Origin of the sequence: Microcoleus sp. CAWBG640 (assembly GCF_020883015.1) — a bacterium.
Taxonomy (GTDB): Bacteria; Cyanobacteriota; Cyanobacteriia; order Cyanobacteriales; family Microcoleaceae; genus Microcoleus; species Microcoleus anatoxicus.
Map to the genome: position 1 here is coordinate 60,530 of NZ_JAHRFC010000006.1, position 57,671 is coordinate 118,200.

37 protein-coding genes and 3 tRNA genes (2 of these 40 running past the window's edge) are annotated in these 57,671 nt (G+C 43.3%); 20 read left to right on the top strand and 20 right to left on the bottom strand.

Annotation, left to right across the window (positions count from 1 at the left end):
- The 3 genes from AAFP11_RS05130 to AAFP11_RS05140 form a co-directional block, all read right to left on the bottom strand.
- On the bottom strand, positions 1 to 546 hold the 5' portion of the coding sequence (locus tag AAFP11_RS05130) for a Uma2 family endonuclease (RefSeq protein ID WP_341736045.1). 57 nt of this gene lie to the left of the window's left edge; 546 of the gene's 603 nt are visible here — the first part of the coding sequence; it begins with the start codon at positions 544 to 546; its stop codon lies beyond the left edge, outside the window.
- A 166-nt stretch (positions 547 to 712) separates the two neighbouring features.
- Entirely contained in the window at positions 713 to 1,729 is a 1,017-nt protein-coding gene (locus AAFP11_RS05135) for a saccharopine dehydrogenase-like oxidoreductase (protein WP_341736046.1), read from the bottom strand.
- An 80-nt stretch (positions 1,730 to 1,809) separates the two neighbouring features.
- A complete protein-coding gene (locus AAFP11_RS05140) occupies positions 1,810 to 2,226 on the bottom strand; it encodes a hypothetical protein (protein ID WP_341731938.1) in 417 nt (138 codons plus the stop codon).
- Positions 2,227 to 2,927: 701 nt separating this feature from the next.
- On the opposite strand from AAFP11_RS05140, the gene AAFP11_RS05145 reads away from it, so the two are divergent.
- The 4 genes from AAFP11_RS05145 to AAFP11_RS05160 all read left to right on the top strand — a co-directional run bounded on the left by AAFP11_RS05145 (position 2,928) and on the right by AAFP11_RS05160 (position 17,949).
- A complete protein-coding gene (locus AAFP11_RS05145) occupies positions 2,928 to 9,953 on the top strand; it encodes a S8 family serine peptidase (RefSeq protein WP_341736047.1) in 7,026 nt (2,341 codons plus the stop codon).
- 316 nt (positions 9,954 to 10,269) lie between these two features.
- Positions 10,270 to 13,050: a filamentous hemagglutinin N-terminal domain-containing protein gene (locus tag AAFP11_RS05150; protein ID WP_341736048.1), complete on the top strand. Its 2,781-nt coding sequence runs from the start codon at positions 10,270 to 10,272 to the stop codon at positions 13,048 to 13,050.
- Complete coding sequence (locus tag AAFP11_RS05155) at positions 13,040 to 14,944, top strand: ShlB/FhaC/HecB family hemolysin secretion/activation protein (RefSeq protein ID WP_341736049.1); 1,905 nt, start codon at positions 13,040 to 13,042, stop codon at positions 14,942 to 14,944. Before AAFP11_RS05150 ends, AAFP11_RS05155 begins: the two co-directional genes overlap by 11 nt.
- Positions 14,941 to 17,949 carry a CHAT domain-containing protein gene (locus AAFP11_RS05160; protein WP_341736050.1) on the top strand — a complete coding sequence of 1,003 codons (3,009 nt, stop codon included), beginning with the start codon at positions 14,941 to 14,943 and terminating at the stop codon, positions 17,947 to 17,949. The genes AAFP11_RS05155 and AAFP11_RS05160 overlap by 4 nt, the downstream gene beginning before the upstream one ends.
- A 380-nt stretch (positions 17,950 to 18,329) precedes the next feature.
- Here the strand turns inward: AAFP11_RS05160 and AAFP11_RS05165 are convergent, their stop codons facing one another.
- The 4 genes from AAFP11_RS05165 to AAFP11_RS05180 are packed head-to-tail and all read right to left on the bottom strand — an operon-like array spanning position 18,330 to position 24,650.
- The gene (locus AAFP11_RS05165; RefSeq protein ID WP_341736051.1) at positions 18,330 to 19,076 is read right to left on the bottom strand and encodes a DUF928 domain-containing protein; all 747 of its coding nucleotides are present in this window, start codon (positions 19,074 to 19,076) and stop codon (positions 18,330 to 18,332) included.
- A gap of 34 nt (positions 19,077 to 19,110) precedes the next feature.
- Positions 19,111 to 21,498 (bottom strand): CHASE2 domain-containing protein, encoded by a 2,388-nt coding sequence (locus AAFP11_RS05170; protein WP_341736052.1) that lies wholly within the window; start codon positions 21,496 to 21,498, stop codon positions 19,111 to 19,113.
- A gap of 28 nt (positions 21,499 to 21,526) precedes the next feature.
- Entirely contained in the window at positions 21,527 to 22,981 is a 1,455-nt protein-coding gene (locus AAFP11_RS05175) for a DUF1822 family protein (protein WP_341736053.1), read from the bottom strand.
- Positions 22,982 to 22,985: 4 nt separating this feature from the next.
- Entirely contained in the window at positions 22,986 to 24,650 is a 1,665-nt protein-coding gene (locus tag AAFP11_RS05180; RefSeq protein ID WP_341736054.1) for a sigma factor-like helix-turn-helix DNA-binding protein, read from the bottom strand.
- Between the two features lie 796 nt (positions 24,651 to 25,446).
- On the opposite strand from AAFP11_RS05180, the gene AAFP11_RS05185 reads away from it, so the two are divergent.
- Positions 25,447 to 27,621 (top strand): flotillin family protein, encoded by a 2,175-nt coding sequence (locus tag AAFP11_RS05185; protein ID WP_341736055.1) that lies wholly within the window; start codon positions 25,447 to 25,449, stop codon positions 27,619 to 27,621.
- An 86-nt stretch (positions 27,622 to 27,707) separates the two neighbouring features.
- Here AAFP11_RS05185 and AAFP11_RS05190 read toward each other — a convergent pair whose 3' ends face one another.
- Both AAFP11_RS05190 and AAFP11_RS05195 read right to left on the bottom strand, forming a co-directional pair.
- A complete protein-coding gene (locus AAFP11_RS05190; protein WP_341736056.1) occupies positions 27,708 to 28,073 on the bottom strand; it encodes a DUF5615 family PIN-like protein in 366 nt (121 codons plus the stop codon).
- On the bottom strand, positions 28,070 to 28,369 hold the full coding sequence (locus tag AAFP11_RS05195) for a DUF433 domain-containing protein (RefSeq protein ID WP_341736057.1): 300 nt from the start codon (positions 28,367 to 28,369) through the stop codon (positions 28,070 to 28,072). The genes AAFP11_RS05190 and AAFP11_RS05195 overlap by 4 nt, the downstream gene beginning before the upstream one ends.
- A 128-nt stretch (positions 28,370 to 28,497) precedes the next feature.
- Here AAFP11_RS05195 and AAFP11_RS05200 point away from each other — a divergent pair, with 128 nt between their 5' ends.
- Both AAFP11_RS05200 and AAFP11_RS05205 read left to right on the top strand, forming a co-directional pair.
- Positions 28,498 to 28,848: a hypothetical protein gene (locus tag AAFP11_RS05200; protein ID WP_341736058.1), complete on the top strand. Its 351-nt coding sequence runs from the start codon at positions 28,498 to 28,500 to the stop codon at positions 28,846 to 28,848.
- 8 nt (positions 28,849 to 28,856) lie between these two features.
- Positions 28,857 to 29,258, top strand: coding sequence for an HNH endonuclease (locus tag AAFP11_RS05205; protein ID WP_341736059.1), 402 nt, complete (start codon positions 28,857 to 28,859; stop codon positions 29,256 to 29,258).
- Positions 29,259 to 29,402: 144 nt separating this feature from the next.
- Here AAFP11_RS05205 and AAFP11_RS05210 read toward each other — a convergent pair whose 3' ends face one another.
- The 3 genes from AAFP11_RS05210 to AAFP11_RS05220 all read right to left on the bottom strand — a co-directional run bounded on the left by AAFP11_RS05210 (position 29,403) and on the right by AAFP11_RS05220 (position 31,928).
- A complete protein-coding gene (locus AAFP11_RS05210) occupies positions 29,403 to 29,612 on the bottom strand; it encodes a type II toxin-antitoxin system HicB family antitoxin (RefSeq protein WP_341736115.1) in 210 nt (69 codons plus the stop codon).
- Between the two features lie 71 nt (positions 29,613 to 29,683).
- Positions 29,684 to 31,138: a serine/threonine-protein kinase gene (locus tag AAFP11_RS05215; protein ID WP_341736060.1), complete on the bottom strand. Its 1,455-nt coding sequence runs from the start codon at positions 31,136 to 31,138 to the stop codon at positions 29,684 to 29,686.
- A gap of 295 nt (positions 31,139 to 31,433) precedes the next feature.
- Positions 31,434 to 31,928, bottom strand: coding sequence for a transcriptional regulator (locus AAFP11_RS05220; protein ID WP_341736061.1), 495 nt, complete (start codon positions 31,926 to 31,928; stop codon positions 31,434 to 31,436).
- 104 nt (positions 31,929 to 32,032) lie between these two features.
- On the opposite strand from AAFP11_RS05220, the gene AAFP11_RS05225 reads away from it, so the two are divergent.
- The 4 genes from AAFP11_RS05225 to AAFP11_RS05240 all read left to right on the top strand — a co-directional run bounded on the left by AAFP11_RS05225 (position 32,033) and on the right by AAFP11_RS05240 (position 36,622).
- Complete coding sequence (locus AAFP11_RS05225; RefSeq protein WP_341736062.1) at positions 32,033 to 32,317, top strand: DUF2470 domain-containing protein; 285 nt, start codon at positions 32,033 to 32,035, stop codon at positions 32,315 to 32,317.
- 139 nt (positions 32,318 to 32,456) lie between these two features.
- A complete protein-coding gene (locus tag AAFP11_RS05230) occupies positions 32,457 to 34,034 on the top strand; it encodes an AAA family ATPase (RefSeq protein WP_341736063.1) in 1,578 nt (525 codons plus the stop codon).
- Between the two features lie 102 nt (positions 34,035 to 34,136).
- Positions 34,137 to 35,333 carry a flagellar assembly protein H gene (locus AAFP11_RS05235; protein WP_341736064.1) on the top strand — a complete coding sequence of 399 codons (1,197 nt, stop codon included), beginning with the start codon at positions 34,137 to 34,139 and terminating at the stop codon, positions 35,331 to 35,333.
- Between the two features lie 185 nt (positions 35,334 to 35,518).
- On the top strand, positions 35,519 to 36,622 hold the full coding sequence (locus tag AAFP11_RS05240) for a site-2 protease family protein (protein ID WP_341736065.1): 1,104 nt from the start codon (positions 35,519 to 35,521) through the stop codon (positions 36,620 to 36,622).
- 301 nt (positions 36,623 to 36,923) lie between these two features.
- On the opposite strand, the gene AAFP11_RS05245 is transcribed toward AAFP11_RS05240, so the two are convergent.
- Positions 36,924 to 37,313: an AbrB family transcriptional regulator gene (locus tag AAFP11_RS05245; RefSeq protein ID WP_096832251.1), complete on the bottom strand. Its 390-nt coding sequence runs from the start codon at positions 37,311 to 37,313 to the stop codon at positions 36,924 to 36,926.
- A gap of 264 nt (positions 37,314 to 37,577) precedes the next feature.
- Here AAFP11_RS05245 and AAFP11_RS05250 point away from each other — a divergent pair, with 264 nt between their 5' ends.
- From AAFP11_RS05250 to pyrR, 4 genes are all read left to right on the top strand, one after another.
- Positions 37,578 to 38,021: an Rrf2 family transcriptional regulator gene (locus AAFP11_RS05250; RefSeq protein WP_341736066.1), complete on the top strand. Its 444-nt coding sequence runs from the start codon at positions 37,578 to 37,580 to the stop codon at positions 38,019 to 38,021.
- 115 nt (positions 38,022 to 38,136) lie between these two features.
- Positions 38,137 to 38,532: a GFA family protein gene (locus AAFP11_RS05255; protein ID WP_341736067.1), complete on the top strand. Its 396-nt coding sequence runs from the start codon at positions 38,137 to 38,139 to the stop codon at positions 38,530 to 38,532.
- A gap of 21 nt (positions 38,533 to 38,553) precedes the next feature.
- Positions 38,554 to 39,639 carry an adenosylcobinamide-phosphate synthase CbiB gene (gene cbiB, locus AAFP11_RS05260; protein ID WP_341736068.1) on the top strand — a complete coding sequence of 362 codons (1,086 nt, stop codon included), beginning with the start codon at positions 38,554 to 38,556 and terminating at the stop codon, positions 39,637 to 39,639.
- A 41-nt stretch (positions 39,640 to 39,680) separates the two neighbouring features.
- Positions 39,681 to 40,214, top strand: a complete 534-nt coding sequence (gene pyrR, locus AAFP11_RS05265; RefSeq protein ID WP_341736069.1) for a bifunctional pyr operon transcriptional regulator/uracil phosphoribosyltransferase PyrR — start codon at positions 39,681 to 39,683, stop codon at positions 40,212 to 40,214.
- 141 nt (positions 40,215 to 40,355) lie between these two features.
- On the opposite strand, the gene AAFP11_RS05270 is transcribed toward pyrR, so the two are convergent.
- A tRNA-Ile gene (locus AAFP11_RS05270) sits at positions 40,356 to 40,428 on the bottom strand.
- 181 nt (positions 40,429 to 40,609) lie between these two features.
- On the opposite strand from AAFP11_RS05270, the gene AAFP11_RS05275 reads away from it, so the two are divergent.
- Both AAFP11_RS05275 and AAFP11_RS05280 read left to right on the top strand, forming a co-directional pair.
- Complete coding sequence (locus tag AAFP11_RS05275; RefSeq protein ID WP_341736070.1) at positions 40,610 to 41,302, top strand: hypothetical protein; 693 nt, start codon at positions 40,610 to 40,612, stop codon at positions 41,300 to 41,302.
- Between the two features lie 247 nt (positions 41,303 to 41,549).
- A complete protein-coding gene (locus AAFP11_RS05280; RefSeq protein WP_341736071.1) occupies positions 41,550 to 43,013 on the top strand; it encodes a hemolysin family protein in 1,464 nt (487 codons plus the stop codon).
- Positions 43,014 to 43,332: 319 nt separating this feature from the next.
- Here AAFP11_RS05280 and queC read toward each other — a convergent pair whose 3' ends face one another.
- On the bottom strand, positions 43,333 to 44,007 hold the full coding sequence (gene queC / locus AAFP11_RS05285) for a 7-cyano-7-deazaguanine synthase QueC (RefSeq protein ID WP_341736072.1): 675 nt from the start codon (positions 44,005 to 44,007) through the stop codon (positions 43,333 to 43,335).
- Between the two features lie 154 nt (positions 44,008 to 44,161).
- Complete coding sequence (locus AAFP11_RS05290; RefSeq protein WP_341736073.1) at positions 44,162 to 45,496, bottom strand: cytosine deaminase; 1,335 nt, start codon at positions 45,494 to 45,496, stop codon at positions 44,162 to 44,164.
- Positions 45,497 to 45,828: 332 nt separating this feature from the next.
- Here AAFP11_RS05290 and AAFP11_RS05295 point away from each other — a divergent pair, with 332 nt between their 5' ends.
- The 3 genes from AAFP11_RS05295 (at position 45,829) to AAFP11_RS05305 (ending at position 49,482) form a co-directional block, all read left to right on the top strand.
- Complete coding sequence (locus AAFP11_RS05295) at positions 45,829 to 47,076, top strand: GTP cyclohydrolase II (RefSeq protein ID WP_341736074.1); 1,248 nt, start codon at positions 45,829 to 45,831, stop codon at positions 47,074 to 47,076.
- 79 nt (positions 47,077 to 47,155) lie between these two features.
- Complete coding sequence (locus tag AAFP11_RS05300) at positions 47,156 to 48,238, top strand: adenylate/guanylate cyclase domain-containing protein (protein ID WP_341736075.1); 1,083 nt, start codon at positions 47,156 to 47,158, stop codon at positions 48,236 to 48,238.
- Entirely contained in the window at positions 48,235 to 49,482 is a 1,248-nt protein-coding gene (locus AAFP11_RS05305) for a URC4/urg3 family protein (RefSeq protein WP_341736076.1), read from the top strand. Before AAFP11_RS05300 ends, AAFP11_RS05305 begins: the two co-directional genes overlap by 4 nt.
- Positions 49,483 to 49,610: 128 nt before the next feature.
- Here AAFP11_RS05305 and AAFP11_RS05310 read toward each other — a convergent pair.
- The 4 genes from AAFP11_RS05310 to AAFP11_RS05325 form a co-directional block, all read right to left on the bottom strand.
- Positions 49,611 to 49,682, bottom strand: a tRNA-Thr gene (locus AAFP11_RS05310).
- 64 nt (positions 49,683 to 49,746) lie between these two features.
- Positions 49,747 to 49,831 (bottom strand) — tRNA-Tyr (locus AAFP11_RS05315).
- Positions 49,832 to 50,128: 297 nt separating this feature from the next.
- A complete protein-coding gene (locus tag AAFP11_RS05320; protein WP_341736077.1) occupies positions 50,129 to 51,949 on the bottom strand; it encodes an ABC transporter ATP-binding protein in 1,821 nt (606 codons plus the stop codon).
- Between the two features lie 252 nt (positions 51,950 to 52,201).
- Positions 52,202 to 57,671, bottom strand: partial view of an AAA family ATPase gene (locus AAFP11_RS05325; RefSeq protein ID WP_341736078.1) — the 3' portion only. Its footprint extends 47 nt past the window's final position; only the last 5,470 of its 5,517 coding nucleotides appear in the window; its start codon lies off the right edge, out of view; it ends in the stop codon at positions 52,202 to 52,204.

Here is a 57,671-nt window from a genome sequence, read left to right on the forward strand (position 1 = left end):
TGTTTCGGGATTATCCAAGATTTCCGGTTCTCGATCGGGACGATAGATGTAAACTTTTCGGTTTTTGCGATCGATTAACAAGCCGAGTGATACACCGTTGTCAATATATTCTTGCATCTTGTTTTGCAATCCTTTGAGAGTATCGCTAGAAGACCGTAATTCAATCACAAAGTCTGGACAAATCGGTGCAAATGAGGCTTTTTGTTCCTCACTTAAGGCATTCCAGCGCTCTAGTTTAATCCACGAGGCATCGGGGGAGCGGGTTGCTCCATTGGGCAGGGTAAAGCCTGCACTGGAGTCAAACGTTTCACCTGTGCCATCTTTTTCTGCCCAGTTCCCCAGTTGTAGGGCAATCTTACCATTTCGATTACCTGTATCTGAAAAGGCTGGTGACATAATGATAACTTCCCCGTTGGCGGTACGTTCGATTCTCAAATCGCGATTGGCTAGACAGAATTCATAGAACTGTTCAACAGTCATTGGTTCGATCGCAGGGAGATCGATCGTCAATGGGACGCTTTGGGTTGGAATTAGCAGGGTTGTCATGGTTTTTCCTCAATTGGTGTAGGTGTGAATTAGTGACAGAATACCTGAACTTTTTTGGATCGCAGTGGGTGGCCAGAAACCGGGTTTTTTCGAGAATACTGGTTATAGTCTTTAATACTGATAAAAACCCGGTTTCTTGGATGGTAGCGCGTAATTCCTATTTAGCTTACTTGACAAATTGAGGCATGATTTCAGCGGCGGTGAATAAGCCAGAAATGCCTTTTCTTTGCAGCATTACACCAGCTTTCAGATAACCGAATGCGGGGCCGCAAACGTTGGCTGCCATGCTGGTTTCGTCGCCTAATGTAAAGGTGTGAGTCGAGATTTTGCCCTCGAAGGTGCGGCCGGTAATTTGGACGTTGGTGCTCAAAGGTTTTTTGGAATTTCGGGTATCGACGATGCCGCCGACTGTGACTCGATCGCGATCGCAAATTCCAGCCAATTCCAACATAATATCATCAGCGTGTTCCATATTTTCCAGCTTCAATAAACCGTCGGTGCTATCTAACAGCGCTTCAACTTCTGCATCAGTCATAGCTTGGGCTTTTGGTACATCATAACCGGGCAAATGTGCGATGTCTTCGCGAATGGTGGCTCGATAAGCTTCCCAATTGGCAATTCCGACTCCAAAGGTGATTTTAACGCTGTGAACTTCTGCGTAACTTTGAGCTGCTAATGCTGCTGCTGCTGTGAGTAACCCAGGTGTAGCACCGCAGCCTGTCATGTAGGTGATTCCTGCTGCTTGGAGTTCGTCTTTGAGGGCGAGAATTTGTTCGACGGCGCTGGTGCGTTTGATGGCATCTACTAATACTCCTTTCCAGCCGGATTCGATAAATTGTCTGGCTACCGATGCCATGAATGTGTTGGGAAGATTTGGTAATGCGAGGAAATAGCCGTCTACTCCTTGGGCTGTTTGGATGAGTTCTTGAATGCTGCGATCGCACAAAATTCCCGCTGGTTCCAAATAACCTAAAGAACCTTGAGATTTATAAATTGCCTCGCACTCTTTGGAATTCAAGCCTTCTGCGGCGTAAGCGTAACCTTTTTGGTCTGCGGCGGCAACCCAGAGCATTTCTCGTTTGGGAGCGAGTAAACGGGCGGCTGCTTGGCCGAGTCCGCCATAACCCAAGACACCTACTCGAATTGGTTGGTTAATTAAATCTGTAGCTTTTTTTGTATTCATGGGACTTTCTTGATATTGGACAGTTTTCCATTATCGGTCAATTGGGGACGGGTGAGAAGGGAATAATCAAATAATGTGGCTTATGGTGCGATCGCGAAAGCCTGTTTAACTTCCGATCGCAGTAAGTAGTAAATTGTAGCGATCGCAAAACCCAGAGTCAAAAAGTTGACCGCAGTACCACCACTACCAAACATTTTCGCCACCTGTGCAAGGGTAGCAATTACATGGACAATTAATGTTCCTGTCCAAGCCCAAGTTTTGAGTTGAAACAAACCCCAAGTTAAAACTAAAGAAATAACTCCTAAAATCAGACTAATCGCGGCAAATATGGCAATAACCCCCCCGATGACAGTGCCCACTTTCGCGCCACCAACAACAGCACCGAGGCCACCAAAAATTCCCGCAAAAAATAAGATAAATAAGCCATCAAGCAGACTAAAAACAGCACTGATTAGCTGTAAAATTGCCAGAATAGTAACACTTTGAGGACGAGTCATTTTTTTATGTTCCCTTGTTAAGTAGATGCGATCGGGCAACCCTCAAGACGGTTGATATATTTGTCATACTGACCGACACCTAGTGTAGCCAAGTATCTGCGAGATTTTTCACTCTCCTGAACCTTGTCAAGGATCGGAATGACAGAATTATAGAACCTCCTTGGGGGTTGGTATAAATATTTTAACCTGTTAAGTGGTTATGCGGATATAGTGTGTCGGGGCATGGGGGATGGCCATCAAGGGTTTCTTAAGGGATGAAAATATTTATTTTATGGCTTTTTTCTGCTGTTTTCTTCTTTTTGCTCTCACTTTCTTGTAATCCCGTGAGTTTAGCTTTCTTGGTCACAGCAGGCGGAAAGCAAAATATTTATAAAAAAATGCAATATAGCTCTAAAATTCACCTATAATGCTAACGGTCTAGATAAAAATTCAACCAAAAATCAAGTACATCATATTCATATATCAGTTCTGACTTTCAATTTCAGGGTTAGAAGCATCTGCAAACGAATTGAATTGCTGTTAAAGCAAGTCGAAGACTAAGCTGAGAATCAGGGAATCATAAGTATCACTTATTTTTTCCGTGAAACTGCTTGGCGAGTTTCGGCGACACATCGGCATTTTAAATCCTGCGTATTTTGCTCACAGCCAAAATTAAGGCTATTTTTTTTGTGTGTTGTCAATTTATCAGGGGAATATAAACAATGTCGATTTTAGATATTAGTAATTTTAAAAATACATACAGTCACCAAGACTCGGTTAACTTTGCAGCCCCCGATGATACTTATAAATTTAAGATTACGGAACCGAGCAATCTGAACATATCATTTTCTGGTTTAAGCGCTCCTATAAACTGGCTACTAAAAGATAGCAATGACAGGATTTTATCCATAACACAACTAGACCCCCTCGCTCCTAAAGTCATCAATTTTGGCAATTTAGGAATAGGCAACTATTCTTTAGAAGTTCAACAAGCAGGTAGTGATACCAATTATAAGCTAACCATTGACTCTCTGACCGGTTCACCTTTTGAATCAGGTTTTTTTGATGTTCATCCACAAGGGGAAGTAGGTTTTGATTTGCTGCTGGATGGTGGCACATTCCAAGGTGAAATTGGGATGTTCAGCTTGGAGGGACTGGGAGCATTTAATCCTGATTCGGTCGAGTTTATTAAGGAAACCAGTCGGCGAATTATCAGCAATTCTTATTTTGGTCATGTGGTAATTTCTGACTTCAATCAAGGAGCTAAGTTTGATGCGGTTTTACCCTGGGAAGCTAACCAGAATTCTGGAGAATATAAAGGTGTTCAATACTTTACGATGAGACCGGGGGATAAATTTGGGCTGATGCTGGTTCCGAATGGGACGGTACAAGAAGTGTTTAATAATCCCAGTATCGGTAGTACGAAACGTCCTTTGTTTTCGCTGGCTAAAGCTAATCCATCTGAGGCTTTTCATATAGGTCAAATAGCAGATGTGAATGAAAAGGGCAATGTGTTTGTCATGGAAGATTTACGGGTGGATTTAGGGAGCGATCGCGATTATAATGATACGATTTTTCAAATCACGAATGCGACAGGAAAGGCGATCGCACTCGATCAGGTGATCGAGCCTACACTTGATTGGCGACCGAAATTGCCAGATGTAGTGAAATACATTAACGACCAAGTTAATATAGTACCTAAAAATACAGCACCTACTTCCTTACAATTCAATGTCAAAGATATTTACAATCCCAAGGATATAGTTAGTTTGACTGGCGCTAAAGTATATGATGCGGAAGGAGTTAGTGACCTCAAGCAAGTAAGTTTTTGGCTCAATAAAGATAAGAATAATTGGCAAAAGCTAGGCAATGATGCTGTAAATTTTACAGCGGATAGTGCTGGGTTTGCAAGTTTTGACTACTCGCTCAATAGCTTAGGAATTGGTGATTATCAATTGACTGCGATCGCCTATGATAAAACAGGTGATTCTAGCACTGTGGTGACTAAAGAATTTACAGTCAAAAATCCTGAAGTGGTGGTTCCGCCAACACCAACACCGACAATAACTCCAACGCCAACACCGACAATAACGCCAACACCAACGCCAACACCGACACCGACAATAACTCCAACACCGACACCGACAATAACTCCAACTCCAACACCAACACCGACTCCAACGCCTACTCCAACGCCTACTCCAACGCCTACTCCAACGCCTACTCCAACGCCTACTCCAACGCCGATACCAGTAAATACAGCACCAAAAGACTTGCAATTTGAGAGTTCAAGTACATACACGGTGGGAGACAACATTAGCTTTACGGGTGGTAAAGTTTACGATGCTGATGGTGTTGATAACCTGAAAAGTGTAGAATTTTCGGTGCAAAAGGAAGGCGGTGCATTGATTAAGGTTGGTAATGCTGTAACTTTCGTGGCTGATGGCCTTGGATGGGGAAATTTTAGCTATTCTTTGCCGGATTTGAGTGTAGGGAAGTATGAGGTAAAGGCGATCGCCTATGATAAAGAAGGGGCTACCAGCAATACGGTAGTCAAAAGTTTGACTGTCAAGGAAGCTATCCCGACTCCGACAATAACTCCAACTCCAACTCCGACACCAACACCAACTCCAACTCCGACAATAACTCCAACTCCAACTCCAACTCCAACTCCGACAATAACTCCAACTCCAACTCCGACAATAACTCCAACTCCAACTCCAACTCCAACTCCAACAATAACTCCAACTCCAACTCCGACAATAACTCCAACGCCAACACCAACGAATACAGCGCCAAGAGATTTACAATTTAGAACTTTACCCCTTTATACCAAGGGTGAAAAAATTAGTTTTAGTGGCGCTAAGGTTTTTGACGATCAAGGAGTCGGCGATATTGCTAAAGTCGATTTTTGGTTCCAAAAAGAAGGTGGTGAGAAAATTGAAATTGCTAATGATGTTACTCAATTCACCAGTGATAGCGATGGGTTTGGTAGATTCAATTTTAGTGATAATTTGACCAGTTTAGCACCGGGGCGCTATCAATTATCTGCGATCGCCTATGATAAATCCGGTGGTGCTAGCCCAGTATCGAGTCAAAAGTTTGCGCTGATTAGCGATCCGGGTGAAGATGGGTTGTCTGATGAAGTCAGATTGGCGATCGTTGGTGCTGCAAATCTCGACAGCTACCCGCCAGAAGCTTTAGCAGAAACAAAGGAGTGGGTGGTTTGGGTGACACCTGGACAGTCTTCACAGCAGTTAGCAGCTAGTATTGGTGCGATCGATCTGGGAGATACCGGCCACATTCCCAATACTTTTATCTGGGAATTTCCAAAGGAAATCGCTCCGAAAGATGTGGCGGCTCAGCTAGCAACAATCGGAGGAGTAGAATATGCTTACCCGCAGGTGCCAGTTAGCTTAAGGTTGTTGTACGAACCGAAGGACACCTTATACAAAGAGCAATGGAATTTACAGAATGCGAAAGTCCCCGCAACTTGGGATGTAATTAATCCTGCAAGTTCTCAAACAGTGCGAGGGAGGGGCGTAACTATTGGGATTGTTGATGATGGTTTGGAATACAATCACCGAGACTTAACAAATCGGTATAACCGGAATTTGAGTTGGGATTTTACTGATAAAGATAGCGATCCATCGCCAACATCCACAACTAGCTTTACAGCGAATCTGTCACAACCAATAGTAAATGGTTGGAGTAGTATAGCCTTCTCTATGCCTGTGAATTTGACAGGGATGGTGACAGGTGTTAATGCTAGCTTCGATTTAGTTCAATCTCTGCCAGCTAATTTACCAAAGCCAGAAGAGTTGCAAGTATTTCTGTACAGTCCTAATGAAGATGCGTTCGGCCCTTTCTATCGGCGTGCTGGTTCTTCTGTAGGATTATGGTGGCCGGGGATGGATGATTTGAAATTCTTGCAAAAGGCAAAAATTAATTTTAACAAAGATAGCTTTCAAAGCTTCAATCTGAATCAATTTTATGGGAGTTATGCGGGTGGGAATTGGCAACTAGAAATTAAGAATCCCAATCCAGATGAGTATGATGCGGACGAAATGCGCCAACTTAGTCAAGAACTTTTGAAACGTTGGACATTACAAATTAAAACTGCTAACCCTCACGGAACTGCTGTTGCTGGCATTGCAGCAGCGACTGAAAATGACAAAGGTATAGTTGGTGTGGCTCCTGAAGCGAAATTAGCAGGACTGCGACTATTTGGTAACACCGATCCACTCAATTATAAGGTTGACCCCTTGGGAAAACAGGTTGCTGATGCTTTGTTCGATCCTCAGACACAACCGGGACAATCTAATCGCAATCAGTCGATCGATATTTTCAATAATAGTTGGGGCCCTCTATACATGAGCCGGCAACCTTTAGCTTTGCAAGCCTTGCAAACTGGAGTTACCAAAGGTCGAAATGGGCTGGGAAATACCTATGTATTTGCTGGTGGCAATGAAGGGAACTTCAACGGGAATGTCAATTATAATAGTTTTGCTAGTTCCCGTAATGCGATCGCCGTAGGTGCGATCGATAAAGCAGGAAATCACGTCACTTACAGTACACCAGGATCGGCAATTTTCATTTCCGCATCCTCCGATAATGGAGCTCCCAATAACCCAGAAGGGATTACCACCACAGATATTTTTGAAAATGGCTCTGGTGGCTATGCTAACGATTTTGGCGGGACTTCTGCCGCTGCACCTTTAGTTTCTGGAGCGATCGCTTTGATGCTAGAGGCTAATCCTAAACTAACCATGCGCGATGAGCAGCACATTTTGGCCAAGACAGCTCAAAAAAATGACCTCAATGGCAAAGATGGGGAAGGGAAACCCAAATGGGAGCAGAATAAAGCAGGATTTTGGGTGAGTTATGAACAAGGCTTTGGAGGGATTGATGCGGCTGCTGCGGTGAAAGCTGCGGTTAATTGGACACCAGTCGGTAAGCAAGTTTCAGTGACTTCTGATTTGCAGAATGTGATGACAGCGATTCCTGATGGTAACAAAACGGGAATAGAAGCGAAGACGACGATTTCCAAGAATATTATTCTTGAAACAGCAGAAGTAATTCTTGATGCAACCCATCCAGACTGGGGTGATTTCACAGTAAAACTCATTGCACCAGATGGCACTGAATCAGTGTTAGCAAATACCATACCTGAAATCCCAAATTCCAACAACAGCGATAAGATTGTACCTGATTCAAAAGAGTGGAAGTTTATCTCGATCCGACACTGGGGTGAGTTATCAAAGGGTGAATGGAAGTTGCAAGTTAGCGATCGCAATGGCAACCAATTAAAAGGAGAGTGGAATACTTGGAAGCTGAATCTTTACGGATTGGAACTAGACGAGTCTCCCAATGTTGTTACCAATACCAAAGACAGCGGACCTGGGAGTTTACGGGCAGTTTTAAATTGGGCTAATAGCAGCCCTGGGAAGGATACAGTTATCTTCAAGATTCCGAACACAGATCCGGGCTACAATACCAGCACCAATGCTTTTACCATTCGACCACTATCACCACTGCCACAGATTACCGATTCAGCGATTATTGATGGCACTACTCAGCCTGGATTTTCAAATCGTCCAGTGATTGAATTAGATGGCAGTAATGCTGGCATAGTGGATGGTTTATACATCTCTGCTGGCAACAGTACAGTCAGAGGATTAACCATTAATCGTTTTGGTATTGATGGTATCCGATTGACTGGTAATGGTGGCAACATCATTGAAAAAAACTTCATTGGTACTGATGTAACTGGTACTCAAGATTTTGGCAACGGCTTTAGTGGCATATCAGTTTGGACACCGAATAATATTATTGGTGGTAAAACGGTTAAAGCACGTAACATCATATCTGGGAATGATAATGATGGTGTTTACATTAACGGATCGAATGCCAATAGCAATTTGATTCAAGGTAACTATCTCGGTAGTGATGTCACTGGCAGTAAAGATTTGGGCAATAGATATAGCGGTGTTGCTATTTGGAATGCAAGTAATAACACGGTTGGCGGGACAACGATTGAGGCTGGAAACCTGATATTTGGCAACGGTAAAGATGGCATCTTTATTAATGGTTCTGGTTCCACTGGCAATGCTGTTTTATCTAATTCCATTTCTACGAATGATAAATTTGGAATTGATTTGGGAGATAATGGATTGATACTGAATGATTTAGGAGATGGCGACACAGGTTCTAACAATTTACAAAATTTTCCACAGTTGAGTTCAGCTATCTCTAGCAGTGGGAATACGAGTATTAAAGGGAAGATAAATAGCACTCCCAATACTACATTCAGAGTAGAGTTCTTCTCTAACCAAGTTTTAGATAACCCTGGTGTTGGCAATAATGGTTTGAATGGCGACGGTTATGGTGAGGGAGAGAAGTTCCTGGGATTCCAGAATGTGACGACAGATGGCAGTGGTAATGCGACTGTTGAGATTAAGTTACCAGTGGCAGTGCCAATTGGTCAATTTATTACTGCTACGGCTACCGATCCGAAGAATAACACTTCGGAGTTTTCTCAGAGCCTTGAAGTTAAAGGAAATTCCGATCCCAAGCTTGAGTGGGTACGCCAGACTGGTACTCCGCTTCAGGAGATGGGTAGGGATATTGCTACTGATGGTGCTGGAAATGTTTATATGGTTGGTTTGACAGGGGATGGAGATCCAAATACGGGTAACTGGGATACTTTATTCACCAAGTATGACAGTAATGGCAACAAACTTTGGCAGAAATCTTTAGGTGACAGTTCAACAGATGGTAGTTATGGAGTCAAGATTGATACAGCCAATAATATCTATGTTGTGGGATACACTAGCAGCTATGATGCTTACATCAATAAGTATGACAGCAACGGTAATGAAATATGGAAACGAGTATTCAGTAGTATAAATACAGACTTCCAATTGGGAGACTACGCTACGGGAGTAGGGATTGACAGTGCAGCTAATACCTATGTTGCTGGCAATACCTGGGGTTCCTTCGATATTTCAAAAGCGTATTCAAAAATACCAAATCAAGACGCATTTATCGCTAAATATGACACTAATGGTAATCAGGTTTGGGTAAAAGATTTTGGCACAAGTCAAGAAGAAAATGTGCGGGCAGTTACTACTGACAATGCTGGTAATAGCTATATTGTAGGAAATACTAAGGGGAGTTTAGGAGTTCCTGTGGATGGAACAGATGCCTTCATCGCTAAATATGATACTAATGGCAACCAAGTTTGGTTGCGTCAGTTTGGTACATTAGCCTCCGATGCCGCCTATGGAGTAGCTCTTGATAATGCTGGTAATGTTTATCTCACTGGAAGTACAAGGGGTTCTCTAAATGCTAGTAACAATACTGGTGGCGCAGATACTTTTGTGGTCAAGTATGATAGCAACGGCAATCTGATTTGGCAAAACCAATTTGGTACGGTTGCCAATGAAAATGCTGCCGGAATAGGTGTAGACAAAAATGGTGATATATATGTTTCTGGTCACACTCAAGGTTCTTTAGATGGCAGCACTAATGCAGGAAACTATGATATCTTTGTAACCAAGTTGGATAGCAATGGAGTTCGTTCGTGGAGTCAACAGGTAGGTACTGCTGGTGAAGATCTTGCATATAAGCTAGTCATTGATAATGCTAACAACATCTACATAACTGGTAGTGTTAGCGGTTCTTTGGAAGGTCAAGCTTATGCAGGTTCTACTGATGCTGTTCTACTGAAATATAAGATTGGTTAAATAATAGTTAATCCGTAGGGTGCGTCGCCACCTATACTTCAGCATATATCCAAGATATCGCAGCGACGCACCCTACAGTGGACGGGGAGGGTAGGCACGGGGGCACTACCCCTACAAAACGATGATTTGTCATAATTAATCCGGCGATGATGATATCTTCAGCTCGTTGTGTTGTAAGATTATTAGGACTTGCGTATAAATACTAAAGAAACCGGGTTTTTCACCAGTCTTAAAGGTTGGGTGCAGTATTTTTGTAAAAAAACCCGGTTTCTGCCTGGATTTTCATCGATCGCCCTTTTTTACATCGTGCATCCCCGTGAGCAATAAAACAACGGCAAAAATATTCTGTATTCTATTTTATGTGTGTGGTTTTCCAACTTTGGTAACTGCCCAAATTGTCCCGGATGCCACTTTACCCAACAACTCCACCGTCACCTCAAACGACAACACCTTCACCATTGAAGGTGGCACAGCAGCGGGCGGCAACCTATTCCATAGCTTTCGCGAATTTTCCGTCCCCACTGGCGGCACGGCATTTTTCAACAACATTGATACAATTCAAAACATCTTCACTCGCGTCACAGGCGGGTCAATTTCTAACATTGATGGCTTGATTCAAGCCAACGGTAACGCTAACCTATTTCTCCTCAACCCCAACGGGATTATTTTTGGCCCGAATGCCAGCCTGAATATCGGTGGCTCGTTTCTAGGCACTACAGCTAATAGCATCAATTTCGCTGACGGTACATCATTCAGTGCTACCAATCCCCAAACAACTCCTCTGCTAACTATCAGCATTCCCACTAGCTTGCAATTTGGTCCGAATCCCGGTCAAATTGTCGATCGATCTGCGGCCCTTTCTGCTTTTGAAAACAGTGGTGAAGGAAATCAGAACCCTGTAGGTTTAGAAGTTTTACCGGGTCAAACTTTAGCGCTAGTGGGCGGCGATGTGATTGTTCCCGGTGGAATTTTGACAGCACCGGGAGGCAGAATTGAACTTGGCAGCGTCGGTGCTAACAGTTTAGTTGGCCTGACTTTCAATGACTCAGGTTTCGCTTTGGGATATGCAGGTGTCCAGAACTTTCAAGATATTCAACTATCACAGGGTGCTGTTGTAAGTGCTAGCGGTGAAGGTGGCGGTACTATTCAAGTACAGGGGCGGCGGGTGGTGCTGACGGAGGACTCAGGAATTCTCTCTCAGACTTTCGGCAGCCAAGACGGAGGTACGGTTTCGATTCAAGCAGCACAGTTCATCGCTGAAGGTGGCGGTTATGTAGATACGACTACTTACGGTGCTGGCAGAGGTGGCAATTTATCCGTAACAGCGACAGATTCCATAGAATTGAGTGGCACTAATGCTGACGGAAGTTTGCCCAGCGGCTTATTTGCTCAAGTTGATGTCCAAGACGAAACTACACCAACCACAGGAAATGCCGGAGATTTGACGATCGCCACTGGTCGATTAATTTTACGAGATGGCGCACAGATAGGCTCAAATACTTTTTCTGAGGGTTCAGGGGGAAGATTAACTGTAACTGCTTCGGAGTCTGTAGAAGTGATTGGGCGATCGGCAGATGGTCGAATTGTTAGCGCCTTGCAAACTCAAGCTGAACCCGATTCTTCTGGTAATTCACAAGATTTAACCATTTCCACCAGAGAGTTAATTTTGCGAGATAGAGGTGAAATTTCATCTTCCACCAAGGGCACGGGGAATGCAGGCAATATAATCATTCAAGCGTCCGAGCAGTTGATTATTCAAGATCGGGCAACGCTTGCTGCTCTAACTACTGGTAGCGGGCGTGGTGGCAATATCAGTATTGAAACAGAACGCTTAATCGCTCAAAATGGCGGTCAGATATCAGCAACAACTCAAGGTAGCGGGCAAGCAGGGACTTTAACTGTCAATGCCAGAGAATCTGTCGAACTCGCTGGCACAGGTATAGATGGCTCTCCCAGCGGTTTGTTCACCCAGTCCACAGGGAGAGCAACGGACTCTGATGCTGGCAATGCAGATAACTTGACAGTAACAACGAGGCAGTTAACGGTTCGGGATGGAGCGGCGATATCGGCAGATACTTTTGCAGGTGGAAAGGGAGGTTCTCTGACAGTCAATGCCTCGGAGTCTATTGAAGTGACTGGAACTTCCGGCATCGTGCCAGCAGAGGTTTCTCCCTTAGTCAGGGCAGACGGGCGCTTACCCAGCCGTTTGACAGCAGTGACAACGGACAGCGGAGATGCAGGGAATGTAACGATTAGTACGGGACTGCTGAGGGTACGGGATGGGGGAAGTGTGGCTGTGGATGGGAGCAGGGGTACGGGTTCTGCCGGCAACTTGGTGGTAACAGCCAGTGACATCCGACTAGACAGAGGAACCATTACCGCAGAAACTAGATCCGGTGACTCCGGCAACATCAACCTCCAAGTTTCCAACTTCTTACAGATGCGTAACAACAGCAATATTACGGTAACAGCCACGGGCGATGCCACAGGTGGCAATATCAACATCAATACCAGAGCCTTAATTGCTGGTATCAACAGCGACATCACCGCCAATGCAGTCAACCGCGAAGCTGGCCGCGTTGAAATTACCGCCCCAGAAGGAATCTTCGGTGCCCGATCGCGCCGTGCCACAGATCCAGCGTCCAACCTCACCAGCGACATCACCGCTACATCGCTAGCTGGCCCGCAACTGGACGGCCAAGTTCTCCTTAATACTCCCGATATTGACCCCACCCAAGGCGTAGTTCAATTACCAAAAACCATTGTCAATCCAGATGCGATCGCCCAAATTTGCCCCAATCAGCGACAATCAGGAACCGAAAAAACCTTCACCAGAATTGGGCGCGGCTTGCCAGCAAATCCAGCGGAAACACCTAGCAATAGTTCAACCGCCGTCGGTTTAGCCGATGCTGTAGCCCCTGTAGAACAACGAACCAGGACGGCTCCACGCCAACAAGTCGGCCCCCCTAACCGACCCATCCTATCGGCACAAGGTTGGGCAATTAACACCAAAGGAGAAGTGATTTTTACTGCTAATCCTGCCACTGTTACCCTCCAGAGTCCAGTTCAACCTACTGGTGGTTGCTATGGTCAATAAAGGAAATCAGAAAAAGGGCGATCGCCTCCTACAAATAGCTGTGGGAGTATTAGCAAGTAATTGGATGCTTTTGCCACTGAAAGCGCAAACTGTTCCGGTATTTCCAGTAGAATTTACAGCACAAACACCGATCGCAACTCAAAGTCCTAACCTCTCAGAACCTTTAGCACCCCAAACAGTCCCTTCCCAGCCAAACCTACCGCAGCCTGAACCAACTCCTAGCTTACAAAGACAAACTGAACCTAATTCCGATACCAGTGAAGTTTATGAATGTCCGATATCAGTGCGATCGGCCGAACCGCAATCTCCCACAACCCAAACACCGGAAGACAACAAAACCAATGAAGTAATCGAAGCAATCTCCGTTACTAACTTCCGCTTCATTGGTAATACAGTTTTCAGTCAAAAAACCCTAGAACAAGAAATTAGTAATAAACTTCTAAAATTAGATAGCAATACTAACAGAATCACATTTCCCCAATTGCAGCAAATTATTTCAGAAGTAACAAAACTCTATAATGACAGAGGATATATAAATTCTTTTGCCTACATTCCTAGCACTAGCGAAGAACCAAATCAAAGGTTGCAAAACCGAGGCGCTGCTGGGGAAGTGATAATTAAAATAGTCGAAGGTGGTTTAGAATCAATTCGAGTTAGAAGGCGGACGGGAAAACAGCGCCTCAATCTAAATTATATATGTAGCCGTTTGGCGATCGCCTCCCAGCCCTTACAAGTTTCTCGTCTACTAGATGCCCTGCGATTGCTCGAACTCGATCCCTTAATTAAAAATATTTCTGCTGAATTGATACCCGGTTCCCAGTCAAACAGAAGTGCTCTGGAAGTTAAATTAGAGGAGGAAAAAACATTTAGTGCTGCATTGCTGCTAGATAATCGACGGGCTCCTAGCATCGGCAGTTTCCGCCGCCAACTACAACTAACCGAAGCTAACTTATTAGGAAAAGGAGATGGTTTGAGTCTGGCTTACACCAATACGGACGGCAGTAATGCTTTTGACCTCAGCTATACTTTGCCCTTGAATCCTCACAATGGCACAATTAATTTATCAGCAGGTATTACCGGAAATCGCATCATCGAAAAACCTTTTGAAAAAGTTGATATAACCGCAGCAGCACAATATTTTGACCTAACTTTGCGCCAGCCTGTCTTGAGAAATCCCAGACAAGAATTAGCCCTAGGAGTGACAGCAACTAGGCGAGAAAGTGGCACTTCCATTTTAGGGGAAGATTTTCCCCTTTCTGCGGGGGCGGATGCCAAAGGGCGCACGGGAATATTCGCAGTCAGGTTTTTTCAAGATTGGACTTTGCGGAACAATGATGAATTGTTGGCTTTGCGCTCTCAATTTAGTTTGGGATTGGGAGCGTTTAATGCTACTGTTAATAGCGAAGCTCCTGACAGCCGATTTTTGGCATGGCGGGGACAGGGACAGTGGATTCGCCGCTTCAGGAGAGACACTTTTTTGGTGGCAAAAACTGATGTACAATTGGCGAATAGGACGCTTTTACCTCTGGAACAATTTGGGATTGGGGGTGGGAATAGTGTCAGAGGTTATCGCCAGGATATTCTGTTGGCTGATAATGGGATTTCGGCATCGGCGGAGTTGAGGTTTCCGATTGTTGGCAGGTCCGATCGAGGGTTAGGAGTTTTACAAATTGCCCCTTTTGTTGATGCTGGCACGGTTTGGAATAGTTCGGGTAGAGACAGCTTAGATAGTCAATTATTACTGTCGGTTGGTACGGGTTTGCGGTGGGAATTGGGTAATAGTATGTCGGCCAATTTTTACTGGGGTATTCCTTTAGTTGATGTGAATTCGAGAGGGAGAACATGGCAAGAAAAAGGTTTACATTTTTCGGTGATATCCAGGTTCTCTTTTTGAAACCATTTCGTCAGAGATTCCGCCGCAGTTTGAGGCTATTTACTATCCTATTTGTTGTTGGATTGACAGCATTTTTTGCGGTAAATGTCAAGGCTCAATCTATAGCAGTCAACAGTCAACCCTTCGACTCCGCTCAGGGCACCGCAGTTAATAGTCAACATCATTCCGGTAAAACCGGAATTGGTAATGAGTCGCGATCGCCCCAAGCATGGGAGAATTTAGCTAGAACCAGTTATGCTGCTGGCGAGTTTACAGAGGCTGCGAAGTATTGGCGGCAAGCTGTTGCGGGTTTTGAGGTGGGGGGAGATTGGTTGAATCAGGCGATCGCCCTGAGCAATCTTTCGTTGACATATCAACAGTTGGGGCGTTGGGAAGAGGCAAATAGTGCGATCGGCAAGAGTCGCAGTTTGTTACCGGAGGAGTCTAGGGTGCAGTCGCCAGGGGAATTAAAGGCGATCGCCCAAATTCTCGATATTCAATCCAATGGACAATGGGAACAAGGACAAATCAATCTTGCTTTGCAAACCGGGAAGCAAGCAACGAAAATTTATGTTAAATTAAAGGATGATTTAGGCTGGAAACGTAGTTTAATTGCTCAAGTTAAAACCCTGCAAGAATTAGGTTTATATCAGCAAGCTTGCCAAGCCATCATCCCTGTTATCGAATCAAACAATTCCGAAAACTTCACCATTCCCAGTCAGGATTGTCAACAGTTAATTACTAAAAAATTAGAACCAATTAAAAAAAGTAGAGCAGTCACCAATGCTACAAGGTCACTGAGCCAAAATGGTATACGGTCACTGAGCGAAGTCGAAGTGTCCTTGAAAAATATCCAAATTACCGGGGCGCGTCTCCTTGGCGATGTGTGGAGACAGCTTGGTTATTTGAAAGAGTCTCAACAGTTGCTGGAAGAAGTAGAGCAAGTTGTGACTCAACAAGAATCTCCTCAAGAACAAGCTTTAGTCTTACTAAGTTTAGGTGATACGTATCAAGCTCTGGGAAATAGAAACAAATTCTTGTCTGAATTGAAGCAGTCTGAAGAATACTACCAAAAGGCTAGAGATTCCTATGGAAAATCGGCGGTGGTGGCTGCGAATAATTCTTTTGTCAAAGTCCAGGCACAACTTAATTTATTAAGTGTTTTAGTTAAGGGTAAAAGTGAATTCACGGGAAATGCAAAGGAAATCGAAAAATTGCGGTTAGAAATTTGGTCTCAATTGAGTAAGTTGCCACCAAGTCACAAGCTAGTTTATGCGGAAGTCAATTTGATGAATAGTTTTGTTGACCTCAAAAAACGACTAGAAACTCCTAATCATGTTTCAAATTCGTCTAAGGTAAATTCAGAAAAAATAGTGAATTACTGTTTGCCAAATTCTGCAATCGTGGCTGAAAGTGCGCTGGGAAATATTGAGTCTGTCTCTTGGGGAGAAGTTGGCAGATTGGGTGCAAAGGCGATCGCATTGGCTAGGGATTTGGGCGATTTTAGGGCAACAGCCTATGCTTTGGGCAATTTGGGTACTGTGTATGAAAAAAATCAGCAGTGGCTGGAGGCTCAACAGTGTACGGAACAAGCTTTGTTGTTGTCGCAGAATGTTCAGTTAAATGCGCCGGATCTGGCTTATCAGTGGCAGTGGCAATTGGGGCGGATTCGTTGGCTTGGGGAGGCGAAGGATGTTAAAGGGGCGATCGGGGCTTATACGGCTGCATTTAATACGTTACAGTCGCTACGCAACGATTTTGTGCCGATTAGTCGGGATGGACAGTTCGATTTTCGCGATCGGGTAGAGCCTGTTTATCGGGAATTTGTGGATTTGTTGTTGCAGGGGGATAAGCCTATTCAGGAAAATTTGAAGCAAGCTAGGAATGTGATTGAGGCGCTTCAGGTGGCTGAGTTGGATAACTTTTTTAGGGATGGTTGTGTCGTGGTGAATAAGGCAGAAGAGATTGATAAAATTGCCGATAAATACGATCCGACAGCAGCAGTTATCCATGCAATTATTTTACCAAATCGTTTGGCAATTATCTTGAAGTTACCTGGGAAAAAAGACTTAGAGTATCGGGAGAGTTACCAGCAAAAGACACTCGTAAAAAATACTATCAAAAATTTACAAACCTATTTGATTCAACCAGGTAATACTCCTGAAGTCTTAGCAGAATCAAAAAAACTGTACAAATGGCTGATACAACCAATAGAATCACTGCTAGAAAGCGATCGAGATGTGAAAACATTAGTATTTATCTTAGACAGACCCTTACAGGGTATCCCAATGGGATCTCTTTACGATGAGCGCTCAGATCAGTATCTAATGGAAAAAGATTATGCTCTTGCTCTAGTTCCCGGTTTGCAGCTTCTCGAACCTAAACCTTGGAATCAAGTAAAATCAAGCAAGTTAAAAGTGTTGCTAGGAGGTGTGGATCTACCCCAGACACTAGAAGGTCAGAATTTTGAAAAAATCCAAAAATTATTAGAAGAATTGGATGGAGTTGGAAAAAATATATCAATCAGCAAAAGATTTTTGAATGAAAACTTTACTCTAACAAACCTGCAACAAGAGTTGGCTTTGGCTAATATCCCCATTCTACATATTAAAACACATGGTCAGTTTAGCTCTGACCCAGAAAAAACTTTTCTTGTTGGTTTTGGAACCTTGTTAAAAAGTAACGATTTGGATAAATTGATTAAGAGGGGTAATAAACAGGATGTTCGAGCGATCGAGTTACTGGTACTCAGTGCTTGCAAAACAGCACAGGGAGATGATAGAGCAGTATTAGGACTATCAGGGGTAGCGATACGGGCAGGAGCTCGCAGTACAATTTCAAGTTTATGGGTAGCAGAAGATGCAGTCAATACAAAAATTATAGTGAGATTTTATGAAGAGTTGCGTCAACCGGGAATGACAAGGGCAAAAGCACTTCATAATGCTCAAAAAGCGTACTTTCAAGCAAAAGAAGACCAAGAACCTCATTTTTGGGCACCTTATGTTATTGTTGGTAATTGGCTGTAATCTCATAGGATTGAATAAGACAATCTAGGAGACAAAACCCTAGGAAAGAGTAAGATAACCCCCATTAATATCGTTTCCGGTTGCATCGGAATTATTAGCCGAAATTAGGACACGGTAGTACCCATAGGTGTCAACAATCGCCTAAAACCCTTGGTATCTCTCGTTCATAGCAAAGTCTAGATCCCCCTAAATCCCCCTTAAGAAGGGGGACTTTGATCAGACTCTTGTCCCCCCCTTCTTAAGGGGGGCTAGGGGGGATCTGGCCTTAATCGTTAAACAACAGTCTGTGACTGGGTTTGACCTTAAGTTGACACCAATGGGCACTGCCGTGTCCTCTATATCATTCCGGTGTTACCGGAAACGATATAACCTTTATTAAGTTATTTTTCCAAGAGTTGCACATTACCAACTAAGGGTTCTTCAGCCAGCTCTTTAAATCCACCAAATTCTAATAATTTAACCCATTGAACTTTCAAAGTTTCATCTTTAGGATTTGCAAGCAAACGCTCAGCTAAACGGGCGACTGAATCATACCAAATATCAGGTGTTCCTGTATTGATTTGCTGTTGGCGTTCAGAGGTGAGTGGTACTCGCACGACAAACCCACTCACGTACAGGTCATTTGTAGAGCGCGTATAAGGTTCACAATTTAATTTGAAGTACCAACGGTAATACTCATAGAGTTCAATAGCGTATTTTGGAGATTTTGGCAGGCTAACACTAACAATTCCTGGTGTTTTTGGCAAAGAGATAGCAGCTTGATAAATTGTCTTTTTCCCATCTCTACTTACCAGGGAAAACTCAACTGAGTTTATATCTTCAGGATTGTAGGGAATATAGAACAAAAAAGTTGGATATTCAGAAGTGGTGTATACCGGATTCTTAACAGGTACAATAGCGGTAATTGGCTTGCTTGTCTTTTTGCAGTATGGATTAGTAGGATCAAGTCCGGTTCCGGGTCTTGGTTGATTATCCCGTGGTGGTGGTGGTGGCGGTGTTTGAGGAGGGCGTGAGGGGGCTTGGCTCAAAAAAATCGCACTGTAGGTTTGTACAGATATAGGAGAAATCGCGATAATCGCCAGCGCAATAACTGTCGCAAAAGCTAGTTGAAAATATAGCCTACGCATTTAGATTTAGTTGTTAGGTTTTTGTCCACGATACTTATTCCGGCTGTCGATTTTTAGATATTTTATAAATGACTAATCCACTGCCAGTCGCTACTAAAGCTAAGGCTGAGGGAACTAGGGGCATCCATCCGCCCTGGTTAAGAATCGCAAGACAAATATAATATAAGAGCAAGCTAGCAGCACAAGTGACTATTGTCAAGTACAGCCGGGGACGAACATATATCACTAGCACTCCGCCAGTAAGAGCCCATAGCCAAACAAATACTGCATCACCCCATTGCAGATGACCCCACTTTGGTAGATCCCATAACAAAGGTCGTTTTGGATTATCCATCACGGCGCTAAGAATTTGACTTGTCATATGGGCATGAATCCATACTGCTGGCATTGGACCATAGGGAGTATTAAAATCATCCCTAGCTACTCCCGCAGTATAGCCGACGATGACCACTCGACCTTTGATGGCACTTTCGCCGACTTTTCCCTCTACAATATCTGTCAGTGAAACTATTTTTGCCGGCCTAGGATTAGCGCGGTAGTTGAGGAGAATTTGACTACTATTGCCATCAAGGCTTTGATAACCTCCTGTGTGTGAGGCTAACCGATTAAAAATCACTCTATCTAATTGCCAATTTTTAGTATTTTCATTAACTTGTAATGGTCGATTCTGGGATGATAAAAATGAAAATGCTAATAAAAAACTAAAGCTATAGGGTGTACTACATTTAGAAGATTTAGGTAAATAATTGGGATCGTAGGATAATAGTTGGCGACGTACTGTCTGATATTTATTGTCTTGAATATTATCATCAAAAAAATCGACAAATCCTACTTGTTCGGTTAATTGTTTCGGAGAAAATTCAGGAGGTGGAGCATGATCTCCCGCTGACGATTGGTAAGAACAGACAGTATAAAAATTTTGATTTTCTTGAAAACTTTTTATCCAATTTTTACGGGCTGTGATATCCCGATTATCCTTGATTCTAGGTTGATTACGGGATATATTGAGGCCCAAGGCTGCTGGTTTATATTTTTCTACTTTATTGACGATTTCTGCTAAAGCAGATTCTTTGATCGGATAGCCACCATACTTATCAACTTCTTCTTGACTGATTTCAACTACTGTGATGCGGGAATCTATGGGCTCTGATTGGCGTTGCCCCATTAAATAATCGTAAGCAGGTAATTCTAAGGGTTCTAACAATCCCAGCCACCGCACTCCCATCACAGCGCCCGTGACTAACACACTAGCCACCAACACAGTGCGAAGATTGCGCCAAATCGAAACACGTTGCCACTCTTCCTCATTCCCCTTGAGTAACTCATCCCAAGTGGGAGGCTCCACACCGAGATGCTCGTAAATCATCGGTAGCCAACTAGCAAAAGGATATTCACCCTCCATCCCGTGCAGCTTTTTTCGCGCGTCCATAACTGAGTCGGGCAAAGACTTTCTCTCTCTAGCAAATGCCTGTAGAAAATGCTCCAAAAACTTTTGAGCGACTTCATCCGGCACTCGCTCTCGCATAGCAATCACGGCTGGAATTTGCAGCGAAGCCAGTTCGTTTACTAATCCCATGCCATCACAAGAATTGAAAATTGCTAATTTCAAGCCGTGCTTAATGGCATTTTCTAAACCATACTTTAAATCTTTAATCGATATACTTTCAGTTTCACTCAGATCCAACATACCATGACTGTAATCATATTTGCTGGAACTATGACCTGCAAAAAATAAAATATCCCAATTCTGCTCCCATAACTGCTGATTAAGCTGGGTACTATTAATAGCTACCTTGGTAGTAATCTCGGCGTTAAGATCAACAATTGATTCCTTTAATAACACCAAATCTGCATCAGTATTTATGCCTATACTAGATCCCAAAATTACTAAAATTCTAATTGTATGTTGAGATTTAATTAACTGCGTATTGGATATTGCCTGAAAATTGCTGATCACAGGTTCAACTTCAAACTGTTGAAATTTATCCCATAAATGCCAAGGTAAACCCCATAAATCGACATCATCTGTTTGAATAATGAACCTGACCTTACCCTTACCTTGCTCCTTACCTCGCTCATGACTTAATACTTCTATAATTTTATCTCGAATTGGCTGAAAATAATTATCGCCAAAAGTGAGCCAACTATTAATATTATTTTCTAGGGAATCTCCTAATTGTTTAATCGAGTAATTTACAATTTTACCCTTGTTGATATGCTCTAATTTGCGAGAAGAACCTAAATTGCACTCTCTTCGACAGGTGTTAAAATGGTCATAGCTTTTCCTCAAATCTTGAGCTGGGGGTAAGTACCCATGAATTGCAACACTCATAGAGTTAATGCTATCACCGATTCTGAGGGTGACAGGATAGCGTTGCTCATTGTCAGCATCGCGTATTTCCAAAATTACAAGCTTGCTCATCGCTTTTGACCTCCCGATCCTAATTTAGTTAAATGGTAAAATCTTCTGTGATGCTAAATCCGTCGCAAGCGACTTTTACCTGGAAAAAATCGCCGATCGCACCTCTGAATTCATACATTAACCTATTGGTGAAATGGTGTGCTTTTTCTTGCCAGAAAACTTCGCCATCTTCATCTAGGATAATTAGTTCCAGATTGAGCGGTAGAGTTTTCGATCGCACTGGCAATACCCGCAAGAAAATATTGGTTTTATCACTTCCTTCAGGTAACAGAGTGATTTCTAGCACCACGCGATCGCTATCGAGCTCCATTTTTAATTCAATCATCTTACCAATTCTCACCCCCGCAGCGGCATTTTTGGGGTCAAGTTTTCCCAAACTGACTGCTGCTTGGCGCTTCAAGGTATCATTTTCGGTAGTTTCCCGCAAGTGTGTCAGTGCGGAAATTGCCTCCTGATTTCCCGGCTCAACGCAACCTAATAATTCCGCAGCCCGCAATTGATTGCTTTTATGTCGGCGATCGCGCAATAAGTCAAGCAATGTCGGAATTCCGTTATGGCTGCTAGAATCACCATAGCGATAACCTTCACCTTCCATCGCATACATTAAGCCAGAATCTAACAGTCCCAACCTCTCAATTATGTCATCAATCGTCTCCCAGCCAGCTTGAATATAAGTCTTTGCCCACTCAACTAAACGTGATTGACTTTCCACCACCACTGGTTCCTGAATAATTCCTAAACGCAGATTATATAGTTGTTGTCTACATTCATCATTAGCCAAGAAAGATGCCCACTGTTCAAACGGAACTAGCAGCCGGGGAGAATACACCGATAAATTACCCAAAGTATGTAATAATTCAGTCGATTCCAGTTCGGATAAACTTGGCAAGGGTGGGACTTTTTGTTGCAAATTCAAGCCTAGAGTTATGTCCATGACAAGGAGAGATTTGGTTAATTTCTGTGTTGACAAAGCATAAGTGCGATCGCACTTATTATACCTACCTTCATGCTTCAGTTGCCGATGCGTCGCAAACCCCAAAACTTCCATCCAGCACTCCCCATCATCATCACCATTCAAATTCACCTGTACCGGCAGGTAATAATCAGCAGTCCAATTAGGCATATCAACCCATTCCTGTGGCACACAAAATTCCTCCAAATCTCCCTCATCACTGGGAATTAACACTAATCTAGTATCACCAATTTCAATGGCAGTGCCATTGACAAATTCCCAAATACTAGCAAGATCCTGACGTTTCCAGACTGAAGGTTGAGGTAATGCTTCTTCTGCCAGCAACTCTGTAATCCACTGCATAAAAGGCTTTAAACAAGCACCATTGAGATAGGCATTGTAACGAGAAATTGGATTAGAATGCTCTTGAGCTTGATACCAAGCAGTATCTTGGTCTGTTTGGTCAATTTTCAACCGCACGAGGCAAGAATCACTAGAATCAACGAGTTGTAATTTGGTTAAGTCAAACATTGGTTTATTCTCCTTTTTCAGTAACTATCAAATTTTGTAAACATTCTGCGACAATCCTATCAATTATTTGGCTGGTATCTTCACCCTCTAAAGATAGATTGAGAGTTTCACAAGCCACCGAAATCTTAGGCTTATAAAACTCCTTCAACAAAACTTCCATACATTCTTTTTCCCACCTAGTCAATTCCTTCATTAAATATGCTTGTAACTTGTGCTTAGATATGTCCATTATGGCATTCACATCCAATAAACTAATCCCTAGTTGACTGGCAATATTCTGTTCATTTACCTGTTCGCCATAGCGCAGAAACAAAACCTGTCTCTCTGAAGGATGAAGTTCTTTTATTGCTTCAACTAAAGCTGCTTCACATAACTCCGAGTGCTGAGGTGAGTGAAAACTTTTATGTAGCCATTCGACCACATAGTTTTTCACCCATTTATCGGGTTGTGACTGTTGATTCAAAGTTGTTCTTAATCGCTTCTTGATAGTATTAAGACGACGAGAAATGGCAGACTGGGTTAAGTTTAATTTGATTTCCATTTGCTTTTGATTGAAGCCAGCGACATAGTAAAGTAGGAGAATGTGGTGTTGTTCGAGTTTGAGACTATCGAGTTCTTTCTCAAAAGCAGATTTAGTTTCCTCAAACCGTGAATTTGCTTGTGAATCAGATTCTTCAGCTTCAAGACTCATGTCTTCTGGTTCTGAGTCATCCAAGCATCCATCACTGTCTTGTTGCTCACTTTTTTTGAATGTTTCATGAATATATTCAGAAGTATCAATGATACGTTTTTCGTATTTTTGCAAGGCAATAATGCAGATTTCCATCCAAGCTTTCATCTTTTCCCAGCTAATACTTGAACCTGCGGAGACTTCATGGGGGGCTGAAGAAAGAGACTTTTGTGAATTGTAAGATTCAGCGGCAGCTTGAAAGTCTTCGCTATCAGGATCTGGCCATGTACCCCTCGATCTTCTTAAGGCGGGATTACGAACTTTGTTGAATTTATAAACTGGGTCAAAGCATTTGCGCCCAAAGATATATTGAGAGAAATTAGGTTCTTGAATTCCATATATTTCCAGTGCTTCCCGGAGCTGTTTTTCCGATTTTTCAATTAGCAGTCGCCACCGTGAATATTTACAAATATCTTCTTGATTATGTATCTCCTTAATCAAAATATTGTCAATGTAAGTCTTTAGAGAAGCTTGACTAGAATCATAGGATTTTAATAATTTGACAATCTTGTCAGAATTGTGAATAAAAATGCGAGCTGATGATAGATAATCGTCCCAAGAGCGAATTTTTGATGTCGAAAATACTTTTCTGGCTGCATAATAGCAGCTTGTTTCAAGATAACTCCTTACATGACCTAGGGCTAATTGCCTTCTATCTGGGCGTTCCCATTGTTGCACAGTAGGTGAAGCATCAATCACTAGGTTTTTCCAAAATTCTAGTATATTTATGATGTCATTAGACTGGGAACAAAACTGTGCGAACACCTCGTTATTTTTTTTGTACAACTCAAAGTTTCGCTTGAGACGAGTATCGTTTTTCCACTCAAAAAATTCATGATAATTATCAGTGTTCAAGATAAAATGGGTGCAAAAAACGTCGCTGTCATTTAGACGTTCTGGTAATCTGGGAATGTTTTCCTGGTTAGAGGATTTGGACATCTTGGGTAATTCTCCAATAATGATCGTAAGGAAAGAATTTAATGCTGATGCACTGTTAACTGTTAACTTGATTTTACCAGGACAATGAAACACAGATTTGAGATTCAGGACTTACTTACGGGGAACCAACAACCCTGGTGGTTGAGCGGAGTCGAAACCCTGTGTGAATATTAAAAAATCGATGATTGCGGAAGAAACCGGGTTTTTTAGCCTTAGTGAGGTGTGAGTTATCAATGAACTGCGGGATTAGCTTGAGCATAGTGGCTGCGGTGCTGTGTGTGTACTATTTACTTATTGGGATGACCGATCGCAATTTATGAGGGTTGCTCTCAGTTTTTTCCATAACATTCTCTCTGAGGAAGCGGTCTTTAGTGCATCACTCGGTGGCTCTAAGGAGCTGAAACTCTCTGAGGATATGACTTTCAAGATATAAATGATTTAATTATATTCTCAATAATTGTGCATTATTGAAAATAAATAATATTTTTTAAATTTCAAAACTGATCAAATCCTATCCCCCTATCCCCCCAGGGCTGTTTCATTCTCTGTAGGGGCAAACCCCCCGTGGTTGCCCCGATATTTGAAACACCGATTCCATCGTCCGTGGAGGGGGCGGGCACGGGGGCACCGCCCCTACAAAACCCTGGAATAAAACTTAAAAAAATGTGATAAAAAGTCACATCGGCGTGAAGATTATGAATCCAATTAATCAAACATCAAAGCTTAAGTTTTTAGTCAAAATTTGCGATCGAGGCTAAGCTTGAACCAATAGGACAATCTAGCCGATATTAAACAAATGCTTTATTCATTTAAACCAAACTCGAAAACCAAAGTCCGCGTTTTCAAACAATTAGCAGCGGCGGTTTCGGCTGCTCTAGCTTTGGGCGCAACAACCAGTTTAAAACCCACGCCAGTATTAGCTGCTAGCGATATCCCCCCTGCAAGTCAAATTTCGACTCAGCTAGCAGCCAAACCTCAGATACTATTGAAGCAGCTACCTCAAACCACTGTTGCTGTGCAGACAGTGCGGATGGACTTATTCGGCTCAATTGTGCCAATTGCGATCGGTGGTGCGATCATTATTTGCATACCATTATTTTTTGGTGGATTAGTCGTAATTGGCGATCGCGAAGTGGGCATTGTCAGTAAAAAGTTTAGCTTCGGCGGCAAGGCTTTACCACCCGGAGATTTAATTGCCCTAAACGGAGAAGCGGGATATCAAGCTGATACTTTACCTCCCGGTTGGCACTGGGGTTATTGGCCTTTGCAATACAATGTTCGCAAAGAATCCTTAACAGTGGTTCCCCAAGGTGAAATTGCCTTAATTATCGCAGCAGGTGGTCAGTCTATTCCGCCCCAGCGCATCCTTGGTAAAATCACAGAATGCGACAATTTTCAAGATGCTCGAAAATTCCTAAAGAGCGGTGGCGAAAAAGGTAGACAACTGGGAATTTTAACCGGAGGTAGCTATCGAATTAATACAGCATTATTTACTATAATTACCGCAGCCAATGCACAAAAACATGGGATGACAGCAGAACATTTAAAGCTGTACAAAATTGCACCAGATAAAGTGGGAATAGTCACAACCTATGACGGAATTCCCATTCAAGATGGTGAAATTGCGGGCGCGATTATTCCGAATCATGATAATTTCCAAAATGCACAGAAGTTCATCATTGGTGGAGGAAGGCGCGGCTTGCAGGAGCAGGTTTTGCTCTCCGGTTCGTGGAACTTAAATCCTTGGTTTGTCGGGGTGGAACAAGTGGCAATGACTGAAATCCCGATCGGCTATGTGGGCGCAGTTATTTCCTATGTCGGTAAAACCTCAGAAGATATCAGTGGTGCTGCTTTCACCCACGGCAATTTGGTGGAAGTTGGCAATAAAGGCGTGTGGATAACTCCACTTTATCCGGGCAAACATCCGCTAAATACGCGCATTTTGAAGGTAGAATTAGTACCGACTACAAATATTGTTTTGAATTGGTCTAGCAAAACAGAAAGACACAGTTACGACTCTCAACTTTCATCTTTAACTGTACGTTCTCAAGATGGTTTTGCCTTTGATTTAGAAGTAGCTCAGATTATTCATGTGGGAGCCTTGGATGCTCCGAAAGTCATCTCTCGTGTGGGTTCGATGCAGAATTTAGTTGACCATGTTTTGCAGCCGACAATTGGGAATTATTTCCGCAATTCGGCTCAAGCTTATTCTGTGTTAGATTTTCTCTCTGCAAGAAGCGGCAGACAAGCGGAAGCGGCCGAGTATATCAAAGCGGCTTTGCGTACCTATGATGTGCAAGCAATTGATACTTTGATTGGGGATATTTTACCACCCGCAGAGTTGATGCAAACTCAAACCGATCGCAAAATTGCGGAAGAACAATGTAAGACTTATGAGGTGCAGCAATTGGCGCAAACTCAGCGGCAACAATTGGTGCGGGAAACGGCGCTGGCTGAGATTCAGCAAGAGATGGTGAAATCGGAACAAGGTGTGAAGATTTCTGAGTTGAAAGCGAATTCTCAGGTGAAACAAGCTCAAGGTGAAGCTGAGTCGATTCGGGTGAAGGGAAATGCTCAAGCTTCGGCTTATCACGCTGGTGTTGTGGCTTTGGGGGGTTCTGGTTATACGGCTTTGCAGTTAATGCAAATTATAGGCGATCACCATGTGCGAGTTGTACCTGATGTTGCGGTAAGCGGTAATGGTAGCGGTGGTGGTTTGGTGGATGGTTTGCTGGGAATGATGATGTGGAATCAAACTAGCAAAAATGGTGAAAATGGTGGGGAATTACCTGTAGTTAAGTTGCAGAAATCTGAGCCTGCTGTTTTGGAACCTGCGGCAAATTTACCAGTGGCAAAAGTGCCTTCGGTGAAGCCTTCAAAGTCGGCGACTCCTGCGCCAGTTGCGAAGTCTGAGGCTGATATTGATTCGCTGTTTGATGAATTGCCCTTTGACGATCGATCTTTTAGTTAGGCTGTATAGTTTGTAGGATAGAATACTCAGATACCCTGACTTATTTAAGAAGTCAGGGTATCTAATTATCTCGATCGATAATATCTTTACTTTTCACTCCAAGCACTGATAAACTCTATTTGATTTTGCATTCCTGCCGCTGATTTGGCAGAAATTAGACTCAAAAGGCGACGCATTTGTTCTCCCACTGAATAATTTTGCTGTCCTAAAATAATTCCTGTATGAGAATCTCCTCTTTCTAGCCAATTGGTATGGATTCTATAAAAATCCCTAATGTTGAAACTATAAATTACCCTTTGATTGGTAAAAGCCCAAATTAATTGCTCTTCATCGCTGCGAGATAACATCCCTGTTTCGGCAACTGTAATGACATCTACACCACGACTTTGTAAAGCTTGCAATAGTTTTTTACTTCGTGAATCTTCATCTAAGTAAAGACGAATTTGGCTCATGCTTTCTCCTGCATTTTTAGCTGATTTAATGCTGCCAAACGTTCATATTCTGCTTGTTCAGCCACTAAATCTGCTTCTATTTCTGCTCGATTTGCGTGATAATAAGTCAGTGCAGCATAAACCTGAGCTAAGGTGAGATGATCCAAATCCGCTGCTATTTCCTCAGCACTATTACCTTGTTTGTATAAGACTACGATTCGCTGTACCGATGTGGCAGTACCTGCAATAATAGGGATGCCACCGCGAAGGTGCGGATCGCGGATAATCAAAGTGCCAATATCAGTTAAAGTTGGCATAGGTGAATCAGGGGTTGAAAATTAGAATTCAAGTATAGCATAAATATATTAAATTTTTGAGCTATAATCAAAGCTATAATTGTAGGGAATCAGGTTATACTAAATCAGTAACTAACTTGCAATCAGATATGACTGCGGTAACTATCCTGCCTGTAATTAATACCAACGGTGAGAAATCCTATCGTGCTATTGCGGGCGATCGGCAATCTGTCGGTCAAACAGCGGGTCAAGCTTTAGATGCTTTGACTGCTTTGTTAGGCGAAACGGACTTCAGCGCATTAATAGTCATTCAAAGGTTTAATCCTGACGAATTATTTACTATCCAACAACAAAAAAAATTATCAGAATTAATGAATTTGTGGCGTACAGCGCGCGATCGAGGACAAACTCTTTCTCCCCAACAACAAGCGGAATTAGAAAGTCTTGTCGAAACTGAACTTCAAGCTGCTACTATTCGGACAGCAGTTCTCGTACAATAATTGAGCTGATGAATCCTAACTACAATTTAGTAGCAGATCGTGCTGCTCATCGTTGCGAATATTGCCGCGCACCTGAAATCGTATTTAACTTTCCTTTCGAGATTGAACATATTGTTCCACTTTATCGAGGCGGTAATAATGAGACTTCAAACTTAGCATTAGCTTGTCGCTCTTGCAATCTGCGGAAAGGAACTAATACAAGCGGAATTGATTCTACATCTAATACAGAAGTTTCGCTGTTTCACCCAAGAGAAAATAGGTGGGAAGAGAATTTTCAAGTGCAAGCTGAGTCAGGTGCGATCGCAGGAATGACACCAGTAGGTAGAGTAACAGTTACAGCTTTGGGAATGAATTCTCAAGCACAGTTAATAGCGCGACAATTATGGATTCGTTTAGGTTTATTTCCCTAGCTTTGCGGATCGCGGGTAATCAAAGTGCCAATATCAGTTAAAGTTGGCATAGGTGAATCTGGGGTTAAAAATTAGACTTTAATTATAGCATAAATTTATGATTATTGAATTTTGCAGATTTAATTTATGACATATTTTGCTCTACTACCGTGCTTCTACATACTCACAGAGAGTAGTTGGTTGGGGAATGGGTAAACCCTCCTCTCGCAACCCTTCTAAGTGAAATTCGATCGCTTCTTTAATTTGCTGCTGTACTTCCGCAAGGGTAGCGCCTGTGGCTGCACATCCGGGTAAATCTGGCACATAAGCTGAATAGTTATTGGGTGTTTTTTCAATGACAATGGCATAACGCATCATTTAGTCTCGACTTTAGAGTTGATTAGGACTTACACACTGACCAAAGAAACCGGGTTTTCATATTAAACCTATAATCCACAATTTTCAAGCTTCTGAAAAAACTTATCTAAAAATAGTATTTCTTTGATTCTTTGGCGCCAATAATATTCATTATCAGAAAGTAGTTCCTGTCGAGCCTTTAACGTAGCAAAAGGATGTGGGTCTAGATGTCTACATAAATCCTCAAAAACCCTCTTATTTGTACCAAAATCCACTAAAAATATATAAGTTTTACCGCCGAGAATCATTAGGGTATCACCTGATGTATAAAAACGGCCTTTGAAGCAAGGTAGATGACCTACTGGCGCTCCCAGAGTAAAATTTACATCTTCATAACATAACGCATACTTACCATCTACCCATCCTAAAGAATGAGCGAAATCAATAATATTTGCATCTACTCTTTCCCAGATTGATTTTTGTACACTAAACCCAAAGCGACCATTACTATATTTCAGCCAAAGTCGATCTATGGTATGGAAATCGGGACAGGGTAAGTCGAGCATTAATCCCATAGCACAATAATTCTCTGTTTTTCCCCCCATTATCTGCACTTGAGTTTCCCAATTCGCCTCTTTCCACTTCCCCGCCGCCAATAAATCTCGCAGACGAGTATAGTCAACACCCCGCGCTGATTTAAGCTGTACCGAAACACCCGCAACCGTTGACGGAATCGGTTCCCGGAGATAACTCAACCAATCTTTCATCGACTGCGGCCGCTTTTGCGGATCGGATGCCATTCCTTTTTCTATTGCTAAACTCACCCAATCTTTCACCCCAAAATTTTTCACAGGTGGCAATGCTTCATTTCTAAAATGCCGATTGAGGGAAGCTGTTGGCACTTTTCCAGTTACTGCATAATATAAAGATGCAGCTAAAGCATAAATATCAACCGTTGGTTTGCCACTACCTTCCATATGCTGTTCCCAAGGAGCAAAAGCAGGGTTATGAGGATGTCTGCTACTAATAATAGTTGGCATTAATTCACTTGCCAGGCCAAAATCAATTAATACTGCTTGCCCGTTCGGACGTAACATAATATTACCCGGATGGGCATCTCGATGGACTATTCCGGCTTGGTGAACATCACTTAATGCTTCTCCAATTTGGCGGATAATTGCCACTGCTTCCGTATCCGGGAGTCTGCCTTGTTGCCGTACTGTATTATATAAACTTTCCCCGACTATTAAATCCATTACCAAACAGTGAAGGCCTGCTTCCTCAAACAAATCGCTAATGCGGACAATTCCAGGATGGACGTTTTGGCAAAATTTTGCTAAGATTTGCCCTTCGCGGATAAATCTGCGGACAAAGTTGGCGTATTCAGGGTCATTTTGCAAACTCAGATTCGGCGTTTTGAGGACAACTTGATAGTTAAGTTGCAAGTGTGTGGCCTTGTAAGTCATGCCAAATCCCCCCATTCCCAGGATGGTGTCGATGCGGAGAGGGCGAGTTTTGAGGATTTGTCCGGGCGTCCACAGCATGGCAGGTTGTTTGAATTCTCTTTAATTACTAATTATGATAAACTGTCTCACCTTTAAAAAGCAATGAAAAGGAAGCATTCTCAGGATTGACGCACTCCGATTCAAGAAACCGGGTTTTTAGAGAATTTATCGGTGACAATGCGTATAGCAATCCTAAATCATTTGCGTGATTCTTGTAGGGGCAATCCCCCCGTGGTTGCCCGATTCATCCGGGGTAGGCACGCACCGTCCACTACCCCTACAAATTTTGTGAATCATTTAGGATTGCTATACAAACAAAAATATGGTTTTAAATTCAAGCAGTTTTTTTAACTGGATGCAGCGGAAAGAAAACAGCCGGCGAGACGCTGAAAAACTTTGCAAGTTTTTGTATGTGTTCGGTTGTAAGTTGGCGCTTTTCACGCAGGATATCAGAGACAATAGACTCTGTTTTGAAAATAGGAACTAGGTCTTTTTGTCTCAGTTCAAAATCTTCAATTAAAGCCTTTAAAAGTTCTACTCCATAAATGTCAGGTATGGGTTCTAAAGTTTGCTCATACTCATAAACAAGCATTCCTAGTAGATGAAGGTAATCGCGTTCGTCTGGAGTCAGTTCGCCTTTATCCAACAAAGAGTCGATCGCAGTTTGAGTCGCAATTAATTCCTCCTGAGTAGTTATGGGTCGGGGAGGAAATGTTTTGAGTAGTTCGATATAAGTGCTAGAATTTTTAATTTTACTATTTAATATAGCATTTCTAGGGTAAATTAGGTACTTTTGGGAATCGCGAATCGGGTATTGGGCCTCGGACATAGTTTTTTCCTTCTTCCTTCTTCCTTCTTCCTTCTTCCTTCTTCCTTCTTCTTTGTACCGATCGCAGTACAATAGATTAATATTGCATAGGAAGGACTCCACTGATGTCAGAACCGTTTTCTACTGAGATTAGCGATCGCATCTGCACCCACATGAACGAAGATCATGCTAGTGCTGTAGTGATTTATGCTCAAGCATTTGGCAACAAACCGGATGCAACCGAAGCTCAAATGCTGGCGATTGATGCAACTGGCATGGATTTAACCGCTCAAGTCAATGGCGAAACTTTCCCAGTCAGAGTGAATTTTGAGCGCACTTTGAAAGATGCCGAAGATGCTCACCACACTCTGATTGAAATGCTGAAACAAGCTCGAAAAGTTGCCCCATAGCCAATAGTCTCCTCTTCTGTTATAATTTCAAGGTTCCTAGTCCAGATTTTAGTTCTTTTTCAAAATTTTATCATGACTAAAATCTCGACTACGAACCTTATTTTTAATCTCACTCTAACACTTTAAGATCTTAAATAAAATGACAGAAAATTACCTCCAACTAAAAGCAGGTGATGCCATTAAGGGCGATCGCCACAACCCTTTCGAGGCACTGGTAAAACGACTAGATTTGATGATTCGCGCCCACTATTCGCTGCTATATATTGTAGGCGCGGAAGAAGAACCTGTGGAAGCAGTAATTAGTGAAGTAGCGCTGCAAGTAACTCCCGCGCGCCGGGTGTTGTTCTGGGATATCGTGCGGGGCTGGGAAGATAACGGTTCCGCCAAAGGTTCGGTGATGGCGGCGCTCGATCGCATTGGCAAAACTGCTGTAGAAGAATATACCATATTTGTGTTGCGGGACTTGCACCCAATTTTGAAATATCCCTACACCGAAAAAAATGTGCCGGTAGTCCGAGAATTACGCAATTTAACGCGGGAATTGAAGCGCAGCAAAAAAACTATTGTTCTGACTTCTCCCGCCCTGGAATTACCAGAAGAATTGCAGGAAGAAGTGACAGTAATTGATTTCCCGTTGCCCAATGTTCAGGAAATCGATCGTTTAATTTCTCACCTAGTGTCTCAGCCAGAACAGTTGCAAGTTACTGGTTTAGGAAGGGAACAGTTAGTTAAAGCTTGTCAAGGTTTGAGTCGCGCCCGGATTGGGCGGGTTTTAACTAAAGCGTTGGCGGCCAAACAGGAGATTAATGAGTCAGATATTGATGGAGTTTTAGAAGAGAAACAGCAAGCCATTCGCCAAACGGGAATTTTGGAGTTTGTCAATTCCAGAGAATCTCTCAAAAATGTGGGCGGATTGGAAAATTTGAAGCAGTGGGTAAAGATGCGACACGATGCTTTTACTGAGGAAGCGCGCAGCTATGGCATACCAAATCCCAAGGGCGTTTTGTTAGTGGGAATTCAAGGTACTGGCAAATCTTTATCAGCCAAAACAATCGCCTCGGAATGGCGTTTGCCACTGTTGCGGTTGGATACTGGGAGATTGTTTGGTGGCAGGGTCGGGGATAGCGAAAGTCGGGTTAGACAGATGATAGAATTGGTAGAGGCGATCGCCCCTTGCGTTTTGTGGATCGATGAAATAGATAATGCTTTCGGCAATATTGTTAGCGGCGATGGCGATTCGGTAACATCGCGTCTGGTATTGGGTAGTTTGATTACTTGGATGCAGGAAAAAACCAGTCCGGTGTTTATTGTCGCAACTGCAAATAATGTGCGGATTTTGCCCGCCCAGTTGCTGAGAAAGGGCAGGTTTGACGAGATTTTCTGTTTGCATTTGCCTTCAGAATTGGAGCGGCAAGATATTTTTCAAGTCCATTTACAGCGGTTGCGATCGACTATTTGGCGAGAGTTTGATTTGGGGATTTTGGCTAAGCGGACTGAGAATTTTAGTGGTGCAGAAATTGAGCAAGTTGTAATCGATGGATTGTATCGAGCTTTTGGGACTTTTGTCAACTGCCAGCGGCGAGATTTGACGACTGAGGATATGTTGAAGTCGATCGAGGAGACAGTACCTCTAGCTACCATCGCGCGATCGCAAATCGAAGATTTGAAGCGTTGGGCTGCGGAAATAGGGGCGAGAACAGCTTCTAATCATACTTAATTAGTTGATGAATTGAAGCCCTCTAGTCAGCCGGGGAGAAGGGATGGATTCGATGGTGATTAAGTCAAGTATGCTATAATTAAAAAGTTAATCCTAATTTTTATGACGCGATTTATTCACGATCGTTTTGCGAAAGAATACCTGGAAGAACTTCTGTCACCCATTGGAACAGTCAATATCGGCAGAGATGTAACTTCCGAAGTCCGAGAAATTGATGTTTACTTCACTCCCATCACCCAAAATCCAGAATACTTAAAAAGTCTGGGATTGTTGGGAAAAATGGCAAGCACAACTGCTATTATTGAACCGTTTCGGAATCCGGCCAACGTCAGCGAAATTTGTAGCTGTCTAGGCAAGTTATTGGATGTGCGAGGTGAATTAGAACGACAATCTAGAAGAGAAAATACTCGCCTTGATGATTCTCAGTTACCCAAACTGTGGATTTTGATGCCCACAGCATCAAAAGCATTGGTGGATAGCTTTAATGCCAAGCCAGACATAGAGAATTGGATGGAGGGAATCTATTTTTTTGGCGAGTCTTTGCGAACTGCCATTGTGGCTATTCACCAGTTGCCAGAAACTCCAGAAACCTTGTGGTTAAGGATTTTGGGCAAAGGTAAAGTGCAGCAAAGGGCGATCGCTCAATTGAGCGCTTTAGCAACGGACGATCCGTTGCGGATGATAGCGCTAGAATTATTGTATCGGTTACAGTCAAATTTAGTAACTGATATCCCACAGGAATTAGAGCCAGAAGAGCGGGAGTTAATTATGGCTATTGCACCACTTTTTCAGCAACAAATAGAAGCAGCACAGCAAAAAGCTAGAGAAGAAGGGCTAGAACAAGGGCTAGAACAAGGGCTAGAACAAGGGCTAGAACAAGGGCTAGAACGAGGGCTAGAACGAGGGCTAGAACAAGGACTAGAACAAGGGCTAGAACGAGGTAGACAAGAACAACAGCGCTTAATCTTAGAAAATTTTCTGCAAGTCAGGTTTGGAGAATTAAACCCAAAAATGACGGTTTTTCTAGCTCCCATATCAAAGTTGTCTGCGACGGATTTTACTGTGTTGTTACTGGCAATATCGATGCTAACAGTCGATGAATCAGGGCGGGAATCAGCGGTGAAATTATTAGCTGAAAGTGTCTTGAAAATTAGTTCAACTGAATTGGGCGATCTTTTGCTGATCGCCATCACTAATTTATTGGCATTGTCTGTAGCAGAATTGGCACTATTTGTAGAGCAACTGCCGCAGTTATCGGCTGATGAATTGAGGGAAAGATTGGGCAAGATACCTGATTAATCTCAAACCTGTTTGAGTAGTCGTCAAGGGCGATCGCACTTTCTCAGTCCAAGGGCGATCGCTCTTTACCGAACCAACCCAGGCGGATACCACGCCCATCGACAGATTAACATCATCGTTACATTTCGTTATTATAAGGAAACAGAGAGAAAAAACTCTCCCCCATAATATCAGAGGTAGCCATTATGAATGGTACATTTCGCGTCGGCAACCTGTTTGGAATTCCCTTTTACATCAACGCATCTTGGTTTTTAGTCCTGGGCTTAGTAACGTGGCAGTATGGTGGCGCACTAGCTGTTCTGTTTCCTACCTTGGGCCCCCTAGCGCCCTGGATGCTGGGATTATTCACAGCATTGCTGTTATTTGCTTCGGTGTTAGCCCATGAATTGGGACATAGTTGGGTTGCTATCAAACAGGGAATTGGCGTGAAATCCATATCGCTATTTCTGTTTGGTGGATTGGCTAGTTTGGAAAGAGAATCCAAAACTCCGGCCCAGGCTTTTTGGGTGGCGATCGCAGGCCCGTTAGTTAGTCTATTATTATCGGGTTTGTTAGCAGCGATCGGCATTGGTGCTAGTCTCACAGGCCCCGCAGCGGCTATCGTCCAACTTTTAGCTTCCATCAACTTAGCTTTAGCTCTATTTAACCTGATTCCTGGTTTGCCCCTAGATGGTGGTAACATCCTCAAAGCGATTGTCTGGAAAATTACAGGGAACCCTTACAAAGGTGTCATTTTTGCTAGCCGTGTGGGTCAAATCATTGGTTGGATCGCCATTGCTACAGGAATATTTGGCAACATCTGGAATTTAGTAATCGGTTGGTTTTTGTTGCAAAATGCTGGTCAATCTGCACAATCTGCCACAGTTCAAAATCAACTGGCGGGGCTGACAGCGGCAGATGCTGTTACTCCAGGAAGCCCGATCGTCTCAGAAAACTTATCTCTGAGAGAATTTGCCAATAACTACGTCATCGGTAATCCTCAAAACTGGCGTCGCTATCTGGTAACAGATGATGCGGGACAATTGGTAGGTGCGATCGAACTTGACGAGCTCAAAACAATTCCTACGGGTAACTGGCCTTCGGTTCAAGTGAAAGAACTCCTCAAGCCGATCGAATTTTCCGCCACCGTCGAACCAGAACAATCCCTCCTAGAAGTCGTCACTCTCTTTGAACAACTCAAAGTCCAAGAACTCCCTGTGATTCGCGGCAACGGTGTTCTCGTCGGACTGGTAGAAAAAGCTGAAATTGCCCGACTCTTGCAAAGACGAACTGCGGCCAACCCAGCTTAATAAGTGAGCCTCAATTACTCCCCCTAGGGACACGGCACTCCCGTTTCCCTACTACACTTTATCCACCTCTGCGAGGTTGTATACGCGGAAAAACCTCGCTGTTCCAATTGGATCTAGCGAGGGAGAAAATAGCTAATTTCGGATCTGATAAATGGTGGCAGTGGCTGTTGTCGAGCCATTGCCATCTCTAGCTATCCTGTTTTAGAGTCACAGATTTAGCCACACAGAAATATTTCAGAGCAAAACCTCTGCTTGAACTCCAATCAACCAGTCCCAGCAAGTCAAATCAAAAAGTAAGTGCTTAAGCTACTTCTTCTTCTTGATCGATTTGGCGCAGGTGAATGTGCTTGCGTCCCAAAGAGATTTCAAATTCATCTCCTGGTTGGAGTTCCATCTGTTTGGTGTAAGCTGCTCCAATCAGTAAGTTCCCGTTAGATTGAACGCTAATCCGATAGCTAGCCGAGCGTCCGCCCCGTCCATTTCCGTTTTGCTTACCATCTAGCTGAATGCCCTCTGCATCAATCAGAGCATTCAAGAATTTCATCATGTTGACCCGTTCTACTCCATTTTTGGTAACGGTGTAGTAGCCACAGGCTCTTGCTTTTTCTTCTTTGGTAAGGTTCTCTAGGTCTTTAACCTTTTTGATCAGACCTTCGCCTTCAAGGGGTTCGATACTTTTCTTTTTAACCATCTACTGAGTCCTGAAATATTCAACTGGTGTACGGTTTTTTTCTCGGTTGATTTTTGATTTGGCCAAGAAACTTTAGCTTTATAGCTGGTCGTAAAACCATATTACACCGATTGGCTCGATTGTTAACCACTATTATCTAAATATTTTTAACAATGTGCAGTCTTTCTTGAGGAGTAGCTGTCGATTGCGAGCAATCTCTAAACTCTGTAGCATAAGCTATCAGCTATCAGCTAGCTGAATATATGCCCCACATCTTAAAATCCGATGAAGTTAACTGCACGCGGACACTACAGTGTCAAAGCTCTACTGGATCTAAGTTTGCAACCTGGGTTCGGGCCGACATCGGTAAAATCGATAGCTAAACGACAGGAGTTACCGGCTCCCTATCTCGAAAAATTGCTAATTGAAATGCGACGAGCAGGTTTAGTGCAATCAGTTCGCGGTTCACAAGGAGGCTACAAATTGGCCCGCGAACCAGCTCAAATCTCTCTAGGACAAATCTTAGAGGCTGTAGGGGAAACTATTGAACCTTTACGTCGCCATTCTCCTGATGCTTGCCTTGCAGAGGACTGGGTAACATTCAGTTTGTGGAACCAACTGCACAAAAAACTGGTGCTGGCGCTGTACAGTATTTCTCTGGAAGACTTATACTATGATGCCCGAAGTTGGCAAGCTGCTCTTGGCGAAGAAACTAGCTTTATCATTTAGATGCTAAGGAATCAGGAATCATGACAATTCAATAAAATCAATGGTTTGGGCAATTAAAAACGCCCTAACTACCAAGAATGTTAAGATCGGTTCAAAAATAAGATTGCCAGTAAATATGGATCTGACACTTGTTATCTACGAAGGTGGCTGTCATTGCGGTGCTGTCCGCTTCCGAGTCGGGGTGGAAAAACACGAAGCTGTTGATTGTAACTGTTCTATCTGTCACAAGAAGGGGTTTTTGCACCTAATTGTACCACCGGAACATTTTACGTTGCTAAGCGGCGAAGATGTTTTGACAACCTATACGTTTAATACGGGCATTGCCAAACATATTTTTTGCCGGATTTGTGGTATTCATCCGTTTTATCGCCCCCGATCGCATCCCGATCAATTTGATGTCAATGTCCGCTGTCTTGACTTCGATGCAGTTGCTCAATTTCGGATCGTACCGTTTGACGGCGTTAATTGGGAGCAGAACGTACACCTGCTGCGGGACGAAAATAATCTCTGAACTTAAAACCGTATCTATATAATGATGTCGGATGAATTTGCTGTTTTGATTTTAGCTGCTGTATTAGATTACTCCATCGGCGATCCTTGGGGTTGGCCGCATCCTGTACAGGCTATGGGTTGGGTCATTGACCGCTATACTCGACTGGTCTTTAATATCTGGAATAATCCCCCAGGTACAAAACCGAACTTGGGCGATAGTCCCCCAAGCGATCGCCCTAAACTGTTGCTTCGCGCTGCGGGTACAATACTAGCGATCGGGTTGATTGTAGGCAGTTATACTGTCAGTTGGTCGATGGTGCAAGCTGCTAGTTGGGTGCATCCTCTTTTGGGGATTGCTTTACAGACCATTTTACTCGCAAGCTGTTTTGCAGGTAGGAGTTTGAGGGCTGCTGCGGAGGATGTGCTGGCACCTCTAAATCTAGGAGATTTAGTCAAGGCGCGAGAAAGGTTGAGTCTTTATGTCGGTCGGGATACTGAAAACTTATCAGAGCCAGAAATTCTGCGAGCATTGTTAGAAACTGTAACAGAGAATGCCGTGGATGGGGTGAGTGCTCCCCTATTTTATGCCTTAGTTGGGTTCGCTATCCCACATCTATATCTATTATTAAGTGTTAGGGATTTGCCGATCGCGGATTACTCCATGTCAATGAGCACCATCGTCCCCTTGGCGATCGCTTATAAAGCAGCCAGTACATTAGATTCTACCGTCGGCTACAAAGAAGCACCCTACACAGATTTAGGATGGTTTAGTGCCAAACTCGAAGATGTCCTGACTTGGATTCCTTGCAGATTAACAGTGATGACTTTAGCTGCGATATCAGGAAAACCCCTGTACATTTGGAGAATTTGTCAAAGAGATGCGGTAAAAGATGCCAGTCCCAATTCCGGTTGGAGCGAATGCGTCTACGCCGCCATCTTGGGAGTGCAACTAGGAGGTACAAATTCCTATCGCGGAGTTGTTAAACACAAACCCCTGTTAGGGGACCCGAATCAACCGATCGCAGTGCACCATATTCACCAAGCATTGCAATTAACTCGGTATTGCTTTCTGATTTGGTTGGGATTATCATTGCTCTTTTATGCTGCCTTCGTTTTTGTCCGCTAACTGTCGATCGACCCACAGCCAAAAATTAGCAACAGCCACCAATGACTAAAATTATTGAAATTTTATCGCCGGATGAAGTGCGACGCACTCTTACCCGCATCGCTTCCCAGATAGTGGAAAAATCGGGAGACCCAAGAGAATTAGTCTTGTTAGGTATTCATACTAGAGGCGTACCTTTAGCTCAAATTCTGGCGGCTCAAATTGAAGTCCTCGAACAAGTCAAAGTATCCGTCGGTGCTCTGGATATTACGTTTTACCGAGATGATTTGGATCGAGTGGCGATGCGGACACCAGCCAAAACCGAAATTCCCTTCGATTTGACAGGCAAAACTGTTGTATTGATAGATGACGTTATATATAAAGGTAGAACGATTCGAGCAGCTTTGAATGCCGTAAATGATTATGGCAGACCGGAGAAAATTTGGCTAGCAGTGTTAGTCGATCGCGGACACCGAGAAGTACCGATTCAGCCGGATTTCACGGGTAAAAAGTTGCCCACAGCCAAGGAAGAACAAGTTAAGGTATACGTTCAAGAAATTGATGGGCGCGACGGAGTGGAGTTAATTAAAGGTTGATATGCGATCGACCCGTTGCTGAGCGCCAACAGACACAAAGTGATAGGAGACGGCAGAAACCTGGTTTCTCAGACCCCTGGTCTAACGGAAACGGTAACTCTTGCCCAAACCTGAGTGAGCGAAGTCGAAGTATTGTCAAAATCGGCAGTGCAGGAGTTGAACCTGCCTGAGGCGAATTATGAGTTCGCTGCCTAAACCGCTCGGCCAACTGCCGTTAGATCGCTTGGTGCGATCGAACTTAAAATGAATTATAACATAATTTCCCAGTCCGTGTTAAAACTAGAGAACAAAAATCACAATCTTCGATCTGCAACGCCCGATCGCCATCAGCCCGAAGTTGGAGTCGATCGGTCAAACAAAGCAGTTTCTAAGACTTGGCATAGAACTTACAGGTAATGGTACTGAATTCGACGGTAGTGCTGACTCTGATTCTACTGACTATGATGTTGGGAGCTGGTGTGACGAGTTCTGTTTTCGGATTTACTTTAGGTCGGGAAGCGTTGAAAGGAACTACTCAACCAGACGTTCGCCCCAGCAGTAATGCAGGCGGCAAACAGGGAAATCCAGCTAGCAAAGACCAAGTGAGCATTTTGAAAGAAAAAGACATTCTCAAAACCGTCAAAGCACGGATAGAAGGTCGCGATCCTGAGAAAGTAGCGGGTCAAGGGAATACCAAAACAGACAAGGCTAGCTCTAAAACAGCTACAGCCAAAAAACCAGCCACTGAGAAAAATCCCAGCACCAAGTTTCCCATGAACAGTCGCGACGGGGGAATCACCCTAGAAGTGAGTGCGGCAAATCAGCGAGGTAACTCCATGCTGCTAGACGTGAGCATGAAGAACGAAGGCTCCCAAGCTGTAAAGTTTTTATACAGTTTCTTGAGCGTCACTGATAACAAGGGCCAGCCCCTAAGTGCGACGGCCGAGGATTTGCCTGGGGAACTGCCCCCCAACGGGCAGGTGTTTTACGGCACGATTAGTATTCCCACAACTTTACTGGAAAATACTAAAGAAATTTCGCTGACGCTGACAGATTATCCAGCTCAAAAACTTCAGTTGCAAATAGCGGGCATTCCAGTGCCGAAGTGAATTAACTTACAGCGCGGGGAATTCCCCCGCTATACCTGGTACTCCAGGTGAGCGGTGAGTAGTTCAATATTTGGAAAATATTTGCAGATCCTTGCCCCTGTTGTGTTCGTGTTAGGGGGATTGTCAACAATTTTAGCTTGCTATGGAGGAGGTCAAACCGACCGACTGGTTCTCAGGCTCAGCCGAGAAAGTGGTTCTAGGCAGAGCTGTATCACTCCCACAGGCCTGGGTCAGGAGAGTGTAGGAGATGGCTGAGTTGCCTGCTATGACTTGGACAGAGGTGCTGTCACGGTTGCTATCAGTGCTGCTGCTGATAGCGATCAATGCTTTTTTTGTGGCGGCTGAGTTTTCGATGGTAACGGTGCGTCGTTCGCGGATTAATCAGTTAGTTGAGGCGGGGGATGTTCCGGCTCTGACGGTTCAATCTTTGATCCAAAGTATTGAGCGATTGCTCTCAACTATGCAGTTGGGAATCACTCTTTCTAGTTTAGCTCTCGGCTGGATTGGGGAAGATACGATCGCCGTGCTGATCCGAGCTTCCATCCACTTTTTGCCACTGCCAACTTATATCAAGGAATCCATCGCCCATTCTTTTAGCATATCCATAGTCACTTTTTTTCTGCTGGCTTATCTACAAATCGTACTCGGCGAACTGGTGCCGAAATCTGTAGCCTTACTTTATTCCGAACAATTAGCAAGAGGCCTAGGCACTCCCAGTTTACAGATTGCTCGTTTATTCAATCCATTTGTTTCCTTGCTCAATAAATCGACTCGATCGCTCTTGCAGCTTGCGGGCATTGAATACGATGTCACCCATCGGCCAGTGACTCCCGAAGAACTACAATTAATTATCGCTACTTCCACAGAGTCAAGCGGCTTGCAAGCAGAAGAACGAGAATTGCTCAACAACGTATTTGAGTTTGGGGAAGTGTGGGTACAAGAAGTGATGGTGCCAAGGCCAAGTATTGTCGCGCTTCCCAAGACTGCTACTTTTCAAACTTTGCTCTCGGAAATTACGATTTCCAACCATTCTAGGTATCCGATTACAGGAGATTCCTTCGATGATATTATCGGGGTGATAGACTTCAAACAACTTGCTAAACCCCTAGCCGAAGGTTTGTTATCACCAGACACGCCAATTGTAACGTGGATGCGTCCGGTGAGGTTTGTGCCGGAGATGATGCTGTTGGGAGAATTGCTACCTTTGATGCAGGGTTCCTCGGAAGAAATTGCGATCGTCGTCGATGAATTTGGCGGCATTTCCGGGTTAGTGACGCTGCGGGATTTGATTGCAGAAATTATCGGCCGCAGTTACGAATCGCAAGATAGTAAAGAAATAGCTTTGCAAGTATTGAACGATCGCACTTTTTTGGTGCAAGCGCAGTTAAATGTAGATGATGTGAATCAAATATTGAATTTGGATTTGCCAGTAACTGACGAATATCAAACCATTGGAGGTTTTTTGAGCTATCAGTTGCAAAGAATGCCGGCGGTGGGGGAAGTGTGGCGCAGCGAAAATGTGGAACTCGCGGTGGTTTCTGTATGCGGGCCGCGGTTAGATCAAATTCAAATTCAGTTGTTGGAAGAGGCTACGGGCGATCGAGCTTTGAGTGAAGTTGCAGCAGTGGATGGGGAAGTTGTGAGGAAAGGGCGATCGAATAGCGGGTTGAGAGGTGTGGCGAAAGCTCATAGTTCAGAATCTTTTAGTTAATAGTCCGGACAGTTTTTAGATAAACGCCTGAAACCGTCATTCTATCGTTGGCGATCGCGGCGAACTTGGAACCCCAAACCCGCATTCTACCGTTGCCTATTAAAAAGTGTCCGAAGTATTGAAAATAAACTAACAATCAATAAACCACAAAGAAACCGGGTTTTTTGCTGCTTCTGCCATCTGTAATTTATTCTCGCAAAAAAACCAGGTTTCTCACCACCCGCTGCGATGCTTAGAAACCGGGTTTTTACCGTTTCGGCGGGCGGCAGCGAAGAGACTCGAAACAACCCGGTTTCTGACTATCATGTGTAAGTCATATTTAAGCGTAAGGCACCGGATCTTGCAATCCCAATTCCTCAAAAGCCGCCAGCCGCAATCGACAAGAATCGCAAACGCCACAGGCATTTTCGCCACCAGCATAGCAAGACCAAGTTTGCTCCCAAGGCACTCCTAATTTGTTGCCTAATTGAATAATTTCGGTTTTTTTAAGTTCAATCAAAGGTGTTATAATCTTAATAGCTTCTCCTTCCCTTCCCTGCTTGGTTCCTAACCGAAATACTTCCTGCATGGCTTGGATGTAATCGAGGCGACAGTCGGGATAGCCGGAATAATCTAAAGCGTTCACACCGATATAAATTCGCTGAGCTCCTAGGGTTTCGGCGTAGGCGAGGGCAAAGCTGAGAAAAATGGTATTTCTAGCAGGAACGTAGGTAATCGGGATGTTTTGGGACATTTCTGTGAGAGTGCGATCGATCGGCAATTCCATCTGATTATCCGTCAGCGCCGAACCTCCCCACAGTGTCAAATCAAAGTTGACTATCTGATGTGCTTTAACACCTGCCGCAAGTGCGATCGCCCTTGCTGATTCCAACTCCCGCCGATGTCTTTGCTGGTAGTCAAAGGAAATCGCGTAACATTCGCAGCCGTCGGCTTTGGCTTGATATAAAACAGTTGAGGAATCCAGTCCTCCCGACAATAAAATAACTGCTTTCATTTAAAATAACCTCCATTAAATTAGCCTTTACATTTATATCAAATTAGTTGTGAATTGACAAGATTACAGCGATGGATTTTAACGAACCGCGAAGACGCGAAGGAAGAGAAGAGAAGAGAAATAGTTGACAGTTGATGTGAGGATTGTTATAAGTTTAATTTGCTAGCAAGTCGTCTAGTTCGCGGTAATCTGGTAAGGTTGTATCTATTTTAATGCCTTGTCGCAACACTGTGCGATCGCGCTGGGACCTAGATAATAATTCGCTGTAATTCCTGGCTTTAAACAAAATCAAATCTGCTGGTAAACCTACTGCTATTCTCCCCAATTTAGGCAATCCCATTAAATCTGCCGGAGTCTTTGTCACCGCACGGGGCCAATCTCCATAGGGTCTATCTAAGTGAGCGATTCGGACTGCCATATTGAAGACTTCTAAAACATCGTGGTCGCCAAATCCATAAAAGGGATCGCGACAGTTGTCGCTAGCAAAAGCAACGGGAATTCCTGCTGTTTTGAGTTCGTGCACCAGCGTCACTCCCCGCCAGCGGGGTGTCCGCTTGGATTGTCTGTCTTGGAGATAAAGATTGCACATTGGTAAGCTGACAATGCCAATATTAGCTTCCTTGACTAAGGTGATAGTTTCTGTTACTAATTCTGGGGGTTGGACGGCTAAACTACAGCAGTGTCCGCAGATGATTTTACCTGGGAATTGATGGCGGATGGCTGTTTTGGCTACTTGTCGTAATGTTACTGATTCTGGGTCGTCATTTTCATCGGTGTGGAAATCGAGGTTTAAGCCTCGTTCTTGGGCGAGGTCAAAAACTCGATCTAGTTGTTTGTCTAGGTCTGGATTTATATAGGCAACACCGCCTAAAATACCGCCGATTTCTGCCATTTTATCGGCTAATTTTTCCCCGGCTGGTGTTAGTAAATATTCCAGGGAGACTAGGGAAACTGCTTGCAACATTAGCCGATCGCCCCATTGTGTCCGCAACTCTTCAAATGCTGCTAAGCTAAAGTTTCCCTGTTCGCCTCCGCTGTCGATATGGGTGCGAATGGCTTTGGTGCCGTGGGCGTAGCTGCACTTAATCCCGAACTCCATCCGCCGATAAATATCTTCTGGGTTCCAGTTTTTTTGAGTGTCAGCGCCCACTGTCAAGATTGCTTTGGCAAATGTGCCATCGGGATTGGGTGCTCTTTCCCAAATATGACCTTTGTCTAAATGGGTGTGTATATCGACGAAGCAAGGCCAAACTAGACCTCCTCGACAATCTACCACTGGGATATCTGCAACTTCTGATAAAGGTTGCTTACCGGAGGGGGTAATTTTGGCGATCGCCCCAGCGCTAATTTCCACATCCACTATACACAAACCCTCGCCAGTCTCTGTGACTGCGACTGGATCGGACTTGAGTGCGATCGATGGAATCTCCAACAGAGACATCGGCACGCAAGCATTTTTTAGAAAATAATTAGATGTACTTGGCAACATTCAATCTATGAGTTAATATTTATTGATAATTTAGTGCTATCATTTGTAACTATAGCAACTATTTCAGGAGTTGTAAACCTCTATAATTTTCCGGTTTATCTGTTTGTTAATTTTTCAGCACCCTCTGTATTTGGCTGTATTTTTCTGCCCAAAAATCAGCCAAAAGTTAGATAAAATTACTAGATAAACTAAGATAAAGTATGTACCTTAATTATTGGCAGTTTAGCGGAGAGCGCTGAAGCACAAATGAAAAATCTTTAATTTTTGAGAAAATTTCCCTAGTCAATCGATTTTAGATTTTAGCAGCATCCATAACCAGAGCCAGAAAAACTGTGTCAACACCCAAGGATATATTTTTAAGTTCCCACCCCAAGATATCTCCCAGAAAACCTCTTCCTATTTATTGGGGAGAAATCGATCCGCTGAAACGAGGGCCGGTGATTGCTAGTCTCAGCAAATCCTCTCACCGCAATGCGATCGGCACTCACTCCGGTTCCTACTCTGTCTATCGGGCGCTAGCTGTAGCCAAGGGGGCACTCCAAGCAAATCACCGCCCCGATTTTACTAACACGTCTCCCACCGCCGACATCGGACCCCACCCCAGTTGGGGTGATGCTAACTTGATTGTTTCTCTCGATCCTTTTGGCGCTTTGGTTAGCGAAATTTACACCTCGTTTTATCAGCAGGGATACGATATTCGACCGACAATTGCAGTGACAAAAGCTCACATTAATCTGCCCGAACTTCAAGATGCTATTGCCCAAAAGCGGGTACTCATTGATGGCAAAATTGTGAAAGCTGGCGGAAATTTGGCAGTCACCAAAATCGCGATCGATCCGGTGTGGCATTTGCCGGGAATTGCCCATCGGATTGGTGTGGAAGAAACAGTTCTCCGCCGTGTGCTGTTTCAGCAAACAGGGGGAATGTTTTCCGACTTAGTGAAGCGACCAGAATTGCAGGTTTTTTTGCCGCCGATTGGGGGAACTACAGTTTATATTATTGGGGATGTAGCTAATATTTCTGACCCACAGAAGCAGTTAGCGGTACGAGTACATGACGAGTGTAACGGTTCAGATGTTTTTGGTTCTGATATTTGTACTTGTCGTCCTTATTTGGTACACGGAATTGAGATGTGTATCCAAACAGCACAAGCAGGGGGATCGGGGGTAATTCTTTACTTTCGCAAGGAGGGCAGAGCTTTGGGTGAAGTAACTAAGTTTTTGGTGTACAATGCGAGAAAAAGGCAAACAGGAGGCGATCGCCCTGATGAGTATTTTACTCGCACTGAATGTGTTGCTGGAGTTCAAGATATGCGCTTTCAAGAACTAATGCCAGATGTTTTGCACTGGTTGGGAATTTCTCGGATTGACAGTTTAGTTTCGATGAGCGATCTCAAATACAATGCCATTGTCAATTCTGGCATTCAAGTAGTCGATCGCATCCCCATTCCAGAAGATCGGATTCCCGCAGATGCACAAGTCGAAATCATCGCTAAAAAAGCTGCTGGCTACTACACTCCATCGGGAGTACCAGATGCTAAAATCCTCGCAGAAACTAAAGGACGAGATTTGGAAGATTGAAGTGAGATCGAGCGCGATTCATCGCGTCTTGGTCAAATCAAATTCATTGCTATTTTTTTTTGAGCGATCAAGGCAGGTTATGGCTAATTTACGTTCTACTGTGATAGTAAAAACAGATATTTGCGGATATACCGTCAGAGTAAAAAAATTATCTCAGTCGGAATTAAGTAGCTTGTTGAACGAACACAAAACTTTTATTTTAGATATTAGCACCAGAAATGAAGGCAGTTTGATTAAAGGAGAAGGTGATTCATTTTGGCTGATTTTTCCTAGTGTCACAGCCGCAGCTATGGCCGCCATAGAAATGCAGCAAGAATTGAGAGCACAACAATCTAGCAAATCCAATGACGAACGATTGGCGATTCGCGTCTCAATTACTTTAGGAGATGTTTTGCACCAAGATAAAGATATCTTTGGTGATACAGTAAATTTAACAGCTCGCATAGAATCTGTTACTCCCCAGGATGAAATATATTTATCCCAAGCAGCTTGGTTAGCCCTCAATAAAGCAGAAGTGCAAACATCCTTCGTCAATGAGTTTTCTTTGAAAGGGATGAGCGAACCTGAAAGAGTCTACAAAGTTGACCAAAGTCATAAGACGCGAATTGTAGAAAATCAAGCCATCATCAAAGCTGATTTGAGAGGTTTTATTGCCTATCAAGAATCTAATTCTATCAAAGATGTAGAATATTTACTCACCAATTTTGATGCCTTTGAAAAAACAATTTGCGAAGAATACGGTGGCACAATTCGGAGTATAGTTGGCGATTCACACCTGCTCACTTTCCCCGAATCTCACTCAGCCCTGGCTGCCATGGAAAGTTTGTGTAAAAATTGGAAAATCTTTATCGATTCCCATCAAATACCTTGTGGGTTGTCGGTGGGAATTGCTAAGGGAAATTTGTATATATTTCGGTCTTGTACCTACGGTAAAGATATTAACATAGCTGACAGACTGGAAGATTTAAGCAAAATAGTTTCTCCGAAATATGATAAAAATTCGGTGATAGTTTCTGAAAGAATCAAACGGGAAGTGAGCGGTTCTAAGTGGGAATATCAATTGATTAAAATAGATAAAAATGTTATATTAGATAATATTTTAGATTATAGTCAGTTTGACTTTTTTAAAGAAAATGATGTTTACCGTTTCCTAGTTATATGAACTTGAATAGTAAAGAGTTAGAAACCGTGGAATATCTGAGGACACCTGCTGCTATTCGCCACAAGTGCGATCGGCTGTTTAATTTAGCCTCCGAAGATAAACTCCCCCATTTCCGCATCGATTTAACCAAACTCGACCAAGCCGCCAATTATGTGATGGAGACAACTAGGGAACAGTATCCCGATTTCCAGATACCCTTTCACAGTCGCTGGCGGCATTTTGAAGTGGGAAACCAGCCCCGACTCGCTCAATTAGATCTAGCAATAGCACAATTTACACTCCTGGAAAAGACTCAAATCAAATTTGACTTAGCAATTATCAGTGTGTTGCTTGATGCCGGTGCGGGTGCAGATTGGCACTATTGCGAAGCCGAAACAGGACTGATTTACCGCCGTTCCGAAGGCTTAGCCGTAGCCACTTTTCGGATGTTTTGTCAAGGTTTTTTTTCCAGCAATCCCGATTTTCCGTGGCAAGCTGATGCTCTAGGACTTTCTGAATTAACCTTAGAAACCTTAGCGACTGGATTTCAAGTAAGTCGAGAAAATCCGCTAGTTGGTTTAGGGGGTAGATTAGAATTGTTGCAGCGTTTGGGAAAGGCGATTTGCCAACATCCATTATTGTTTGGCCCAGAAAACCCGCGCCCTGGCAATTTGGCAAAATACTTGCTAGATACTCACTCTTGTGGATTCAAAACTATCAAGGCCCAGGAAGTTTTGAGCGCTGTTTTGACAGGATTTGGGGAAATTTGGCCTGGGAGATATGTAATTGGAGGTGTGAATTTAGGCGATGTTTGGCCACATCCGGCTCTGTTGGGAGAATATCAGCACTCTGAATTTGTGCCGTTTCACAAACTTTCCCAGTGGTTAACTTACTCTCTGTTGGAACCGCTACAAGAGCTTGGTTTAGAAGTCGTGGAATTAGATGAGTTAACGGGATTGTCTGAGTATCGCAACGGCGGTTTTTGTTTGGATATTGGGCTATTGCAGGCAAAAGATTTAGGGATTTTTAGCGAGAGTTATTTACCGGGTTCGGAGGTGATAGTAGAATGGCGATCGCTCACTGTGCATCTGTTAGATCAAATTGCCACAGCTATTCGAGAAAAGCTGGATTTGAGTGCGACTGATTTGCCGCTGGTGAAGATTTTGCAAGGAGGAACTTGGGGCGCGGGGCGGAAAATCGCCGGAGAATTGAGGGCTGGTGGAGTGCCGCCAATTCAGATAACCAGCGACGGGACAGTGTTTTGAATCGAAAAAATCCCATCGACTCCACTTGCACTCGTACAGTATGGATAAAACCATTAGCACCAAAGTGGAGCCGAAAAAGTATTTTCTGGCGAGCCTGAAACCGTTGACAGATATACTAGGACGCAGTAAGCCCGTAACGAGATTTGAACTCGTGACTTCCTCCTTACCAAGGAGGTACTCTACCACTGAGTTATACGGGCATAGACAATTAAAAATATCAAATTAAAAATTTTAACTTTTAAATTTTAACTTTTAATTAAAAAGTGGTGGGCCGAGCTAGATTTGAACTAGCGTAGGCGTAGCCAGCGGATTTACAGTCCGCCCCCATTAACCGCTCGGGCATCGACCCATTTGCACCACAGTTAAATACCCTATCACTATTTTCTGGGTTTGCAACAATACATTTAAAATACTAATCAGATACGTGGAATGTATAAGTAAAGCACGGGCTATAGGACACCGTAACTCCGGGATCGGGAATTGGGAAATTTCAATCCCCAATCAAAAACCCTTGGGTGCATCTGTGTTTTCCAAATATATTCGTAGGGGCTATAGCATGACCGCAGACAATTTATTAGTGATAACCAGAGATTTACAGCCGTCATGCTTCGCCCTTACCAAATCGGGATGCTCCCAAATCCGTTGACTAATCAAGCAACTGGCCGGTTTCTTGCAGGGAGTGCAGCCTCCGGTAAATGCCTTGTTGGTTCAAAAGTTCGTTGTGGCTGCCAACTTCGACGATTCTACCGCGATCGAGTACGACGATCGCATCGGCTTCACGAATGGTACTGAGTCGGTGGGCAATAATGATGGTAGTGCGCGTACCGAGGATATTTCGCATGGCTATCTGGATCGATCGCTCGCTTTCATAATCCAAACTCGAAGTAGCCTCATCGAAAATTAACACATCCGGCTCCACTAACAGCGCCCTAGCAATACCCAATCGCTGTCGCTGACCACCGGACAAGCGCATTCCTCGCTCCCCAACCACGGTATAGTAACCGTGGGGCAACAACTGTACAAAATCGTCTACTTTGGCGATGCGACAAGCATCCTCCACTTGCTCGAAAGTGGCACTTCTGTTTCCGTAAGTCAGATTTTCGAGCAAAGTACCGTTAAAAACGTCTACTTCTTGGTGAACAATGGCTAAACGCTGGCGGTAGCGAGTCACATCTAAGCTGCGAATGTCTTCCCCATCGATCAGAATGCGCCCGGAGTTGGGTTCAAAATAGCGAAACAGCAGTTTCACTAAAGTCGATTTCCCCGAACCCGATCGCCCTACTAATGCTATGGTTTGACGGGGATGAATCAATAAATTCAAATCCTGCAACACAGGTTTTTCACTGTCGTAACCGAATGTCAAACCGCTAAGCTCAACCTTACCAGTAAATTTATAAGGTGGCTGTGCGGCTCTAGCATTTTCTGCTAAATTAATCGCATCTACACCCTCTGACGTTTCCATAAACTCATGGAACCGGATCATGGAAGCATAGCGGCGGGCAAATACTTCGGCGATAATGCTAATCGGCCGTAGTTGGGAATAGGCCATGCTTGCCAAAGTGTAGATGGTAACAAAATATCCGATGGAAATTTTGCCTCCCACCGTGGCTGCGAGGCTAAAACCGAGAACAGAAAACAAACACAACTGGACAAATGTCTGCTGGTATGTCCCCAGGGTGACGTATCCTTTGTGAATGCGGTGGATCACTACTTTTAATTCGCGATCGAGTCTGGTGGTTTGCCTTTTTAGTTCCTCTGTTTCTGTCGCAAAAGCTTTGACTGTTTTGATGTTGGTGATAATTTCCGAGTTGCGACTTTCGGTATCTTCGATGTATTCATCCAGAATTTCTTCCCGCTTAGTAACCTCTTGCAAACCTTTGAGGGTGAAACCGAGGATCAAGAGGAAGGAAAGCAAAATTAATAAGCCAATTCGCCACTCCATTAACCAGATGACTGCAAAAATGCCAATTAAGCGGACGACTTCGGGGATGAATTCCCCAGCAATTTCTGGGTAGGTCCAGGTGTAGTTAGCGACGCCTTTGGCGATGCGACTGGAAATCCGTCCGGCGTTGTTTTCGTCGTAGAATTCTAGGGGTAAGGTGAGGATTTTGCCGATCGCATTTCTCATTTGATCGCGCCTCGCTGTCAATGGTATTACCCAGTGGAACCAATTTCCTACCCAAGGTTCGATCGGTGATTTTACTACACTTACCACAAAAATTAACCCCAGCAAGACGGCTAGTGATAATGTTTGGTTGACTGGTTGCTGGGTAACAGAGGCGATCGCGGAGATCAGTTTTTGGGTAACATTATCTGTAGGTTTACCCGACAATACGTTTAATGTTTGACCGATCGCGTAGGGCACAAGCAAATCGGCTAGTGCCAAAAGGCTGGATGCGCCTATGCTCAAAACTGAAATTTTCCAGTAGTGGCTGTAGTATTTTAAGATGTCCCGAAAGCTGGCCATAAATTTTTGTTGAGATAGAACCCTTGCAAACACTTAAATCTGAAACTGTACTCTGTAGGTAGCTAAGTTACAAATATACTACATAAGTGAGCGATCGGGCATCCCTGTTCGCCGAATGCTAGGGACTCACCCGATCGAGTGATTTATGGCAATTTTCGGTTTTAAGTCAAATTAAATCATCTGTCAAAATGCTCAAATCCCCAACTTTCCAGTGCCAGCAGGGAGTATAAAGTGTATTCTGGGCTATGTTTTTTAGATCACTTGCCGTGGGGCGATGGGAATTTCAATAATAAACTCACTCCCCTCTCCCGGTGCAGAAACACAAGTCAATTTCCCACCATGAGAACTCACCACAATGGAGTGACAAATAGACAATCCCAAACCCGTACCAGAACCCACAGGTTTAGTCGTAAAAAACGGGTCAAAAATCTTGTGCAGCACCTCCGTCGTCATCCCAGGACCCGTATCCCCGATTCTAACGATCGCCGAACTCCGATCTGTCACCTCCGTGGCGATCGTAATAGCAGGCTTTTTTTGATAATTTTCCGGGCTATCTCTGACCAACAACAGCGCATCGATCGCATTGGTCAAGATATTCATAAACACCTGATTCAACTGCGACGCATAACAAGTAATTAGCGGCAAATTCCCGTAATTTCTAATCACCTCAATCCCCAAACGCCCGCCCTCCTTTCTCAGACGAGGCTGCAACAGCATCACCGTACTGTCAATCCCTTGATGAATATCAACCGACTTCATTTCCGCTTCATCTAAGCGCGAAAAATTCCGCAAACTCAACACAATATCGCGAATTCTTTCAGCTCCCACCTTCATAGAATCCAGCAACTTTTGCAAATCTTCGATCAAAAATTCCAGTTCAATAGTTTCAATCTCATCCATAATTTCATCGCTAGGATCTGGATAGTGCTGCTGGTAAAGCTCAATCAATTTCAGCAAATCTTGGACATATTCGCCCGCTGGTGTCAGATTTCCATAGATAAAACTTACAGGATTATTAATTTCGTGAGCTACACCCGCCACCATTTGCCCCAGACTAGACATTTTTTCGGTTTGAATCAATTGAGCTTGAGTGAGTTTTAGCTCGCGCAAAGTTTGTTCTAAACTCTCATTCTTTTCATTTAACTCCTGCGTCCGCTCTTGGACTTTCTGCTCCACAGAATTGTAAAGCAGAGCATTTTCTAAAGAAATAGCAACTTGGGAAGAAAGCAACCTTAAAACTTCCAATCTGTGAGGAGTAAAAGCACCGATAGTCAAATTATTTTCCAAATAAAGAATGCCGATTAGTTTGCCTCGATTCACAATGGGAGTACACAAAATAGATTGGAGTTGGTGCTGGGCGACGTAGGGATCTGCCGTAAATAGTCCCTCAGTCGCCGCATTGCTCAACACCAAGTCCGAGCGAGTCCTTTCCACATAATTAATCACCGTCACAGGTAAATCCTGACATTCCTCAAGAGGCGTAAATGGCAACATCGTGACATCTTCGGCAAATACTGAAGCTTTCGCTAAAATTAAAAGTTTTCCATCTCTGACTAAAATCAGAAAACCTAATTGAGCACCAGCATTTTCCAGCGATATCCTCATCAAAGAACCCAGCAACTTATCCAAGACAATTTCGCTAGAAATTGCTAGAGAAGCCTTCATTACTGTTGCTAAATCCAAGGCCCTCGCATCGCTACCAGTAGAAGTATGAATAGTTGTGGTAGTTTGGTTGAGGGCAAAATTGCCGTTGAGAGGTGTCATTTCCCGCAACTGGGGATATTTTTGTTCTAAATCATCTACTTTTCGCGCGGCACCCCAGCGTTGGTAGCAGGAATGAGCATCCCGTAAGTGAATTTTAGCATATTGATATTTGCCTTTATTTAACCAATATTTGGCTGCTAGTTCATTAGCCAAGGCTTCATTTTGGACAAACTCATTGTCTTGAGCTAAAGTGATGGCGAAGTCGTACAATTCGACAGCTTCTGAGTCTTTTTTGGAAATTCTGGCTATTTCTGCTTGCACTAAAACGTGCTTGTGGAGAAAATTTTCTGGACAGTTATCTGCCCAAATTTTCATCTCTCTTTGATTCTTTTCTAACTTCTCTAAATACAGCGTTTGCTCTGACTTAGAAACATTGGGATAGACAGCGATTAGCACTAACGAAAAGTAAAAATTCCATTCGGTGGCGGGTATAGCTCCTGTAATAAAGGAAAGCTGCTTTTCTACTTCCAAAGCTAATTGTAATGCTTCCTTGTAGTTACCATACAAGTACAATACCTGGCATTTACGAATTTGATACAAGCACAGCGAGTACAAATTTTGATGGGCTTGACAATTGTATACATACTCAAGCTCGGTAATTTCTTCGTTCTCAAAAACCAGTTTGTCAGTAGTGAGTTTGCTGAGGTTACAGAGGATTAACTCAACTCCTAATAATGTATCAGTTACCAGTTGATTTTTGGTTTTTTGGCTAAATTGCAAATATCCTTTGGTATCTGCGAGCACTTGGGCAATATCTCTGCCTTGAAAGAAATAATTGGCGATGCGGTTAGACAGAATATAACCTGCATATTCTAAATCCCCAGATTCTAAGGCTGCTTGATATCCTTCATTACTAATTGCGTAAGCTTCTTTGATATGATTGAACCAGTAATGAAAAATACTGACTAGGGATGAACAGGCTCGACATTTTAGACCCAAGTTCCCAGATTTTTCGCTCAAATTCAGCGACAGCATGGCAAATTGATAGGCGGTTTTGTAATCTCCTGAAACCGCATTCAAAAACATACCATAACCTGCGTAACAAAGAGATGCTTCGGGAACTAAACCGTATTTGAGAGAAAGATTTAGTCCTTTTAAAACGCTGACTTTCCACAAATCTGGATTGTTGAGGTAGGCTGATGTTAGTAAATTTGTGATTAATTTAACGGCAACTTTTTTTTCTGGGATAGTCATTTCCGGGGCGTCAATCAATGAAGCAATTTCGCGATCGCCCAAAATGCTCTTGGCTGCCTCAAATTCTTCAGAAATCACGGTTTGCAGCCCATCTAGGGGCAAATCGATACCCAGCAAGTTCAAGGCTTTGATGCCCGCTTTGACTGCATCCTCGTACTTGGCGCGCAGGGTGTACTGTACGATCAGTAGGTTGTAAATTTCTACTTTCTCTAAAGGCGATCGGGCTTTTTGTAAAGTTATATTGATAAACCCTTCGGATTTTTCAAAATAACCGTTTAAATACTCAACATTTGCTCGTTCCATATGCAAAGCAAAGGCTAAGTCATAGTGGGAATCCCAAATATCCTCCGTCAAGCCGTCCATACCTGCGGTTAAATACTGCAAAGCTGAAACATAAGCTGTGGCATCTTTGGCTCGCCTCGCCGCATCTAAATTCAACGTCGCCAGTTCAATTAATTCTTTATCTTCCCCGATTAAAGTTCGAGCCACATTCAAGTGATCGACCAATTCAAAAATTCTGTCAGCCCGATATTCAGTGGGAGTATTTTCTAATATTTGCCTACCTATTTTCAGGTGAACAGCTTTTTTTTCCGAATCATCAATTAAAGCATAGGCTGCTTGTTGTACCCGGTCATGTAAAAATTTATAATTTAGAATCAACAGCGGAAACATCACATAATCTAAGGACTTACTTTCCAACTCCGAACTTGGCAAAATCAATCCCGACTTAATAGCTGGTAACAAATGGGAAAAAGTTTCTGAAGCTTCTTTTTCATTAATTAAAGACAGGGTGTTTAAGTCAAATTCATTACCCAAACAAGCTACTAAACGCAAAACTTGCTGAGTGGAACTAGGCAGTTTTCTTAACTTTTGTACCATCAAATCTACCACATTATCAGTGATGGCGCACTGCTCTATTTGATTTATGTCCCAATGCCAGCCGCCTTTATTTCCCGACAGAGGCGGATGAAAAACCAGCAAGTCTTCCTGATATAATGTGTGTAAAAATTGATTTACAAAAAAAGGATTGCCATCAGTTTTGCTGACAACAAGCTCAGCTAAAGGTTTGACAGATTCTCGATCGCTATGCAAAGTCTCCGCAATCAAATGAGTTATATTGTCCACTCCCAGTGGCAATAAAGCAATCTGATTGACAATTGCTTCTTGATTTCGCAGCGTCTCCACAGTCATCATTAAAGGATGAGTGGGACTGACTTCATTATCGCGATAAGCCCCAATTAAAAACAGATATTGCGTAGCCTCATCTGTCATCATCAACTCGATCAACTTGAGAGTCGCCGAATCAGCCCACTGCAAATCGTCCAGAAAAATTACCAGGGGATGTTCTGGCTGACAAAATACGCGAATAAAATTTTGAAAAACCAGATTAAAGCGATTTAGAGACTCCGTTGGCCCTAATTCAACTACAGGAGACTGAGGTCCCACAATCAGTTCTACTTCGGGAATGACATCAATAATAATTTGCCCATTTTGGCCGAAAGCGCTGCGAAGTTTTTCCCGCCATACTGCTAACTGGGTTTCACTTTCAGTTAAAAGCTGTCGCACCAATTCTGAAAAAGCGATCACAACCGCCGAGTAAGGAATCGTCCGTTTGTACTGGTCAAACTTACCCCAGATAAAATATCCCTGTCTGCAAGTAATCGGTTTTTCTAAAATTTTCACCATGGCGGATTTGCCAATACCGGAATAACCAGCAATTAGCATCATCTCGCTGCGGGATTTATGATATTCTCTTCTTGTTAGCAATAATTGGGAAGTTTCTGCCGTGGATTTTACATCTTTATTAATCACAGCAATTTGAGAGTGTTCGGTGCGACGGTTAGAACGATAATTTGTGGCGGCTACCCGTTCAAATGCTGCTAAAAGAGTTTCTACTTCTCGCTGTCTGCCGTAGAGTTTTTGAGGTATTTTAAATTTATCGGAAATATCTTGACTACCGAGAGTAAACTCAGAAATCAACCCCGATGTCTGCAACTGAAACAGACAAGATTCCAAATCTGCTTTCAGTCCCCAGGCGCTTTGATAGCGTTCATCAGCAGTTTTGGCTAACAATTTCATCACAATATCTGAAACAGCTTGAGGAATTTCCGGTGCAATTTCCTTAAGAGGTACTGGCTGTTTAGCGATATGACAATGAACCAACTCCATGGGATCGGCTGTGTTAAAAGGGAGTTGTCCTGCCAGAATTTCATAGAAGGTGACACCCAAGGAATAGAAGTCGGTGCGATAATCTATTACCCGGTTCATTCTACCGGTTTGTTCCGGCGACATATAGGCTAAAGTACCTTCTAAAAAATTAGGGTCTTTATTGGGAATGTTATCCAATTCGCTGGCAGTGGAAATACTAAAGTCGATGAGTTTGACTTTGCCAGTAACTGAGTTAAAAACAATATTGCCGGGGTTAATATCTTTGTGAATTACATTTTTAGCGTGAATTTCTCCCAAGGTTTCAGCAATTTTAATGGCCGTAGTTAAAAATCCTAAAATTGTGAATTTTTGAGAAGCCATGAAGATTCTCAAAGATTCGCCACCAAAATCTTCTAAAATCATTGCCAAACTATTTCTCACAGATAGCAACTTGTGGACTGTGACCACTCCGTCTAACTTTAAGCTGGCAGTAATTTGATATTCGCGCCGATATCTATTAAGCTCTTCTGGAGTCGGATAGTCTTCTTTGATAAGTTTTATAATAACAGGCTGATTGTTCTGCTCATCCCGGCCGCGGTAAACCAGGGATGTGCTG

Bases quoted from the DNA above. Each gene is read 5' to 3' on its own strand.
- AAFP11_RS05230 (WP_341736063.1), top strand. From the start codon at position 32,457: ATGACAGAAAATTACCTCCAACTAAAAGCAGGTGATGCCATTAAGGGC.
- AAFP11_RS05135 (WP_341736046.1), bottom strand. From the start codon at position 1,729: ATGAATACAAAAAAAGCTACAGATTTAATTAACCAACCAATTCGAGTA.
- AAFP11_RS05180 (WP_341736054.1), bottom strand. From the start codon at position 24,650: ATGTCCAAATCCTCTAACCAGGAAAACATTCCCAGATTACCAGAACGT.
- AAFP11_RS05195 (WP_341736057.1), bottom strand. From the start codon at position 28,369: ATGCCAACTTTAACTGATATTGGCACTTTGATTATCCGCGATCCGCAC.
- AAFP11_RS05145 (WP_341736047.1), top strand. From the start codon at position 2,928: ATGTCGATTTTAGATATTAGTAATTTTAAAAATACATACAGTCACCAA.
- AAFP11_RS05290 (WP_341736073.1), bottom strand. From the start codon at position 45,496: ATGTTGCCAAGTACATCTAATTATTTTCTAAAAAATGCTTGCGTGCCG.
- AAFP11_RS05300 (WP_341736075.1), top strand. From the start codon at position 47,156: ATGGCTAATTTACGTTCTACTGTGATAGTAAAAACAGATATTTGCGGA.
- AAFP11_RS05155 (WP_341736049.1), top strand. From the start codon at position 13,040: ATGGTCAATAAAGGAAATCAGAAAAAGGGCGATCGCCTCCTACAAATA.
- AAFP11_RS05210 (WP_341736115.1), bottom strand. From the start codon at position 29,612: ATGCGTTATGCCATTGTCATTGAAAAAACACCCAATAACTATTCAGCT.
- AAFP11_RS05280 (WP_341736071.1), top strand. From the start codon at position 41,550: ATGGCTGAGTTGCCTGCTATGACTTGGACAGAGGTGCTGTCACGGTTG.
- AAFP11_RS05170 (WP_341736052.1), bottom strand. From the start codon at position 21,498: ATGAGCAAGCTTGTAATTTTGGAAATACGCGATGCTGACAATGAGCAA.
- AAFP11_RS05225 (WP_341736062.1), top strand. From the start codon at position 32,033: ATGTCAGAACCGTTTTCTACTGAGATTAGCGATCGCATCTGCACCCAC.
- AAFP11_RS05255 (WP_341736067.1), top strand. From the start codon at position 38,137: ATGGATCTGACACTTGTTATCTACGAAGGTGGCTGTCATTGCGGTGCT.
- AAFP11_RS05250 (WP_341736066.1), top strand. From the start codon at position 37,578: ATGAAGTTAACTGCACGCGGACACTACAGTGTCAAAGCTCTACTGGAT.
- AAFP11_RS05200 (WP_341736058.1), top strand. From the start codon at position 28,498: ATGACTGCGGTAACTATCCTGCCTGTAATTAATACCAACGGTGAGAAA.
- pyrR (WP_341736069.1), top strand. From the start codon at position 39,681: ATGACTAAAATTATTGAAATTTTATCGCCGGATGAAGTGCGACGCACT.
- AAFP11_RS05220 (WP_341736061.1), bottom strand. From the start codon at position 31,928: ATGTCCGAGGCCCAATACCCGATTCGCGATTCCCAAAAGTACCTAATT.
- AAFP11_RS05320 (WP_341736077.1), bottom strand. From the start codon at position 51,949: ATGGCCAGCTTTCGGGACATCTTAAAATACTACAGCCACTACTGGAAA.
- AAFP11_RS05305 (WP_341736076.1), top strand. From the start codon at position 48,235: ATGAACTTGAATAGTAAAGAGTTAGAAACCGTGGAATATCTGAGGACA.
- AAFP11_RS05185 (WP_341736055.1), top strand. From the start codon at position 25,447: ATGCTTTATTCATTTAAACCAAACTCGAAAACCAAAGTCCGCGTTTTC.
- AAFP11_RS05205 (WP_341736059.1), top strand. From the start codon at position 28,857: ATGAATCCTAACTACAATTTAGTAGCAGATCGTGCTGCTCATCGTTGC.
- AAFP11_RS05235 (WP_341736064.1), top strand. From the start codon at position 34,137: ATGACGCGATTTATTCACGATCGTTTTGCGAAAGAATACCTGGAAGAA.
- AAFP11_RS05240 (WP_341736065.1), top strand. From the start codon at position 35,519: ATGAATGGTACATTTCGCGTCGGCAACCTGTTTGGAATTCCCTTTTAC.
- AAFP11_RS05175 (WP_341736053.1), bottom strand. From the start codon at position 22,981: ATGTTTGACTTAACCAAATTACAACTCGTTGATTCTAGTGATTCTTGC.
- AAFP11_RS05140 (WP_341731938.1), bottom strand. From the start codon at position 2,226: ATGACTCGTCCTCAAAGTGTTACTATTCTGGCAATTTTACAGCTAATC.
- AAFP11_RS05245 (WP_096832251.1), bottom strand. From the start codon at position 37,313: ATGGTTAAAAAGAAAAGTATCGAACCCCTTGAAGGCGAAGGTCTGATC.
- AAFP11_RS05190 (WP_341736056.1), bottom strand. From the start codon at position 28,073: ATGAGCCAAATTCGTCTTTACTTAGATGAAGATTCACGAAGTAAAAAA.
- AAFP11_RS05215 (WP_341736060.1), bottom strand. From the start codon at position 31,138: ATGCTGTGGACGCCCGGACAAATCCTCAAAACTCGCCCTCTCCGCATC.
- AAFP11_RS05165 (WP_341736051.1), bottom strand. From the start codon at position 19,076: ATGCGTAGGCTATATTTTCAACTAGCTTTTGCGACAGTTATTGCGCTG.
- cbiB (WP_341736068.1), top strand. From the start codon at position 38,554: ATGATGTCGGATGAATTTGCTGTTTTGATTTTAGCTGCTGTATTAGAT.
- queC (WP_341736072.1), bottom strand. From the start codon at position 44,007: ATGAAAGCAGTTATTTTATTGTCGGGAGGACTGGATTCCTCAACTGTT.
- AAFP11_RS05275 (WP_341736070.1), top strand. From the start codon at position 40,610: ATGGTACTGAATTCGACGGTAGTGCTGACTCTGATTCTACTGACTATG.